This window comes from Pseudomonas sp. NPDC087639, from assembly GCF_044743385.1.
Lineage (GTDB): Bacteria > Pseudomonadota > Gammaproteobacteria > Pseudomonadales > Pseudomonadaceae > Aquipseudomonas.
Genome location: NZ_JBIUWI010000035.1, coordinates 1 through 46,658, shown reverse-complemented (window position 1 = coordinate 46,658; position 46,658 = coordinate 1). Strand labels below are relative to the sequence as shown.

The following is a 46,658-nucleotide window of genomic DNA, read 5'->3' as shown; positions in this document are numbered from 1 at the left end:
TTCGGAGTACTGCATGCCGGCGAACAGCGGGCTCGCTTGCAGGGCTTCGTAGCGCTTTTTCAGGAACTTGATGTTGTCATCGCCCCACACGAAGCTCATGTGCGGAGTGGTGTTGATGAACGAGCGAGGGTTCTTCAGAACGCCTTGCTGAACCTGCCAGGCCCAGAACTGACGGGACACCTGGAACGCTTCGTTGATCTCGACGGCTTTCGGGATCGTGACGTTGCCTTTGTCGTCTTCCGGGGTGTAGTTCAGCTCAGCCAGAGCCGAGTGACCGGTACCGGCGTTGTTCCAGCCGTTGGAGCTTTCCAGGGCGACACCGTCAAGGCGCTCGACCATTTCCATCGACCAGCTTGGCTCCAGCTCATTGATCCACACACCCAGGGTGGTGCTCATGATGCCGCCGCCGATCAGCAGTACGTCAACTTTCTTGGCCTCTGCCGCATGAACGGACGTCAGCCCCATCGACAAAGCCAGCCCTAGCAAGGCCGTGTTCACTTTTTTAAACATCTGTTGCACCTATGATAAAACGCCTTCCGCCCGCCGCTTTTATCTGTATGCGATCCGCTTTGATGACGCTCAGGCTGGCGTCGCAGATTCCGGCACACTTCAATTTTGACGGGTGGGCACACAAGGCCGACATGCTGCATCGACCCCAGTTAATGTCCCTTCTGAACTGACTTCTTATCATTATTGGCTCAGCTACTTGAGCGACAGGGATTCCGTCGGCCCGCCCTAAAGGCAAGCAAACTGAATAAGGTCAAACCAAGTTGGCGCGAAGAATATCACGTCAGGGCAAACCCGCGCGTCTGTTCCCGACTTGAGAGTCTTTTTCCGCTCTGGGCGTTATCGGCCAACCGGCGCTGAACATGAACCGGTGAAGGCTGTGCCCGCAGCCGTCGAGCTTTTTCAGTATAGATACCCTGGCGCTTCAGTGCGTGCGGCCGCTGCCGTATCGATAAAGAATCTGCTACGTTGTACGATGACTGACAAATTCAAAACAATTGATCAGTCATCAACCCGATAACAACAAGGAAACACCTCATGACCAAGACCAGACTCCTGATCGGTTTTCTCTGCGCCTTCAGCGGATATGCCATGGCTGCTGCCGCCCCGGCGGAAAAAGATGTCGCCCAAGCGGTCGATCATCTGACCCAGGCGATGCTGCACAAAGACATCGCCGAGTTGAACGCGCTGACGGCCAGCAACCTGACCTACGGCCATTCCAGCGGCAAGATTCAGGACAAGAAAGAATTCATCGCCGACATCGAAACCGGCAAAAGCGCGTTCAAGACCCTCGAGATGCAAAAACAGACCATCACCCTGTCCGGCGACACAGCGCTGGTGCGTCACCACTTTTCCGCGCAGGCGTTGAAGGGGACTGAAGTGGTGCCGACCGAGATCGAGAACTTCCAGATCTGGCAGAAGCAGGACGGCAAGTGGTTGCTGGTGGGGCGGCAGGCGTTCAAGTTCTGATTGGACTAAATCTCCTTCAGATTAATCAATCGCGAGCAGGCTCACTCTTACAGGGGGTTGGGCGGTGTTAACGCAACTCAGGCAACTGCACCGCCCACTGTGGGAGTGAGCCTGCTCGCGATGAAGGCAGATCAGCCACCAAAAATACAATTGCCCAACCCCACTGTCACAACCGAAACCGATCCACCGACTGCGCCAACTGCCCCGCCAGGCTCGACAGCTCATCTGTCGTATTCGCCGTCTGGCCGATCACCCGGCTATTGCCCTCGGACATCCCCGCAATCATTTCCACCTGATGGGCAATCTCGTTACTGGCCTGGCTCTGCTCGCCAATGGTGCGGGTAATGTCGTTGACCAGTTGCGTGGTGCTCAACGTCGCCTCGAGGATCTCGCGAATTGCCCGCTCGACATCGGCCGTCACTGCCATGCCCTTGTCGACCTGCGCCACACCCGCCTCCATGCTGCTGACCGCCTCGCGGGTGCTGTGCTGGATGCGCGCGACCATCGCGGCGATTTCCTGGGTGGACGCACTGGTCCGCGCTGCCAGACTGCGAACTTCATCCGCCACCACCGCAAACCCCCTGCCCTGCTCGCCCGCCCGGGCCGCTTCAATCGCGGCGTTGAGCGCCAGCAGGTTGGTCTGGTCGGCGATGCTCTTGATCACCTGAATGATGTTGAAGATGGCTTCGGATTCCTGATCCAGCGTGCGGATCACCTGCGCCGACTGCTGCGCCGAGCGGGCGATATCGTCCATGTCGTTGACCACTTGATGAATAACCTGCCCGCCATTCTTCGCCAATGATTCAGCCTGATTGGCCATGCCCAACGCGCGCTGGGCGTGACGGGTGATTTCCTCGATGCTCGCGGTCATCTGGCTGGCCGCTGCGGCCATGGTCCCGGCGGCGACACTTTGCTGCTGGCTGCTGTCGGCGACCTGATGGCAGCCGTGGCTCAATTGTTCGCTCATGCCGCTGACGCCATGGGCATTGCGCCGCACCACGTCGATCATGTTGCGCAAATCCCTTTGCATGGTCGCCAGGGTGCGAATCAATACGCTGGCCTCGTCCTTACCGGACGGCTCGGCAATCGGTTCACTGAGGTTGCCGTGGGCGATACTCTCGGCAATCCGGCTGGCCGACCGCAGCGGCCCCAAAATGCTCAGCATCACCCACCGTCCCTGTGCCAGCAGCAATAACACACTGGCGATCAGCACCACCGCGAGGGCGAGATTTGCACTGCGAATCGCCGATTCGGTACCTTCACTGGTCTGTCGGGTATTGGTTTCGATCTGTTCGCTTAGAGCCGCCATCTGCTCTTCGAGTTGACTGAACGCGGTGTTGAACGTGCCAAGTTGCTGCTGCGCCGCATCAGGGTTGTCCAGCGCCAGCCCGACAATCCGCTCGGCTGCGTTGATATACGTGTCGAGGCTCGGCTTGATCTGCTCCAGCGCCGTGCGCAAAGTCGGGTTGATCGGCAACTTGAGGTTTTCATCAAGTACCTCATGGAAATGCCCGGCGTGCTCGTTGATCGAATCGCGAACTTCGGCCGCCGTGCCGGTACTTTTGCCCAACCCCACCAGCATTGCCGAGTAAACATCGGCGCGCAGGGCGTCGTGCATCATGTCGGCTTCCATGTGGTTGCGCAGCGCACTCATGCTGACCACATTGTCGCTGACCGCCGAGGCCATCCGCAGATTGCCGACATAACTGACCAGACTGACGATCAACGCCGTCAGCAGGCTGGTAACAACCAGCAACACTAAACGCAATTTTATCGACACCGTGAATTCCTCCCAGGGAACGCTCGAAAAGCCTTGCAAGACCTTGAGTTAAGCCCATTTACGCCGGTCTGCCGTGTCAGAGCATGTCAACGAGTGTCTGGGCGGGGCGGCAACCCGCGCAAAACTTTCGGATTGTGCGATGAGTCTCATTTTGCAAGGCAGTCGGATCCAGCCTTCATCGCCCGTTAACTCTAAAGAGCTATTGAATCGATCCTTCTGAACACTCGTGCAGCAAAAGGAAACGCTTATGAAACGCGCACTATGGTTGGGTTTACTCGGTACCTTCGCCCTCGGCACGGCCCAGGCGGCGACCGAAAAAGTTGCGATCAACCTGGTCAGCGCCGATGGCGCACCACAGGCAATCGGGGCTATCACTATCAGTGAGACGCCTTATGGCCTGCTGTTCACCCCCGACCTGAAATCCCTGCCCGCCGGCGTGCATGGCTTTCATGTCCATGAGAACGGCAGTTGCGAGGCCGGTGTGAAGGATGGCGTTAAAGGCGCCGCACTGGCAGCCGGCGGACACTTTGATCCGCAAAAAACCGGTAAACATCTGGGCCCTTACGCTGACGGCCACTTGGGTGATTTGCCGGCGGTTTACGTAACCGCTGACGGTATCGCCAACTATCCCGTGCTGGCCCCACGCCTGAAAAAAATCTCCGAAGTCAAAGGGCATGCATTGATGATTCATGCCGGCGGCGATAACCATTCCGACATGCCCAAGCCCTTGGGCGGTGGCGGCGACCGCATGGCCTGCGGGGTAATCTGACTCCACCATGCAACCGGGCAACCCACACGGCGTTGCCCGCTTCTCTCTCATAAACCTCTACGGAACTACCACCCGCTGCGCCCCTCTGACGTTATGTAGTACTTCCCTTTTTGCTTCGCGCTTGTGGAGGAATACCGTCATGCGCAAGTTAGTGCTCGTTTCTTCTTTACTCTTATGCCTGCCAGTCGGTTCAGCGCTGGCCCGTGTTGATGCGGGCGATGTCGCCACCTCGGCAGGTGTCTCCGCGTCGCTGTACTCGACCTTCAAGGATCACAAAATGGTGATTCCGGCCCGTGACGACTTGTCTGCATTTGTCGCCAGCGGCGGGGCCATTCGTGGGGTTTATCTTGAGTCAGTGCTGCAACAGGTTCGTCAGGACAATCCCGGCATCGATGCCAGCGATGAAGACCTGGCCAATGCGATTCTGGTGCATTACGAAGGCCTGAATCAGTAATTGCCAAGGATGCGGCGGCCGATGGACGGCAACTGACGGCGCATAGGCAAAACGGTCCGACGGCCTCTATGATGGAGGCCATGACGACTCTTGCGCCAATGCGCTCACCCTGCCCGCCCGGCGCCTGCGATTGCGGGCGCGATCCGTTGCTGGAAATGCCGGATGCGGATTTGCGCATCCTGCTGCTGACCCGCGAGCAAGAAAAAATCCTCCTCGCGCGCCTGGAACACCTCAAAGACCTCGCCGACCTCCAGCATCTACAAAAACGTATGTTCGAGCAGTTGGGTATTCGTGTCGAAGTCTCGCCAGGTTTCCACGAAGTACGCACCATGTTGGGCATCGATATTCAGATCGAGGAACTTCCAGGGCTCTGCCGCAAGACTCGAAAGTCTATCCCGGCAGCGATTCGCCGTAGTCTCAACAACAACCCCGAGATCGCCTTCGAACTGCTCAACGCCCACGACTTGCTGCGCGACACCTGATCACTTTTTCATGCCGACCCGTTTGCGCATCTCGGCGGTGATGCTCTGACGGGTTTTCTTCATGTCCGCCCATGGCTCGTCGCCAACCTCCGCCAAGCGCTCATGCACGTTGTGCACATTCCACTGATTGCCCCCCTTGATCTCGGCCACCTCCTCGCGAAACAGCGGCACCGAGACCGGCAAGCCTTCGCGCGTCCGCGCGGCATAAGCGCAAATCGTAGTAGCGCCGAGTCCGTTACGCAGGTAATCGATGAAGATCCGCCCGACGCGATTTTTCGGCCCGGAAACCGCCGAAAACCGGTCTGGCAATAGCTTTGCCATGTGACTGACGATCGCGTGGCTGAAGTCCTTGACCTCATCCCAGCCCAGCTTGCGGGTCAGGGGCACCACCAAATGAATACCCTTGCCACCGCTGGTCTTGAGGAAAGCCTTGAGCCCCAATTCATCCAGCACCGTCAGGGTCAGCGCAGTGGCTTCGACCATGCTTTTCCATGGCAGCGCCGGATCCGGGTCGAGATCAAGGACAAAGCGATCGGGCTTTTCCAGATCAACCGTGGTGGCATTCCAGGTGTGCAGTTCGACGGTGCTCATCTGCACCGCGCCGATCAGCGCTTCGGCGTTGTTGATCAGCATGACCGGTTGGCCGGTCACGTCCTTGTCCAGCGTGGTGATGCCTGGGATCGCCAGACGTTCGGCGTTCTTCTGGAAGAACAGTTCACCGGCGATGCCATCCGGCGCACGCACCAGCGCCACCGGGCGATCCTTGAGTTGCGGCAGGATCCATTCGGCGACGCTGGCGTAATACTCCGCCAGTTGCATTTTGGTGGTGCCACTGACAGCGTCGATCACCCGATCCGGATGAGTGATGCGTACCTTGCCGTTGGCCAGGCCGAGTTGCGATGGCGCGGTCTCGGTCGTTGCCGGTTTGCTGGCGGCGGCTTTTTTCGGCGCTTTCTTTGCGGCGGTTTTGCTCTCAGGTGTCTTCACGGGCTTCGCTCGCTCCTCGGTGATGCCCTTGGCCGGCTTGTCATCGCGCAAACCATGAAACACCGCGTGGCGTACCGAGCCGTCCTTGGTCATTTCGGCGAACGCCACTTCCGCCAACAGTTTTGGTTTGAGCCAGTGCACGCCTTTGGCTTCAAAACCGCTGGGCGGATTGACCACCGCCGCCGTCTTCACCTGCAATGGTTTGAGCTGGGCAAGAATGCTTTTCAACGTTGTTTCATTGAAACCGGTGCCGACCTTGCCGGCATATCTCAACTTGCCACTGTCGCGATCATGCAGGCCCAGCAGCAATGCGCCGAAGGCACTGCGCGAACCCTTCGGATCGGTGTAACCGACGATCACGAATTCCTGGCGGTGTTTGCACTTGAGCTTGATCCAGTCACTGCTGCGGCGCGAAACATACGGCGAGCCGATGCGCTTGCCGATCAGGCCTTCCATCTTCATCTGGCAGGCGCTGTTGAGTAGTGCATCCGGGGTTTCATCGAAGGCTTCGGAGAAACGCAGCAGGGGTTGTTCATGGGCGCCCAGCACCGTGGCCAGCGCCGCGCGCCGTTCCTCAACCGGTACTTCACGCAGGTCGACGCCGTTGAGGTAAGGCAAGTCGAACAGGTAATAAAGGATGTTGGCGCTGCTGCCGGAATCAAAGGCATTTTGTAGCGCCTGAAAATCCGGCACGCCTTGCTCATTGGCAACCACCATTTCGCCGTCGAGCCAGGCGGATTCGAGGCCCAGCGCGGCCAACGCTTCGGCCTGTTTCGGCAACTTGTGCGTCCAGTCGTGGCCATTGCGGGTGAATAGCTGCACCTGATCATGATCGATTCGCGCCATGATCCGGTAGCCGTCGAACTTGATCTCGTAGCTCCAATCCCCTTCCGGCGCACTGTCGACCAAGGTCGCGAGTTCCGGTTTCAGTTGCGCGGGGATTTTTGCCTTGTGCGCTCCCGTCAGTGTGCCCGACGCCTTTTTGCGAGGTTTGGCTGCGGTCTTCTCCAGGGGCTTGACCTGCTTGGCCGCAAGCTTGGGTTTATCGACCAGAGTGCGCTCGCTCAGCACGCTGTCCGGCTCGGCGACCAATACGTCGTAATCATCCTGCGGGCGGGCGGCATTGTCCCGATGCTTGATCAGAAACCAGTTCTCCTTCTTGCCCGGCATGTGCGTGCGTACCAGATTCCAGATCCCGGCGAGTTTTTCGCCTTGCAACTCGAACTTGAGCTTGCCCTTGGCGTAAGCCTTTTGCGGATCTTCCAGCGGAATCCACACACCGCGATCCCAGACAATCACATCCCCGGCGCCGTAATGCCCCTCGGGAATGCTGCCCTCAAACGTCGCGTAATCGAGCGGATGATCCTCGACATGCACCGCCAGACGCTTGACCTTCGGATCAAGCGAGGGCCCTTTTGGCACCGCCCAGCTCTTCAGCGCGCCATCGAGTTCCAGGCGAAAGTCGTAATGCAGGTGCGAGGCGTCATGCTTCTGGATGCAGAACTGCAGGGCGTGATCCGCAGCAGTCTTCTTGCCCGAGCGCTTGACGGCGGCCGGTTCCGACGTTGCCGAGAAGTCGCGCATGCGGTTGTAGTCGTCGAGATTCCTGCTCATGACGCACCTGCCTTGTTTCAGCCGATTCGGGTCACTGTCAATGCGACCACGGCAATCCGGTCGACTCGCTGATAACCGGGGTTCAACAGTTCTTCACCGAACACGTCGGGATCGATTTCGTGGTAGGTCCAGCCAAAGCGCGTTTCATCCAGTCGCGGCAACACGGTATCCAGAAACGGATCACGGCCATCCACCATCGCCACCCCGGTGTAAAGCAGCAACGACCCGCCCGGTGTGAGCCGATTGAGTGCCTGCTCGACGATACGCAGTGACAGTCCGGCCCCCAGCGTTCCGCCGCCATGTCGATAGGCTCGCGCGGCCGGATCGGCCATGTACGGCGGGTTGGCGACGATCAGATCGAAGTCGCCATCGACACCCTGTAACAGGTCGCTGGCGTGCGCTTGGACGTTGGCCACTTCCGCCAGTGCGGCGTTGATCGTGGTCAGGCGCAGAGCGGCGGGATTGATGTCCAGCGCCAGCACTTGTGCTTCACGGCGGGCGCGGCCGATCAGGATCGCGCCGACACCGGCGCCGCAACCGATGTCCACGGCGCGATGGATTGGCGCAAAATTCTGCTGCAGGTGCGCGTGAATCAATTGGGCGAAACGATAGGTATCCGGACCGAAGAAAACCGAATCGGCCGCGTCGGTGGGGAAAGCCGAATGCACGAATAGCAAGTCGTCCAGACTCGACCAGCGCACACGACTTTTCAGATGGCCTTCATAGCTGTCAATGACCTGGGCATCCTGCAATTGCCGTTGTTCGTCAGCAGACAGCAAGCCCGGTTCGAAGGGGCGCGACCAGCCAAACACATCACGCAGGGAATCGGCGAACTGGCCCTCGTCGCGCTGGTTCACTCGCTGATGGGTCAGCGGCGTCGGCGTGGTGAAACGGTAGCCGTCGGCCTGTAAACGCCGTCCCAATTGCAACAGTACGAGGTCATTGGTGGACAGTTGTTCTTCCTGATTCATGGATGATGTCCTTATGGCAAACAAGATTTGAGTTCGATGAACCGGCGGGTTGCGAGTAGCCCGGCGGGATGCGCATGCCGCGCTGGCGCGAGCCAGGGGATGAGCGCTGTCATTTGTGCGTGGCCATCCAGTCCTTCCAGCGCGGCGTTGAGCTGCTGCACATCGGGATCCTGTTCCGGCACCTCGATCGGTGAGTTGGCCGGCGCGCGTCGGCGCAACGCGGTGGCTTTTTTCACGGATTTCCAGTCACCGGCTATCCAGTCGTGCACCAGTTGCTTTTCGTAGGCGCTGAATACGCCGAACATCGCAGCGCCATCGCCATCGATCAATTGCCAGAAGCGACTGTTCTGTGGGTCCTCGTGGCGTTTGATCCAGCCTTTGTCCTGCAGCGCTTGCAGGAAACCGGGCAAATGTTCCGGCTCGGCCAGCCATTGGTTGACGGTTTTGCCCTCGAAGCGGCAATAGTCCGAGTGCATGTGCTGGGCGAACGGGCACTTGCGTTCGAGCATCGCGAGCAATTCGCCTTCGAGATCAAACCCTGCAATGATCGCGCGACTGCCCTGCCCCAGATCATTGAGCCGATATCCCAGCGACACCCGACGCAGGAAATCAGCGCGATCCGCTTCAAGCGGCAACAGATCCAGCACGGCCTGCACGGCTTTTTGCGCATGGCCGGTACTGGCGTTGTCGATGGTCACGTGCAGGGTGAAATAGTACGGATCGATGCCCAGTTCACTGAGTTCATAGCTGCTGATGAGCAAGTGCAACGGCAGTTGTTCGTAACCCAGGTTGTATCCGATCACCTCCGGCAAATACTCATCACCGCAGGCGCCGAGCGCAAGTTGCAGCGCGCCTTGCAGGTAACGTTCATCATCAAGCGGACTGGCATGTTCAAGGTCGTGTTCGGCCAGCAGTTTGCGGTAGATCACCACATGGTTCTGTGCCGGATTGCCCTCGCCGAGTTCTTCCAGATAGGTGCACAGCAAACCGCTGAAACGCGGGTCACGCCAGTGCTGCAACAAGCCGTATAACCAGGCGCCGTCAACCAGCTTGGTCGGCGCCACCGCTTGCAGAAAATACAGCGCGTGGGCCTTGCTGGTGAAGAATTGGCGGGGGCCGCCGGCCTTGCGTTGTTGCAGATAGTCCGCGTACTGACGGGCAACATCGGCACAGTGCGCGGCGACCCACGTGTGCCAGGCAGAAGTGTCTTGCGGCAGCACTTCGGGCAACTCTGTGGCACGTTGCAACTGTTCGTTCAAAAATGATTGCGCGAGTGTTTGCGGGCTTTCCGCCCGCAACAGCGTTTCATAAATGCCACGGATATTTCCGGCGGGATCCATCGCTTGTGCTTGGGCTGGCACAGATTGCAGGGGTGTCAGGACAGTCATGGCAAAGTTCTCGGTCGGTTGGCAGGACGCTGTTTCGTACGCCTCTACAGCAGCAGAGAGGCGGCGCGTGCCAAAAATTCAATCGACGTGAAAATTGCCCGGACGGACGGCGAGCCTCCGCCCTTGGAGTGGCTGACGAAGGCTGCGATATTTCGGTCTTGGTTTATGCCGTGCCCTTGGTCTGCTGCTCCAGATGCACCTGCAACTCAGGATCAATCTGCAACGCCGCCGCCAGTTCATCCAGGTAGTTACGCTCGGCGTCCTGCTGGTCATCCACCAGCATCACGCTGGCCAGGTACATTTCGGCGGCTACCGCCGGGTCGTTGTTTGCGGACTGCGCGACCTCGTTGGGGTCGAGTGGTTTGGCGACCTCTGCATCCAGCCATTGTTGCAGTTGGGGATCCTCGGTGTGCTTGCCGATTTCGCTGCTGATCAGGTGTTTTTCCGTCTCATCGATGCGCCCGTCAGCCTTGGCTGCAGCGATCAAAGCACACAACACGGCGTGGCTGTGTTCTTCGATTTCCGGGCCGGCCAGCAGATTGGCCGTCTGTGGCGTCTGTTGCGGTGCGTTGCTGGCCTGGCTGCGCTGCCAGGCTTGATACGCCTGGAACGCCATCATCCCCAAAGACGCCAGCGCTGCATAATTGGTCCCGCCTGAACGGCTTTGCGTGCCCGCGCCGCCACCCAACGCACCGCCCAAACCGCCACCGCCACCGCCGCCGAGCAGTCCACCGAGCAAGCCACCCAGACCGCCAAGCCCTCCGGCCGCAGATCCGCCACGTGTACCGGTGGAGCCCGCACCACCGAGCAAACCGCCCAACAAACCACCGAGACCGCCCAGGCCGTCGCCGGCCGAAGTGCCACTTTGCTGGCCCGCCGAGTTTCTTCCCCGCAGCAGTTGTTCAAGCAAATCGCTGGTGTTCATGACGTCATCCTCAAGCATTGGCATTGACTGCGTCTGGCAACGATAGACCGCTGCGCGGGTTGCGCCAGCACCGTTTGGCCGACAGAGAAAAGTCCTACAGATTTCGCCCACGTATTTTTTTGCGGCCAGCTAAGATTCAAGGATGGTGAACCTTATACCGGCCAAACCGGTCGATAGCTGCAACCCCGACCCGGTTTGCCGGCGCCCTTGCTGCTCAAGGGTGATACCCGGCTTGTTTTACTTTCTGGAGAACGCCCCCGTGATATCGACCGTCCACATTGCCAGGCTCAAGGCCTGGGGTGCCCATGGATTTACCGCGACCGGCGTGGTTACGGCGTTTCTGGCCACCCTCGCCCTGCTGGAAAACCAGCCCGTCCACTGCTTGATGTGGCTGGGTGTGGCGCTGATCGTCGACGGACTCGACGGCGCACTGGCGCGTAAGGTCAATGTGCAATCGGTGCTGCCGAGTTTCGACGGCTCGATCCTCGATCTGGTGATCGATTACCTGACTTACGTATTCATTCCTGCACTGTTTATCTATCGCTATATTCCGCTGCCCGATTACACATTGCTGCTGACGGTGTCGCTGATTCTGGTGTCATCGCTGTTCTGCTTCTGCAACGTCAATATGAAGAGCAAGGACAACTACTTTGTCGGGTTTCCGGCTGCGTGGAATGTGGTTGCGTTGTGTCTGTACATCATCGGGCCTGGGCCATGGATTACCTTCCTGACGGTGATCGGGCTGGCGTTGCTGACGGTGACGCGGATGAAGTTCCTGCACCCGTTCAGGGTGCGCCGGTTTATGCCCATCAACATTGCCGTGACGGCGATCTGGTTGTTGTGCAGCCTTTCACTGGTGCTCAACCACCCGGTAATCAACCCGATGGTGATGGGTTTGTGGTTGCTGATGTCGGCATATTTTCTGGGGATCTGCATCTGGCGCACGGCATTGGAATGGTTTGATCGCTCGCAGTTGAAATAGGTACGAGCCCCCCCCTGTAGGAGTGAGCCTGCTCGCGACAGCGGTGTGTCAGCCAAGAATTTTTTGACTGAATGACCGCAATCGCGAGCAGGCTCACTCCTACAGGGAATGTTCTTTGAATCTGGGCTAGCGCTTGGTAACCACCACCTCCAGATAATCACTTGGCACCACCAGCGAGTCCTGCCCCGCCCGGTTCAACCGGTTCAGCAAATCCGCCAGATCATTTTCCAGCGCCTGACCGCTTTCCGGCGGCAGCGCCGCAAACGCCTTGTGCACCGGCCCGTACCAGTGCCGGAAGATATCGATGAAGTGCGCCGCCGAGCGATAGCGAAAGTTGAAGCTGCGGCGGGTCACCTGCACGACAAAATCCTTATCCTTGAAGTGCTCGTGCAGCCACGCTTCCGTACCCCAGTTTGATGGCGGTTGTGCGCCGGCAGGTGGTGGCAGATGGCGGCCGAGGGTTTTGAACATCTGGCCGACGAAGCCTTCCGGCGTCCAGTTGGCGAGTCCGATCCGCCCGCCGGGGCGACAGACCCGCCCCAGCTCAGTGGCAGCGGTGGCCTGATCCGGCGCGAACATCACCCCGAACGTGGAAAGCACCGCAGCAAAACTGCTATCGGCAAACGGCAGGGCTTCGGCATCGGCGACTTGAAAGGTCACGTCCAGATGTTCGGCCCGGGCACGATCCTGGCCACGTTCCAACAGAGCGGCGACATAGTCGGTCGAAGTGACCAGACACCCCCGCCGCGCCGCCGCCAGCGTCGCGTTACCGTTGCCAGCCGCGACGTCGAGCACTTGTTCATCGCAGCGCAGGTCGCAGGCTTCAGCGAGGTTTTCGCCGACGATCTGCAAGGTGGTACCGATCACGGCGTAGTCGCCACTGGCCCAAGCGACTTTTTGGCGTTCTTTCAAGGCAGTGAGATCAATCGGGGTACTCATGAATGGGTGCTCCGCTACAGGTTGGATCGAACGTTACCGGGCGGTGGCAGGTTCTGCTGAGCCTGCTGCTGCACTATCGCGCCGCGTCCGATTGGCGTCCCTGTCAATCGTCCGGCGAGCCTGTAAAACAGGCGCTTCGCCGATGAATGGCGGGATTTTGTAAAGCCGTCGAAACACTCACAGGGATTGCCAGCGCCCAGAGCAATCGGCATTCACCCATTCCTGCTCCCCGTAAGGAATCTTTCCGCGCCGGGACAACGACCAATGGCTCATGGTGCGTGACCTATGAGCCATTGAGATTCGCCGATCAGGCAGCAGGAGCCTTGGCCTCTTCCAGCAGTTGCTGAATCATCTGTTCCTGCGCCTCGTAGCGCCCCTCGCCGAAGTGGCTGTAACGCATCTGGCCCTTGGCATCGATCAGGTAATGGGCCGGCCAGTACTGATTGTCGAAGTTGCGCCAGATCGCGTAGTTGTTGTCGATAGCTACCGGGTAGGTGATGCCAAGCTTTTTCACCTGTTCCTTGACGTTGTCGATGATCCGTTCGAAGCCGTATTCCGGGGTGTGTACGCCAATCACGACGAGGCCGTCCTTGCCGTACTTCTGCTCCCACGCCTTGACGTACGGCAGGGTGCGCTGACAGTTGATGCAGTCATAGGTCCAGAAATCCACCAGCACTACTTTGCCCCGTAGCGATTCAGCGCTCAGTTCCGGCGAATTCAGCCATTGCACCGCCCCAGCGAGGGACGGCATCGCGCCTTTGCTCTCATCCATCATCGAATCCGCACGCACCTTGCTGACAAAGTAATCGACCACTTTCGGCACGTTTTCCAGCACGCTTTTTTCAATGCTGGCAACGCCCTCGGAGGAGGTGCCGGCCAGTAGCGTTTTATCGGCACCGGTAGAAATCACCGCCGCCGCAGCAAGCACCGCAACACCGGCACCACGACGAAACCAACCCGTGAACGGAATCGATGGTTTCAAGCGGTTGACCAGTCCACGCCCGGCGAAAATCAGCGTCCCCAGCGACAAGGCACTGCCCACACCGTAGGCCAGCAGCAACAGGCTGGTCTGCGCATTGGCGCCTTGCAGCATCGCACCGGTGAGGATCACGCCAAGGATCGGCCCGGCGCACGGCGCCCACAACAGACCGGTGGCGACACCCAGCATGATCGAACCCATCGGGCCGGTCTTGTTCCGGGCGTCCGGATCGAGGCGGTTGCCGAGCATGACAAACGGGCGCGTCAGCCAGTCACCGATGCGCGCAGAAATCAGCGACAGGGCGAACAACGCCATCACGATCAGCGCGATGTGGCGGCCGCTGTTACTGGCTTGAATCACCCATTCGCTGCTGACCACGGCCAGGCTGGCGATCAAGGCAAAGGTCAGGGCCATGCCGCCGAGGGTCAGCAGGATCGAGGCACGGCTGCGATTGGCCCCGGCAAACAGAAACGGCACCACCGGCAGGATGCAGGGGCTGAGGACGGTCAGCAGACCGCCGAGGAATGCGATGAGGTACATAAAGGTCACCCTGGATAAATGTGAACACTGAATCCTGTGCCGAGGGCATCAGGCACTTTGGCTTTCAAGCCACTGCCCCTGCGGAGTGTGACTGGCGCCGTTTTCAGCAACCATCTGTCCTTGCGGTGTACGGCTGGAGCCATCCGCGGCAACCATTTGTCCTTGCGGTGTGCGGCTGGAGCCATCCGCCGCGATCAAGGCGTCGCTGGCCTTTTTGGCCATCGGCGTCAGTTGAAAACAGCTGCCGCTGTTGCAGCTATGCTGTTCAGCCGCAGCATTGGCATGGGTAGCCACACCTGCGAAAGCGAAAGCAACAGCAGTGAGAAAGCGCGAGACGTTGTTCATGGTGAGGCTCCTGAAAGGGGTGATGACTCAGTTGTCGTTGTTGCAGCCGTCAGCGAATTTGCTGTAATCGAGGACTCGGGTTTTGCCGGCCGAATCCAGGTAGGTCATTTGCGCATCGACGATGCCGCAGGTCACCGAGTTGTCCTGTGTCAGCGAGATCACTTTCTGGATATCCAGATGGGTGCCGTAGGTGTAGGTTTGCGCGGCGACATCCGCTTCGGCGCGGGCCGACAGGGTGCAGATGTTCAGGGCGGCGAACAGACAAGCGGCGATTACGGATTTGTTGTTCATGGTGTTTTCCTCAAGGCTTCAATGGATAGATCGTTGATTGAGCCGAGGCTGTCTGGTGTGCCTCGATGGAGCTCATTTAAAGCTCGCGAGGTATCCCGCATGTGTCGGGAAGCGGCGGGTTTAAATGGTTGTGTATCCTTGCCACCGGGGGATACACAGCGATACAAAGCCCTGAAAAAATCGTGTTTTTGCGTCTCCGTGTATCGGTCGTCACGGCAGATACACTGCAATACAAAGGCAGGCAGGCGAGCCGTTGCAGGCTCTATAGACTGCACGTCATCTCCACTTTGCTAGAGGTCTGGCCCCATGGAACATGTCGATCACATCCTGATCGTCGACGACGACCGCGAGATCCGCGAACTGGTCGGCAATTACCTGAAGAAAAACGGCCTGCGCACTACGGTCGTTGCTGATGGCCGGCAGATGCGCAGTTTTCTCGAATCCAATACCGTCGACCTGATCGTGCTCGACATCATGATGCCCGGCGACGATGGCCTGCAGTTGTGCCGCGAGCTGCGCGTCGGCAAGCACAAAGCCACGCCGGTCTTGATGCTGACCGCCCGCAACGATGAAACCGATCGGATCATCGGCCTGGAAATGGGCGCCGACGACTACCTGACCAAACCCTTCGCCGCCCGTGAATTGCTGGCGCGGATCAACGCCGTGCTGCGCCGCACGCGAATGCTGCCGCCGAATCTGGTGGTCACCGAAGCCGGTCGATTGCTGGCGTTCGGTCGTTGGCAACTGGACACCTCGGCCCGCCACCTCCTGGACAAGGACGGCACCATGGTGGCGCTGAGTGGCGCCGAATATCGCTTGCTGCGGGTATTTCTCGATCATCCGCAACGGGTACTCAGCCGCGATCAATTGCTCAACCTGACCCAGGGCCGTGACGCCGACCTGTTCGATCGTTCGATTGATCTGCTGGTCAGCCGTCTGCGCCAGCGCCTGCTGGATGACGCCCGTGAACCGGCGTACATCAAGACCGTGCGCAGCGAAGGTTATGTGTTCTCACTGCCGGTCGAGATCCTCGGTGCCACGGCATGAACATCAATCTGCACTGGCCGCGCACCCTCGCCTCGCGGGTGTCGCTGATTTTTCTGGTAGGGCTGATCCTCGCCCAGGCGCTGTCGTTCGGTGCGCAGTATTACGAGCGTTACCAGAGTGCGAAAGACACGATGCTGGGCAATCTGGAAACCGACGTCTCGACCTCGATTGCGATCCTTGATCGCTTGCCCTCCGAAGAGCGCCCGGCCTGGCTCAAGCGTCTGGCGCGGAAAAACTACGGTTATCTACTGAGCGAAGGTGACCGCGGTACGCCGATCAAGCCTGCCGATGTGCCCGTTGCGGTCACTTCGATCACTGAAGCCATCGGCGAAAAATACCCCCTGACCTTCACCGACATTCCCGGTCCGAAAAAACACTTTCAGGGCCATTTGCGCCTGAGCGACGGCAGCCCGGTGACCATCGACGTGCGTCCGGCGATGGTACCGCTGTCGCCTTGGTTGCCGGTGGTGCTGCTCGGCCAATTGGCGCTGATGATCGCCTGCACTTGGCTGGCAGTGCGCATCGCCATCCGCCCGCTCACGCGCCTGGCGAACGCTGTCGAAACCCTTGACCCCAACGCCCACCCGATCCATCTGGACGAGACAGGCCCGAACGAGGTGATCTACGCCGCCCGTGCCTTCAACGCGATGCAGGCGCGTATCGCCGCCTACCTCAAAGAACGCATGCAACTGCTGGCGGCGATCTCCCACGACCTGCAAACCCCCATCACGCGGATGAAGCTGCGCGCCGAGTTCATGGACGATTCGGCGGAACGGGACAAACTGTGCAACGACCTCGGCGAGATGGAACACCTGGTGCGCGAAGGCGTCGCCTACGCCCGCAGCATCCATGGCTCGACCGAAGAGAGCCGGCGTACCAACATGGATTCATTCCTCGAGAGCCTGGTGTTCGACTATCAGGACATGGACAAGGACGTGCAACTGGTCGGCAAGAGTGCGGTGGTGGTCGACACCCGCCCGCACGCGTTGCGCCGGGTGCTGGTCAACCTGACCGACAACGCCCTGAAGTTCGCCGGTGCCGCTGAGGTGTGGGTCGAGGCGAACAAGGGCAGCTTGTCGATCACCGTCATGGATCGCGGCCCGGGCATTGCCGAAGCGGAACTTACGCAGGTGATGGAACCGTTCTACCGCGTGGAAAACTCGCGCAACCGCGATACCGGTGGCACAGGGCTGGGACTGGCCATTGCCCAGCAACTGGCGATGGCGTTGGGTGGTTCGCTGACCCTGAGCAACCGTGAGGGTGGTGGCTTGTGTGCGGAGCTGCGGATACCGCTGCAATCTTGAGATCACTGCAATAAACCTGTGGGAGCGAGCTTGCTCGCTCCCACAGTGTTTTAAGGTGATTTAAAGAATGCCGATGGCGCCGTCTTCATGCATTTGCTGCAACAGCGCCAAGCCGTTATCCATGAACAACGCGTCAGCAAACTGTTCTGCCTCTTGCGCCAATCCTTGCAACTGCTCACGCCCGGTCAATTGCGGCAACTCACCAATGCGCTGCAACAACCGCCAGGCCAGCGGACTCAACTCAGAGAACTTCACAGCGAAATCCGCCTCCCGCCGCACCAGCAACAGTGTCGGTTGTGCCGGTGGTGACGAGGGCTGGTGATCTGGCCCAAGCAACTGCACCGGCCAGGTATAAGCCAACGGCCAGGCCAATGCCGATACCTGTAACGGCCGCTCCAGCAACAATGTCGCATCCGTGAACGGCAAGGGCATGGCGTCGGACTGCTGCAAGACCATTTCCACCCACTCGTAATGCGCCAGTTCCAGCACAAACGGGGGGAAGTTGCCCAACACTGCCGGGGCTGCCGAAAGGTAATCGACAAATTCCTCGGCAATCTCACCGAATTTCGGTGTCTGCGCACGGTAATCACGCAAAAAGCCACGAACCAGCGTGCGCCAGCGCTGATCGCCGATAATCCGGATCAGCACCGGAAAGGTGCCACCCAACAATTGCGAGAGATTGTTGAACACCAGATCGCGGTACACGTTGACTCGTGCGACGTTCATTTCGGGGGGAGGTGTCTGTTGATCGGGATCACGCAGATAGCGCGTCAGCACCTGTTGTTGCAGTAAAAGATTATCCACGGCTGACCTCCTGTTTTTGCAGGTGGCGAATGGTCTGCAGCTCCGCCACCAGTTCGGAAAATGCTGGGAAACTGAAATCTCGCTCCAGCAGCGTCGGCCGTGCGCCGAACCGGGCATAGGCCTCGGCCAGCAACGACCACACCACCGGTTTTACCGAAGCGCCATGGGTGTCGATTTTCAGCGTATCGGACTCGTCGAAATGCCCGGCCACGTGCATGCCAACCACCCTGCCCGGCTCGATCCGGGCCAGAAAATCCTGCGGATCGAAACCGTGGTTGATCGAGTTGACGTAGACGTTGTTGACGTCCAAAAGCAGATCGCAATCAGCCTCGCGCAAAACGGCGTTGGTGAAGGTCACTTCATCCATGTCCTGACGCGGTGCGGCGTAATAGGAGACGTTTTCTACCGCCAGACGCCGACCCAGAATGTCCTGGGATTGGCGGATGCGGGCGGCGACATGGTGCACCGCTTCCTCCGTGAACGGCAGTGGCAGCAAGTCGTAGAGATGGCCGTCGTCGCTGCAATAGCTCAGGTGTTCGCTGTAATGCTGCACGTGGTGAAGGTCGAGAAACACTCGCACTTCATGCAGAAAACCGATGTCCAGCGGCGCCGGCCCGCCAAGCGACAGCGACAATCCGTGACAGGACAACGGATAGCGCTCGGCCAGCTCGCGCAACGCAGCGCCATTGGCACCGCCGACGCCGATCCAGTTTTCCGGGGCGACCTCAAGAAAGTCGAAATCGCCGGTGCGTGCGGCTTGCAGGTCTTTCAACAGACCACGACGCAGACCCAGGCCGACGCTGGGTGGCGGTGATGATTGAGGGGTTTGCATGGGGGCTGACCTCGGGTAATTGGCCTGCCCAGTTGAGCCTTCGGCTGTATCGCCACTGTGTTCAGGCAACCCGATATATGCAGCCGTGTGTATCCCCCAGCCAACGTGATACACAGCGATACATCCCCCTCCTGATCGGCATAAATCCCTGTAGGAGTGAGCCTGCTCGCGATAGCGTTATTTCAGTCAAATCAGGAGTGACTGACCCAACGCTATCGCGAGCAGGCTCACTCCCACATTTTGCTCAGTGTTTGTCGCAAAAACGGGGCTAGACTCTTTCATGACCCAGTCGAGGGGGCTGCAGGACTTTAGTTGTGCCCTGCCCGTTTCCATGACCACCGCCCGGTGGCGCATGCCTCGACCCTCTACGCCGCCGGACTGTGATCCTGTTTCAGGAGCACATGTGATGGACGAGTCCCGACTCAACGAATTCATGGGCAAACTGGTCAACGACATGGGCGGCGCGGCGATGCTGGCCAATGTCATCGTCGGCGAAGAACTCGGTTTGTACCGGGCGATGGCCGACAGTCAGCCGATCAGCCCCGAAGCCCTCGCCGCAAAAACCACCTGCAACCCCCGTCTGGTGCGTGAATGGCTCAGCGCCCACGCCGCCTCCGGCTACATGGAGCACCACGATGGCCAGTTCCGCCTGCCAGAAGAGCACGCGCTGGCGCTGGCCGTCGAAGACTCGCCGGTGTATGTCGCCGGCGGACTGGGCGTGGTGGCGTCGTTTTTCCATGACAAGGACAAACTGGTCAAAGCCATGCGCGGCAACGGTGCCCTGCCCTGGGGCGATCACCATCCGTGCATGTTCACCGGCACCGAACGGTTTTTCCGCCCTGGCTACAAAGGACACCTGATCGCCGAATGGTTGCCGGCGCTGGACGGCGTCGTCGCCAAACTGGAAAACGGCGCGAAAGTTGCCGACATCGGCTGCGGCCACGGTGCCTCGACGGTGATCATGGCCCAGGCGTTTCCCAACTCGCGCTTCGTCGGCTACGACTACCACGCACCGTCGGTCACCGTCGCCACGCAACGCGCCGAAGAAGGCGGCGTCAGCAGTCGGGCGAAGTTTTTCCAGGGTACTGCGAAAAGTTACCCCGGTGATGACTACGATCTGATCTGCTATTTCGACTGCCTGCACGACATGGGCGACCCGGTCGGCGCGGCGCGTCACGCTTACGACTCGCTGAAAGAGGACGGCACGGTGTTGCTGGTCGAGCCGTTCGCCAACGACACACTGGACGACAACATCAACCCGGTCGGACGGTTGTTTTACGCAGCGTCGACGTTTATTTGCACGCCGAACTCACTGTCCCAGGAAGTCGGCCTCGGTCTCGGCGCACAAGCGGGGGAAATACGTCTGCGCAAAGTGTTTAGCGAGGCGGGGTTCAATCACTTCCGACGCGCCACGCAAACACCGTTCAACCTGATTCTGGAGGCGCGCAAGTAAGTCGCGCGGATCGCGTGCTAACCTGCTGGCACCGTCTTCCCCGGAGCGCTGACCATGCTCGACAGCCCGATCCGCGAACACCTCGACACGCTGCAACAGGCGATGGCCGATGGTGACTTTCTGGTGCTGACCGGCGCCGGCATCAGCACGCCATCGGGCATTCCCGATTACCGCGACAGCGACGGTGTGCGCCGAGGCCGGCAGCCAATGATGTATCAGGAATTCCTCGCCGCCCCGGAATCACGTCGTCGTTATTGGGCGCGGGCGATGCTCGGTTGGCCTCGGGTGCGTCAGGCGCGGCCGAATCCGGCACACGAGGCACTGGCCGGTTTGCAGAGCCAAGGGCGGATCAGCGCTTTGATCACGCAAAACGTCGACACCTTGCACGATCAGGCTGGCAGCCACGACGTCATCGAACTGCATGGCAGTTTGCATCGCGTGCTGTGCCTGGATTGCGGTCAGCGCAGTGAGCGCGATGCAATTCAGCGCTTGATGGAAATGCACAATCCGTATCTGGCCGGCGTCGACGCAGTACAGGCACCGGACGGCGATACCCTGCTCGACCCGGCGTTCGAAGCGCGGTTTCAGGTGCCGCAATGCCCGCATTGCGGCGGTGAGCGGATGAAACCGGATGTGGTGTTTTTCGGCGAAAACGTCGCGCAACCCACGGCGGCCCGGGCCATGGCGGCGGCGGAAAATGCGGCGGGGATGCTGGTGGTGGGGTCGTCGTTGATGGCCTATTCGGCGTTTCGCCTGTGCCGGGTGATCGCGGATCGTGGCAAGCCGTTGATTGCGATCAATCTGGGCAAGACCCGTGCGGATGATTTGCTGGATTTAAAGATTGAGGGGTCTTGCGAAGCGTTGTTGCCGCTGTTAGCGCAACGCCTGACCTGCTGAGCACATAAATCCCTGTAGGAGGGATCAATGTTCGGCTTTGAGGATATCGAACAACGCCTGCGCCGCCGCCGACAGTTCATTGCCCGGCTCGGTCAGCACACCAATCGCCCGCTCTACCGAATCATTCAACGTCAGGCATCGCGCACCCAGTTCCTGCATCTGCTCGGCACACAATGCCGGCACCGCACTGACGCCCAGCCCACTGGCAACCATCCGCCCGACCGTCGCCAGTTGATGACTTTCAAATTCCACGGGCAGCTTCATGCCCCGGGCCTGCAAGTGTTCTTCGAGCATCACCCGCACCGTCGACGGTCGTTGCAAGGTGATGAACGGTTCCTGCAACAAGGTTTGCCAATCTATTTCGGCAAGATCCGCCAGCGGTGAATCCTGCGGCACCACCGCCACAAAGCGATCCATATAAAGAGGCGTGAAGGTCATCGAGGTGTTCTGCATCGGCTCGAACGCCACGCCCAACTCCACCTGTCGGTCGCGAACCATTTCCAGCACTTGCTCGTTGATCACGTCATTCACCGTCACGTTGACGTTCGGATAGCGCGCGCGGAAAGTCTTGAGAATCGGCGGCAGCAGATTACCGGCAAACGACGGCATCGCCGCCAGCGTCACCCGCCCGCGTTGCAGGCTGAAGCGCTGGCGCATTTCGTCCTCGGCGTTGTCCCAGTCGGCGATCAGGCGTCGGGCCAGCGGCAGCAGGGATTCACCCTCGGCGGTCAACGCGACGTTGCGGGTGTTGCGGCTGAAGAGGCGCCCGCCCAAGCCCTCTTCCAATGCCTTGATGGTCAGGCTCAGCGCCGATTGCGACAGGTGCAACCGCTCGCAGGCCACGGCGAAACTCAGGCTTTGGGCCACGGCGAGAAAGGCGCGGATCTGTTTGATGGTCATGAATGCTGTACGCCCTTTAATGTAGGAGCTGCCGAAGGCTGCGATCTTTTGATCTTGAAAAACAAAAACCAAAAGATCGCAGCCTTCGGCAGCTCCTACAGTGAATCGATATGGATTGTTGAGTTTTATCTATCAATCAACCTTAAAAATCAACTTAACAAATATATCCACCGGCGCGACACTCCAACCATTCGGCTAGCCAGCCGCCCGCAAATAATAAAAGAGGTGCATATGGCAGGTTTCGACAAGCGCGTGAGTTCCTACGAGGAAGCCCTCGCCGGGCTGGAAGACGGCATGACCGTCATCGCCGGCGGCTTCGGTCTGTGCGGCATTCCGGAAAACCTGATCGCCGAGATCAAGCGCAAAGGCACCCGCGACCTCACCGTGGTTTCCAACAACTGCGGCGTCGACGGTTTCGGTCTTGGCGTACTGCTGACCGACCGCCAGATCAGCAAGGTCGTCGCCTCTTACGTCGGCGAAAACAAGTTGTTCGAAGAGCAACTGCTCAAAGGCGAAATCGAAGTCATCCTGACCCCGCAAGGCACCCTCGCCGAGAAAATGCGCGCTGGTGGCGCCGGCATCCCGGCCTTCTTCACTGCCACCGGCGTCGGCACTCCGGTCGCCGAAGGTAAAGAAGTGCGTGAGTTCAAAGGTCGCAAGTACCTGATGGAAGAATCCATCACCGGCGACTTCGCCATCGTCAAAGGCTGGAAAGCCGACCACTTCGGTAACGTCATCTACCGTCACACTGCGCAGAACTTCAATCCGCTGGCCGCCACCGCCGGCAAGATCACCGTGGTCGAAGTCGAAGAAATCGTCGAACCCGGCGAATTGGACCCGGCACACATCCACACCCCGGGCATCTACGTCGACCGGGTCATTTGCGGCACGTTCGAAAAACGCATCGAACAGCGCACCATCCGCAAATAATTCAGGCTGACGGAGAATAAAAACATGGCACTTTCCCGCGAACAAATGGCTCAGCGCGTCGCCCGCGAAATGCAGGACGGCTATTACGTGAACCTCGGTATCGGCATTCCGACCCTGGTCGCCAACTACATCCCCGAAGGCATGGAAGTCATGCTGCAATCGGAAAACGGCCTGCTCGGCATGGGTCCTTTTCCGACGGAAGAAACCATCGATGCCGACATGATCAACGCCGGCAAACAGACGGTGACCGCGCGCATTGGCGCGTCGATCTTCTCCTCCGCCGAATCCTTTGCGATGATTCGCGGCGGCCATGTCGACCTGACCGTGCTCGGCGCGTTTGAAGTGGACGTCGAAGGCAACATCGCCTCGTGGATGATCCCCGGCAAACTGGTCAAGGGCATGGGCGGCGCGATGGATCTGGTGGCTGGCGCCGACAACATCATCGTTATCATGACCCACGCATCCAAGGATGGTGAGTCCAAACTGTTATCCAAGTGCAGCCTGCCGCTGACCGGCGCCGGGTGCATCAAGCGTGTGCTGACCGACCTCGCCTATCTCGAAATCGAGAACGGCGCGTTCATTCTCAAAGAGCGCGCACCGGGCGTCAGCGTTGAAGAGATTGTGGCCAAAACCGCCGGCAAACTGATCGTGCCTGATCACGTACCGGAAATGCAGTTCGCTGCCCAGTGAGGAATTCGAAAATGCAAGACGTCGTCATTGTTGCCGCCACGCGTACCGCGATCGGCAGTTTCCAGGGTGCGCTGGCCTCGGTATCCGCAGTCGATCTGGGCGCGGCGGTGATCCGCCAGTTGCTCGAGCAGACCGGTCTGGACGGTGCTCAGGTCGATGAAGTGATCATGGGCCAGGTATTGACTGCCGGCGCCGGCCAGAACCCGGCGCGTCAGGCCGCAATCAAGGCTGGCCTGCCCCACGCCGTACCGGCCATGACCCTGAACAAGGTCTGCGGCTCGGGTCTGAAAGCCCTGCACCTTGGCGCCCAGGCGATCCGCTGCGGCGACGCTGACGTGATCATCGCCGGCGGCCAGGAAAACATGAGCCTGTCCAACTACGTGATGCCGGGTGCGCGCACCGGTCTGCGCATGGGTCACGCGCAAATCGTCGACACCATGATCAGCGACGGCCTGTGGGATGCGTTCAACGATTACCACATGGGTATCACTGCCGAAAATCTTGTCGACAAGTACGAAATCACCCGTGAACAGCAGGACACCTTCGCTGCTGCTTCACAGCAAAAAGCCGCCGCTGCCATCGAGGCCGGTCGCTTCGTCGATGAAATCACCCCGATCCTGATTCCGCAGCGCAAAGGCGACCCGGTTGCGTTCAAGGTTGACGAGCAACCGCGCGGCGCTACCACCGCCGAATCTCTGGCCAAACTGCGCCCGGCTTTCAAAAAGGATGGCAGTGTCACTGCCGGCAATGCTTCCTCGCTGAACGACGGCGCCGCCGCTGTGATCCTGATGAGCGCCGAGAAAGCCAAGGCGCTGGGCCTGCCAGTGCTGGCCACTATCGCCGCTTACGCCAACGCGGGCGTCGACCCGGCGATCATGGGCATCGGCCCGGTCTCGGCCACTCGTCGCTGCCTGGACAAGGCTGGCTGGTCGATTGGCCAGCTCGATCTGATCGAAGCCAACGAAGCCTTCGCCGCACAATCGCTGGCCGTGGCCAAGGATCTGCAATGGGATCTGGACAAGGTCAACGTCAACGGTGGCGCTATCGCTTTGGGTCACCCGATCGGCGCGTCGGGCTGCCGGGTGCTGGTGACCCTGCTGCACGAAATGATCAAGCGTGATGCGAAAAAGGGTCTGGCGACCCTGTGCATCGGTGGTGGCCAAGGCGTCGCCCTGGCGCTGCAACGCGGATAAAGAGCAATACAGACAGCGAGCGGATCCACGACATCCGCCCGCTGTCTACCTGCTTACCTGCTTACCTGCTTACCTGCTTACCTGCTTACCTACAGAGGATTGTGTCGTTCACGAATATGGCTTGCGCAGCAAATAAGTATCCATGATCCACCCATGCTCAGCCCGCGCAGCCTTGCGCACCCGCTCGATCTCATCCGCCACCTCCCCGAGTTTGCCGCTGATCAAAATCTCATCCGGCGTGCCCAGATAGGCCCCCCAGTAAATCTCTGTCTGCGGATCAGCCACATGGTGGTAGGAATCTTCGGCGTCGAGCATCACCACCAGACTGTCGGCATCACTCACCTGCCCCGCCGCCAGCCGCCGGCCTGTGGTGATTTCTATCGAGCGGCCAATCGTATTCAGCGGCACCTTGTGCTGCGCGGCCAACGCCTGAACGCTGGTAATCCCGGGGATCACCTCAAATTCGAAGGCACAGCGGCCTGACGCCAGAATCGCCTGGAGGATACGAATGGTGCTGTCGTACAGCGCCGGATCGCCCCACACCAGAAAACCGCCGCACTCGCCGTCAGACATTTCGTCATTGATCAGCCGTTCGAAGGTTTGCTGTTTGGCGCGATTCAGATCATCGACGCTGGCGGTGTAGTCCACATCGCCACGCTCGCGCTCCGGGCTGTGGGCTTGGACGAAGCGATACATGGGATCCGTAATGTAGCGCTCACAGATCTCGCGACGCAGGTCGATCAGTTGGTCCTTGCTCGCGCCTTTATCCATCAGAAAAAAAACATCCACCCGATTCAGCGCTTTCACCGCCTGCATCGTGATGTAGTCCGGATTGCCGGCACCGATGCCGATCACCAGCAGTTGTTTCATCAGTGCGCTCCTGCAGCGTCGAGACCGGGCAAGCGTAGCCGCCAGCGCCCCGTGAAGCGCAATTCGACAACCGATAACGGCTCGACATCAATGTCATGAAAGGCCGAACCGCGCATCATCTGCATCAGCGCGGCGCGGATGATGAACGGATGGGTGACCGCCACGACATGGCCCGGCGTGGCTTGCAAACTGACCAGCCACGCTGCCACCCGTTCACAAAGCTGCGCAACCGACTCACCACCGTGGGGCGTGGCGTGGGGATCTTCCAGCCAGGTGCGCAACGCCGCTTCCTGTGTGCTTTGCAGATCCTTGATCGATTGGCCGTGCCACTGTCCCCAATCACAATCGCGCAGCGCCTCATCGACTTGAGCATCCGCGCCGAACCACGCCGCCGTCTGCCGGGTGCGCAACTCCGGTCCGCAGATCAAACGCCGCGGAGGTTGGAAACGCGTAGCCAGCGCCTCAGAGGCCAAGCCAATATTTTCAACAGGCTCACTCGTAGGAAAACGCGCCAATTTTTGTGCGACGGTTCGTGCATGGCATATCAATGTCAAACGGCTGGTTTGCACAATCAATCACTCGGTCGAGGGACATCAAAATTCAACGGCGCATTGCCGATATGTTGGCCATTGTGCCGTAAACCGAGGCTTCCGGACTGGCCGATGCCGCGAAGTGTCACTCAGCGATGGCGAAAAAGCGGCGATATCTGACACCACAATGGGCAATGGACTACAAGACATGTCGACCTCAATGTAGCCCTTGTTACACGGGCATCTCGCCCCATTTTAGGGCCTTTTCAACACGGCAAAAAAATCGCTAGACATGTAGCGTCCGTTACATAAATACTGTTTTAACGGATTGTGAAACGAATTCGACACACCCATCCAGCAGGAGCCAGGATGCCCCCTCTCAGAGACCTGATCACCGACCCCGGCCTCGACCTTACGCCGTCGGAGCGCAAAGTTGTTCGCGCCCTGCTTGATCAGTACCCACGCAATGGGCTGGGGCCCATGGCGCGACTGGCCGAACATGCCGGCGTCAGCGATCCGACCATCGTCAGGCTGGTGAAAAAACTCGGTTTCGGCGGTTATGCCGAATTCCAGGACGCCCTGCTCAGCGACATGGACCATCGCCTGCGCTCGCCGCGCACCCTGCTGCAGCCACGCGCGCAGCAGCAAAAGGATGACGCCTGGAGCCACTATCTGGGCGACAGCCACCGCCTGCTGGTTGAAACCCTATCGCTGACCCAACCCGAAGACGTGCGCATCCTCACCGACTGGCTGCTCGACGGCCGACATCAGGTGTACTGCTTCGGCGGCCGTTTCAGCAGCCTGATGGCGACTTACCTGCTCAATCACTTGCGCCTGCTGCGGCCCGGTTGCTTTGCACTGGAGGACAACGCGCAACTGCCCGATCGCCTGTTCGATCTGCAACGCCAGGACGTGGTGTTGGTGTTTGACTACCGCCGTTATCAAACCCAGGCCCTGCGCGTCGCCAGTGCCGCGAAAAACAGCAACGCACGCGTGGTGCTGTTCACCGACATCTACGCCTCGCCGCTGCGCGAACTGGCTGATCTGATCATCAGCGCCCCGGTGGAATCGGCTTCGCCGTTCGACACCATGGTCCCGGCGCTGGCTCAGGTCGAAGCACTGATCGCCTGTCTGACCCTGCGCACTGAAAATCTGGCCGATCGCCTGGAAGGCATCGACGCCCTGCGCAACGACTTCAACACCCACCTGCTGGAGGATAAATAAGGATGTTCAGCCTTCCCCACCGCTCGCCGCGGGACTTGCCGTTTGTCACCGACCATACCGCTTTGCTGCTGGTCGACATGCAGCGTGCCTGGCTCGAACCGCAGTTCGACCCGCACCTGAACGGCCCGGACGGCGAGTATTTCCTGACCCGCGCGCACATGCAGGTGGTGCCCAATCAACGCCGGTTGCTCAGTGCCTTTCGTCAGGCGCGGCAGAACGTCCTGCACACCATTATCGAAAGCCTGACCGCTGATGGCCGCGACCGCTCGCTGGATCACAAGCTGTCAGACATGCACCTGCCCAAGGGCAGCGCGCAGGCGCGAATCATTGAAGACCTGACCCCGGTGGAAAACGAAATCGTCCTGCCGAAAACCTCGTCCGGGGTCTTCAACTCGACCAACATCGACTACGTGCTGCGCAACCTCGAAACCCGCCACCTGATCATCGCCGGCATCGTCACCGACCAATGCGTCGACATGGCCGTGCGCGACGCCGCCGACCGTGGTTATCTGGTGACCCTGGTCGAAGACGCCTGCGCCACCTACAACGAAGCCCGGCATCACGCCTGCCTGAATGCGATCAAGGGTTACTGCTGGATCACCGACACCGATACCGTGCTCGCTCGGTTGCAGGAGATGCAGCCATGAGCGCACGCCTGACGCCGCTGCCGATGACCACCATCGTCACCACTGACCTGATCGGCATCACCCGTGGCCGCTCGTTCCCCACCGATGAACTTGAGCATTACCAGGCCGCCGGTTGCGGCTGGGTGCCGGCCAACAGCGCGTTGACGCCCCAAGACATCATTGCCTCGACCAACCCGTGGGGCGCTTATGGTGACTTGCGCCTGATTCCCGATCTGAGCAGCCGCGTCACCGTCAGCAACGGGCCGGATGCCGATGCACCAGCGCTGGATTTCATTCACGGCGATATCCGCGAAACCGACGGCCGCCCATGGGGTGCCTGCCCGCGCACGTTGTTGCGTGATGAAATCGAGCGCTACCGCGACGCGTTGGGGTTGCAGGTCAACGCCGCGTTCGAACACGAATTCAACCTGCACGCAGGTTTTGCCGAACACCTGGCGTTTTCCCTCGAAGCGCAGCGTCAAGGTGCCGAATTCGGCGGCTGGCTGCTCGCCGCACTGCGCGCCGGCGGCGTCGAGCCGGAAATGTTCCTGCCGGAATACGGCAAGCATCAATACGAAATCACCTGCCGTCCAACCCTCGGCGTGGCAGCGGCGGACCGCGCAGTGAACGTGCGCGAGATTACCCGCGAGATTGCCCGGCAAATGGCCCTCGACCTGAGCTTCGCGCCGAAAACCGCCGAGAACGCGGTGTGCAACGGGGTACACCTGCACGTCAGCCTGCTTGATCTGGCCGGCCAGCCAATGCTCTACGACGCGGGCACCAGCAATGGTCTGTCGACCCTCGGCCAGCATTGGGCGGCGGGCATCCTGCATTACTTGCCGGCGCTGTGTGCGTTCACCGCACCGACCCCGGTCTCGTATGAGCGCTTGCAGCCCCACCACTGGAGCGCGTCCTACGCCTGCCTGGGCCAGCAGAACCGTGAAGCGGCGCTGCGCATCTGCCCGACGGTGACGCTGGGCGGCAAATCCGTGGCCACGCAGTTCAACCTCGAATTCCGCGCCATGGACGCCACCGCCTCGCCGCACCTGGCCATGGCTGCGCTGCTGATCGCCGGACGCCTGGGCATCGAACAGCGTCTGGCGCTGAACGCGATCACCGATGAGATTCCCGACTCACTTAACGACGAGCAACGCAAGGCGCGGGGCATCGTTGCCCTGCCCCTCTCGCTGGCCCAGGCACTGGATTGCCTGCGCAACAGTGGCGCCTTCAATGAATGGCTGCCCAAGCCGTTGCTCGATACTTACCACGCCCTGAAAACCGAGGAACTGGCGCTGACGGAACAGCTCTCGCCCGCTGACCTGTGTGAGCACTATGCACGCCTGTACTGAATCCGCCGAGCTGGGGTTGTACACCCGACCGGTCTACAACCTGAGCCGCGCTGACTCGACGCACCCGGTGATTCTGGTGTGCGAGCACGCCAGTCGCTACATCCCCGAGGCCCTGAACAACTTGGGTCTGGACGATGCCGCCGCGCGCGAGCACATCGCCTGGGACATCGGCGCGCTGCAACTGGCCGAGCAATTGTCGGAAACCCTCGGCGCGACGCTGTTGAGCGCCAACTATTCGCGGCTGCTGATTGATCTGAATCGACCACGGCATGCGCCTGACAGCATTCCGGCGCAGAGCGAGATTTACCAAGTGCCGGGCAACCGCGAGCTGGACGAAGCCACCCGCGAATACCGGCGCCAGACGCTGTTCAAGCCGTTTCACACACAGTTGCAGACGCTGATCGACGAACGCATCGCCAAGGGTCAACCGGTGCGGGTGGTCGGGATTCACAGTTTCACCCCGGTGTATTACGGCCAGCCGCGCCCGCTGGAAATCGGCGTGTTGTTTGGTCAGGCCAAGGCGTATGCACAACGGCTGCTCGACGGCCTCGAAGAGCTTCCGCTGAAAGTCGCGGGCAACCAGCCGTACAAGATAGATCCGCTGGGCGACATGACCGTGCCAGTGCACGGTGACGCCCGCGGCCTGGAGTCGGTGTTGATCGAGGTGCGCAACGACTTGCTGCAAAGCCCGGAGGCCGTCTCGCGCTGGGCTGGATACCTCGCGCCATTGCTGTAAGGAAAGACGCCTGTAAAGACTGCTGATGCTGTAACGGATTACCGATAGAAGAACTAAAAGACAATCGATGGCTGACAAGGAGTTGCGCTTCATGGAAATTGAAGAATTCGGCTACAAGCAAGAGTTGAAACGTAGCCTCACGCTCACGGATCTGGTGGTGTACGGGATGATTTTCATGATCCCCATCGCCCCGTTCGGCGTGTATGGCTACGTGAATGCCGAGGCACCGGGAATGGTGCCGCTGGCGTACATCATCGGCATGGTGGCGATGCTGTTCACGGCGTTGAGCTACGGCAGCATGGCCAAGGCTTTTCCGATCGCAGGCTCGGTGTATTCCTACGCGCAACGCGGCCTCAATCAACACGTCGGCTTCATCGCCGGTTGGCTGATGCTGCTCGATTACCTGCTGATACCACCGCTGCTGTATGTGTATGCGGCGATGGCGCTCAACCATTTGTATCCGGACATTCCGAAAGTCGGCTTCATTCTGGCGTTCCTCGTCAGCGCGACTTTCGTCAACCTGCGCGGCATCACCTTCACCGCGCGGATGAACATCATTTTCCTGCTGGCGCAACTGGTGGTGCTGGGCATCTTCCTGTTCTACGCCTGGAACGCCCTGCACAACGGTGGCGGTAACGGCGAGCTGACTCTGGCGCCGCTGTATCACCCGGAAACCTTCAATTTCGCCTTGCTGATGCAAGCGGTGTCGATTGCGGTGCTGTCGTTCCTCGGCTTCGACGCGATTTCCACCCTCGCCGAAGAGATCAAGGGCGACCCGGGCCGCAGCGTCGGCAAAGCCGCTCTGATCACCTTGATGGTGATGGGTGTGATCTTCGTTGCGCAGACCTGGATTGCTACTGATCTGGCAGCGGGCATGGGCTTCAAATCCGCCGACACCGCGTTCTATGAAATTGCCGAAATCGCCGCTGGCAGTTGGCTGGCGACCCTGACCGCTGTAGCGACTGCGCTGGCCTGGGGCGTGGCGGTGGCGATCACTTCGCAAGCCGCTGTCTCGCGCCTGCTGTTCGGCATGGCCCGCGACGGCAAGTTGCCGAAAGTGCTGGCCAAAGTGCATCCGAAACACAACACCCCGTACCTGAGCATTTATCTGGTGGCGGTGCTGTCGCTGGTGATCTGCTACCTGTTTATCAACTCGGTCGACACCCTGACCTCGCTGGTGAACTTCGGCGCGCTAAGCGGTTTCATGCTGCTGCACCTGACCGTGATCAACTACTACTGGCGTCGGCAAAAATCCGGTCAGGTCGTGCGTCATCTGATCTGCCCGGTGATCGGCTTCATCATCGTCGCGGCCATCATGTACAACATGGGCGTCGATGCGCAGAAACTCGGCCTGATCTGGATTGGTCTGGGCCTGGTGTACCTGTTTTTCCTCAACAAGTTCGGCGCCAGTACCGCGCTGCCTGACCCGAGCAACGGCTGACAAGAAAAAGAGCGGCGTCTGACAACAAATCAGGCGACCGCCGCTTTAACGCGTGGAAACCGACAGTGATAGTCAGGTTCGGTGATTCGCCGAACCTTTTGATACAGGAGTACATCCATGCTGGTCTTACGCCCAGTCGAGCAGAATGACCTGCCCCAGCTCCAACAATTGGCCCGCGACAGTCTGGTGGGCGTGACCTCCCTACCGGACGACAGCGAGCGTTTGCGCGAGAAAATCGCTGGCTCCTGTGCTTCATTTGACAGCGAAGCCGCGGCCCACGGCCCGGAGAACTATTTCTTCGTGCTGGAAGATTCCGACAGTCAGCGGCTGGTCGGTTGTTCGGAGATCCTCGCCAAGGCCGGTTTTGGCGAGCCGTTCTACAGCCTGCGCAATCGCCATTTCACCAGTGCCTCGCGGGAGCTGAATATCGAGCACGGCGTGCCGGCGCTTTCGTTGTGCCACGACCTGAACGATCACACCCTGTTGCGTGGTTTCCACATCGACGCAGCGCTGGTGCGAACGCCGTTTTCCGAATTGCTCTCGCGGGCGCGCCTGCTGTTCATCGCGGCCCATGCGCAGCGCTTCGCCGAAGCAGTGATTACCGAAATCGTCGGTTACAGCGACGAGAACGGTCATTCGCCGTTCTGGGATGCGCTGGGCAAACACTTCTTCGACCTGCCCTACGCCGAGGCCGAGCGCCTGTGCGGGTTGCAGAGCCGCGCGTTCCTCGCCGAACTGATGCCGCAATACCCGATCTACGTGCCGATGCTGCCGCAAGCGGCGCAGGACTGTATCGGCCGTATACACCCGGATGGCCAGGAAGCCTTCGACATTCTTGAGCGCGAAGGCTTCGAAACCAACAGCTACATTGACTTGTTCGACGCTGGCCCGACGTTGTACGCACGCACCGCGAACATCCGTTCAGTCGCTCAAAGCCGGACTGCACAGGCGCAGCAACAACCGCACATTGATGCACGCAGCCGTTATCTGCTGAGCAACGATGCGCTGCATGGCTTCCGGGCCATCGTCGCCGAACTCGATTACCACCCCGATCAACCGCTGTCCCTCACCCCTGCAATGTGTGCGGCGCTGAACGTGACCGATGACAGCCCGATCCGGCTGATTGCCCTGTGAACCGCGCCCGGTTCCGCACCCAACGACAGTGCCCGAACAGGCGCGAAGAAGGAGTTACAGCATGATTGTCCGCCCGGTTAAAGTCAGCGACCTGCCCGCGTTGATGACGTTGGTACAGCAGGCAGGCCCGGGGTTCACCACCCTGCCGGCCAACGAAGATCGCCTGTCCCACCGGGTGCGATGGGCGCAACGGGCGTTCGCCGAGCAGGTGGAACGTGCCGATGCCGACTATCTGTTTGTGCTCGAAGACGATGACATGCGCGTGGTGGGTGTCAGCGCAATGGCCGGCGCGGTTGGTTTGCGCGAGCCCTGGTACAACTATCGGGTTGGGCTGACGGTGAGTTCGGCCCCGGACCTGGGCATTCAACGGCAGATCCCGACGCTGTTCCTCAATAACGAACTGACCGGCCAATCGGAGTTGTGCTCGTTGTTTCTGGGCCATAACCATCGCCACGGCAGCAACGGCCGCTTGTTGTCGTTGGGGCGTTTGCTGTTCGTCGCTGAGTTCCCTCATCTGTTTGGCGAGAAGATGATCGCCGAACTGCGCGGCAGTGCCGATGAGCTGGGTTGCTCGCCGTTCTGGGACAGTCTCGGCCGACACTTCTTCCAGATGGACTTCAGTCACGCCGATCACCTGTCGGGGCTGGGCAACAAATCGTTCATCGCCGAATTGATGCCGCGCCAGCCGCTGTACACCTGCATGCTCACCGAACAGGCGCAAGCCGCCATCGGTCAGGCGCACCCCAATACCGAACCGGCGCTGAAAATCCTCCAGGCCGAGGGTTTCACCCACAAAGGCTATATCGACATTTTCGACGGTGGGCCGGTGATCGAAGCGCCAATCCGCAATATTCGCACGGTGCGCGACAGCCTTGAGTTGGCCCTTAGCCTCGGCACCCCGGACGAACAGGCGCCGCTGTGGCTGATCCATAACCGCCGCTTGGAAAACTGCCGCATCACCGTCGCCCGCGCTCGCCGGGTCGGCAGCAGCTTGGTGATCGACCGCCTCACGGCCAAGCGCCTGCAACTGCAACCGGGCAATTCGGTGCGGGCGGTGATGTTGCCCAATCAACAGCAGCAGGCCGTGGCTGCCTGATCCCCCCTATATGGAGGAGATCCAACTGTGGCGAGGGGATTTATCCCCGATGGGCTGCGAAGCGGACCCAAAAAAAGCCAACACCGCTTCCTTTCAGGCATACCGCATGCACCGGTTTTGCGACTGCTGCGCAGCCGATCGGGGATAAATCCCCTCGCCACAGTCGGGTCCTCTCAGACAGGCAAACCCTTCATTACAGGTTAATCCTTTCAGCACTTTATTCATCATCAACCTCTACCCTCGCAAATTCGTCATGATCATTGACCCATTCGCGTGATAGCCTTTTCATTCTTCGGCGTTGACACCTTTGCTCAAGCCGTTCCATTCCTTTGTATTGGTGGAACTCGTATGACCAGGCTTTCCCATCAAGATTTGCGCCGTAACTTCCGTCAGCTGCTGGCCTCCGACACCTGCTACCACACGGCCTCGGTGTTCGACCCGATGTCCGCCCGCATTGCCGCGGACCTGGGTTTTGAAGTGGGGATTCTCGGTGGTTCCGTGGCCTCGTTGCAGGTATTGGGCGCGCCGGACTTTGCCCTGATAACCCTCAGCGAGTTCGCCGAACAGGCCACCCGCATCGGCCGTGTCGCCCAATTACCGGTGATCGCCGACGCCGACCACGGCTACGGCAACGCCCTCAACGTGATGCGCACCATCGTCGAACTGGAACGCGCCGGCGTCGCCGCCCTGACCATCGAAGACACCTTGCTGCCCGCCCAATTTGGCCGTAAATCCACTGACCTGATCACGGTTGCCGAAGGCGTCGGCAAGATCCGCGCAGCGCTGGAAGCCAGGGTCGACACGGAAATGGCGATCATCGCCCGCACCAACGCCGGCATCCTGCCGAACCAGGAAATCATCAGCCGCACCCGCCAGTATCAGGCTGCCGGCGCCGATGGCATTTGCATGGTTGGCGTGCAGGACTTCGATCAGTTGGAGCAGATTGCAGAACATCTGACCGTGCCGCTGATGCTGGTGACCTACGGCAACCCGGCACTGCGCGACGACAAACGTCTGGCCGAACTGGGCGTGCGCGTGACCATCGACGGCCATGGCGCGTACTTCGCGGCGATCAAGGCAACCTACGACAGCCTGCGCGAACAGCGGCAGATCTTTACCCAGGCTTCGGACTTGAGCGCGACCGAATTGACGCATACCTATACCCAGCCGGAGGAATACATTCTCTGGGCCAAGGAATATATGAGCGTCAAGGAGTGATGTGTTGGCCGCACCGGCCTCTTCGCGAGCAGGCTCGCTCCCACATTTGATCTGTGTCGAACACAAATTCTGTGCTCACTACAATCCACTGTGGGAGCGAGCCTGCTCGCGAAGGCATCTGCCGCTACACCGCTAAATCGGGGTTTTGTAAGCCTCCTCCCGCTGCATCGCCCTGGCCTGAATCACATTCAAAATCGCACACCCTTCGCGCATCAACAGATGGGGAGGACGTGGCATTACTTGGTCGGTCATAGAATTCACTCCAAATGTGTCAGGTTCTGTATTCGACCGGCCACGATCGTCGCGGAGTTGAAGCCCCTGTAGGAGCTGCCGAAGGCTGCGATCTTTTGATTTTCCCCCTGAAGATCAAAAGATCGCAGCCTCGTTTCACTCGACAGTTCCTACAGGACGGGGGGTTACGCTATGAATAACGACAAACTCCCGTCACTGCCCCTTGGACAACTCCATAATCATCCGCGACAACAGATATATCCGCGGCGCCACACTCGCCACCTCCGCATATTCCTCCGGCGTATGAATATTGCCGCCAACAATCCCGAAGCCATCCAGCGTCGGCGTGCCAACCCCGGCCGACAGACTCGCATCGGCCGCGCCACCGCTGCCCTCCTCGGTCAATTTGCGGCCGATTTCGCCGTAAATCCCCTGAGCCATGGCCATCAGACGATCTGACTCGGCCGTCTGCGGCATCGGCGGTAGACCCCGTTGCAAACTCGTGGTCACCACGGTGTCTGGAATCAGCTTGTCCTGCGACACCCGCGCCAGATCCTTCTCGATCCGGTCGAACTCCTCCGGCACCGCCGCACGCACGTCAGCCTTGGCCGTGGCTTGATCCGGAATCACGTTGGTGCGATCGCCAGCCTTGAGCACGGTGAAGTTGATGGTGGTTTTCTTCGCCTCATCACCCAGCTTGCCCAGTTGCAGAATCTGGTGCGCCGCTTCCATCGCCGCGTTGCGCCCCAATTCCGGCGCGACCCCGGCATGCGCTGCTTTGCCCTTGACCTCGACCACCGCCGTCGCGCTGCCCTTGCGCCACACCACCAGGCCATCGGCCGGACGACCCGGCTCAAGATTGAGCGTCACGTCATGCAGTTTGGCGGTTTTCTTGATCAGGTCGGTGGCGACGTCCGAGCCGGTTTCTTCGCTAGCGTCGAGCAGGAAGGTGATTTGCGCATAGTCCTTGAAGTCGAGGTTTTTCAGGATTGTCAATGCATAGATCCCGGCGACGATGCCGCCCTTGTCGTCCATCACCCCCGGGCCGTAGGCGCGTCCGTCCTTGATGTGGAATGGCCGCTCGGCCGCCGAACCTTCCTTGAACACCGTGTCCATGTGCGCCATCAGCAGGATTTTCGCCTTGCCGGTGCCCTTGAACGTGGCCAGTACGTGGTTGGTTTTTTCCGGGGTGTTGGGTATCAGTTCGATGGTGGCGCCGAGCTTTTTCAGTTCATCAATGACGATCTCGCTGACTTGCTTGAGGCCTGGCTCATAACCGGAGCCTGTATCGATATTAACCAGGCGTTCCAGCAGTTTCAGGGCTTCGGGCTGGTATTGCTCAGCATTGGCGAGGACTTGTTTATGCGGTTCGGCATTGGCGGTAGCGGCAGAGAAAGCGAGCGTCAGGCCGAGGCTGGCGGCCAGCAGGGAGCGGGAAAATGAGAACGTCATGAATCGATCCTTGTTTCGCGTCGGGAGGAACTTGAACCGTACCTGACATTGACGCGAGGCTCTATCCCGGATGCGACACCGATTGAACCGGTTCACACAGCTGATATACGGGAAGTCAGACCGAGTCGAGCACCGGCTGCTTGGGCAGGTTGTCGCAATTGCAGATAACCCGGTTGCGCCCACTGGCCTTGGCCTCGTACAACGCCTGATCCGCGTCATTGAGCCAACGCGTCGCATCGGCATGGGCCGGGTCGTACTCCGCCAGTCCGATGCTCAAGCTGACCTTCAGCGCCGGGTTCTGCTCATAGCCCAGCGTGGCGAAGCGCTCGCGCAACGCTTCCATGGCTTGGGCGGCATGGAACAGCGGCAACTCCGGGAGGATCACGCAGAATTCATCGCCCCCATATCGCCCCGCGATGTCGGTGGCACGCAGGTTCTGCTTGAGCAGTTTGCTCAGTTGCCGCAGCACGATGTCGCCGGCCACATGGCCGTAGGTGTCATTGATCGCCTTGAAATGATCGATGTCGATCAATGCAATCGCCGCACCCTGTTTCTGCCGTTTGCAGCGCTGAAAGGCGATTTCCAGTTGATCCTTCCAGGCACCGTGGTTGAGCAGCCCAGTGAGGCTGTCGGTGCGGCTAAGCGCGAGCAATTCACGTTTATGCAGCCCCAGCGTGTAGGCCTGGCGAAAGCAGATCCAGCCCAGCGCCAGCGGATAGAGCATCAGCAACGGCAGGCAGGCATACAGTTGCAAGGGTGAGGTTTGCGGAATGAAGGCTGGGGCAAACACCACCAGCCCTACGCCAACCCCAAGGAGCTGCGCCGCAGAACCGGCCAGCAGAAAGCGCACACCGCCGATGGCCACGTTATTCATCGCCATCATCGAGATGGTCGTGGCGCTGGGCAGTGGATTGAACTGCATGGCGGCGACCCAAAAACCGCCGAGAAAGGCGTCGATCAATAGATTTCGGTGTTCGCCGTGGTAAGGCACGCTTGAACGGCGCGCCCATTGAAAGGCCAAATGCGGCCAGACGAGGCCGTTGATCAGCATCAGCGCCCATACCCACAGCGGTGGATCGAGCGGGTACATCGCCACGCTCACGCAAAGAAGCCCCAGGACCAGACCGAGGGTTCGCGATGTGTAGAGCCTCCTGGCCAATGAAAGTCCCTTCCCTCCCGTGTTTCCCATAGGGGCCTCGATCACTCGACGGAACTTGCACACCGTCAGACGGACTGGCTTGGAGTCTAACAGGGCGACGTTAAATAGCCATCACCGGCTAGCGGGCTCAACGGGCGCTGATCCGCCGCGCACAGTGCAAATATTTGGCTATACATGAAAGGAGGAAAACGGAAAAACAACTATAAGAAGGAGGCCCATGCAGACTTACCAAGTGTTGATCATCGGTAGCGGTTTTGGCGGCCAGTGTGCGGCGGTCAACCTGCTCAAGGCCGGGATCGACGATTTTCGTATGCTGGAACGGCGCGACTTCTTCGGTGGCACCTGGTGCCAGAACACTTACCCCGGCGCGGCGGTGGACGTGCCGTCGCCGCTGTATTCGCTGTCATTTGCGCCGTACCGCTGGTCGCAGATGTTTGCCGAGCAGGCGGAACTGCACCGTTACACCGAGCATGTGATCGACCAGTTCGGTCTGCGTGAGCGGGTGGAACTGCAGGCCAATGTCGAGCGCGTCGAGTGGGACGAGGCTGAAAAACGCTGGGCCGTCCACACCGCGACCAAGGGCACGTTCTACGCGCAGTTCATGATCAATGCCACCGGGCCGTTGAGCCAACCGGTGATCCCGCACTTCCCGGGGCAGGAGCGCTTTCAGGGCAAGACTTTTCACACAAACCATTGGGATCACAGCTACGACTACCGCGGTAAACGCGTGGCCATCGTCGGCAGCGGCGCCAGCGCGGCGCAGGTGATCCCGGCGATTGCGCCGAAGGTCGAGCAGTTGCATGTATTCCAGCGCACACCGCATTGGGTGTTGCCTCGCGCTGATCGCGTGTTCGGGCCGTTTCAGCGTTGGCTGTTGGGCTTGAAACCGGCCTACAAGCTATTGCGCTGGCTGATCTACTGGCAGTTCGAAACCCGGGTAATTGCCTTCAAATACTCGAAGCCGGCGATTCACCTGGTGCAGAAGCAGGCATTGCGCTTTCTCAAGCGCCAGGTGCCCGATCCGTTACTTCAGCAAAAACTCATCCCGGATTTCACCATCGGCTGCAAACGGGTGCTGGTTTCCAGTACTTACTACCCGGCGCTGACTCGGCCTAACGTCACCTTGCACAGTCGCGAACAAGGCATCGCCTCCATCGACGAAAGCGGGATCAACACCCAGGACGGTCAGCACATCGATGTTGATCTGATCGTCTGGTCGACCGGTTACGACGCCACCGATGGCGTTATTTCCTACCCGGTCAGCGGAAAAAACGCCGTGCAGCTCAGAGAGGTCTGGGCCGAATACCCCCGCGCCTACCTCGGCACCAGCCTGCCGGACTTTCCCAACCTGTTTATCGTCACCGGCCCCAACACGGGCATTGGCCACACATCGGCGCTGTTCATCATCGAATCGCAGATGAACTACATCCTCGACTGCATCCGCACCGTGCAGGCCAAAGGCCTGCGCAGCATCGAAGTACGTCCCGAGGCAGAACGTACCTACACTGAGATGATCCACCGGGAGATGGAGCGCACGGTCTGGAAGTCCGGCGGCTGCCACAGTTGGTATCAAAGCAAGAGCGGTCATGTGATCGCTATGTTTCCCGGCTTCAGTTTCAGCTATTACCGCTTGACCCGGGCGCTGAAACCGGCCGATCACATTCTGTCCTGACTACGTAAAAGGAAGACGTCGATGCTTTTGCTGTTTGTCGCCCTCGCAGTGTTCGTGGCCTGGAGTTGGTTGAGTTACCCGGCGGTCGGCCATTGGCTGTATGACCTGAACATGGCCACCGAAGCCAAGTTGTACAAGCTGCACAAGATCGAAGTGCCGATCGCCGAGATGACCGTCTCGACCTGGCAAGGTGGGCCGTACGAAGCTGCCAGCGCGATCCTGATGCTGCACGGTTACAGCGCCGACAAGAACCTGTGGCTGCGCTTCTCGCGGCATTTCGTACGCCAGTATCGAGTGATCATTCCGGATCTGGCCGGCCACGGTGAAACCGGCTTCAAGGCCGGCGGCGGCTACGATATCCCGCTGCAGGCCAAGCGCATGATCCAGTTGCTCGACGTTTGCGGCGTGGAGAAAGTCCATGTGATCGGCAACTCCATGGGCGGCTACATTGCGGCGTGGTTGGCGGCGACGTATCCGGACCGGATTGCCTCGGTAGCGCTGATTGATCCGGCCGGCGTCACGGCGCCTGAGGTCAGTGACATGGAGCGGCATCTGGCCCGTGGCCATAACCCGTTTCTGATCAATTCCCGAGAGGAGTTCCAGCAGTTTTATGCCATGACCATGGCTTCGCCACCGTGGGTGCCGAAGCTGGTACTGGACGCCATCGCCCAGCGCTACGAACGGCAACGCGATGAACTGGAAGAGATCTTCCGCGATTTCCGCGCCAGCCCGCCGATGGAGCCGAAACTGGCCGACATCAAATGTCCGGCGCTGCTGCTGTGGGGGCGCAAGGATCGGCTGATCGACGTCAGCAGCGTGCCGATCTGGAGCAAAGGCATCGTCAATTTGCAGGTGGATGTGTGGGACGGCGTCGGGCATATGCCGATGGTCGAACAGCCGGTTAATACCGCGCGGTTGTACCGGGAGTTTCTGGGAAATCAGCAATGAACATCCTCTACGACGAGCGCCTCGACGGCCCGTTGCCTGACGTGAATAAGGCCGAGCTACTGAAGGCCTTGCAGCAAGCCGTGCCCGACCTCGACATTCTGTGGCGTGAAGACGAACTCAAACCCTACGAATGCGACGGTCTGTCGGCTTACCGCACGACGCCCATGCTGGTTGCCCTGCCCCGTCGGCTTGATCAGGTGCAGACCCTGCTCAAACTCTGCCATCAACAGAACGTCCCGGTGGTCGCTCGTGGCGCGGGCACCGGTTTGTCCGGCGGTGCCTTGCCGCTGGAAAAAGGCTTGCTGCTGGTGATGGCGCGCTTCAACAACATCCTGCACATCGACCCGGCTGCGCGCACCGCACGGGTTCAGCCGGGCGTACGCAATCTGGCAATCTCCCAGGCCGCCGCGCCGTTCGGCCTGTATTACGCGCCGGACCCGTCGTCACAGATCGCCTGTTCGATCGGCGGCAATGTCGCCGAAAACGCCGGCGGCGTGCATTGCCTCAAGTACGGTTTGACCGTGCACAACCTGCTGAAAATCGAAGTGCTGACCATCGAAGGCGAACACCTGACGTTGGGCTCCGACGCCCTCGATTCAGCGGGGTTCGACCTGCTCGCGCTGTTCACTGGTTCCGAAGGTTTGCTGGGGATCATCACCGAAGTCACGGTCAAACTGCTGCCCAAACCCCAGGTCGCCAAGGTGCTGCTGGCCAGTTTCGATTCCGTGGAAAAGGCCGGGCGAGCGGTGGCGGAAATTATTGCGGCAGGGATTATTCCCGGTGGCCTGGAAATGATGGACAACCTGGCCATCCGCGCCGCTGAAGATTTCATTCACGCCGGTTACCCGGTCGACGCCGAAGCCATCCTGTTGTGCGAACTCGATGGCGTCGAAGCCGATGTCCATGACGACTGCCTGCGGGTGCGCGCCGTCATGACCGAGGCCGGCGCGACCGAAGTACGCCAGGCCCGTGATGAAGCCGAACGCGTGCGCTTCTGGGCCGGGCGCAAAAACGCCTTCCCGGCCATCGGCCGATTGTCGCCGGACTACTACTGCATGGACGGCACCATCCCGCGCCGCGAATTGCCCGGCGTGTTGCAAGGCATTGCGCGCCTCGGCGAGGAGTACAACTTGCGTGTGGCCAACGTGTTCCATGCCGGCGACGGCAACATGCACCCGCTGATCCTGTTCGACGCCAACCAACCCGGCGAACTGCACCGCGCCGAAGCGCTGGGCGGCAAGATCCTCGAATTGTGCGTGCAGGTCGGCGGCAGCATTACCGGCGAACACGGGGTCGGCCGCGAGAAAATCAATCAGATGTGCGCGCAGTTCAATAACGACGAACTGCGCCTGTTTCACGCGGTAAAAGCCGCGTTCGACCCGAAGGGCCTGCTCAACCCCGGCAAGAACATCCCGACCCTGCACCGCTGCGCTGAATTCGGTGCGATGCACATTCACGCCGGGCAACTGCCATTCCCTGAGCTGGAGCGCTTCTGATGGCCGATTTCGATGCCAGCAGCGCCCTGCTCGATCAGGTCAATCAAGCGCGGGCCAACGCCACGCCGCTGAAGATTCAGGGCGGCAACAGCAAGGCGTTTCTCGGGCGCGAAGTGGCCGGTGAAGTGCTGGATACTCGCGCGCACCGTGGCATCGTTCGTTATGACCCGACCGAGTTGGTAGTCAGCGTGCGTGCCGGCACGCCGTTGTCCGAGTTGCTCGCCGCGCTGGACGCTGCCGGGCAAATGTTGCCGTGCGAACCGCCCGCGTTCGGCGACGGCGCCACGGTCGGCGGCATGATCGCCACCGGGTTGTCCGGGCCACGGCGGCCATGGTCGGGCTCGGTGCGGGATTTCGTCCTCGGCACAAGGGTGATCACCGGTCTCGGCCAACACCTGCGCTTCGGCGGTGAAGTGATGAAAAACGTCGCCGGTTATGACCTGTCGCGGCTGATGGCCGGTAGTTACGGCTGCCTCGGCGTGCTGACTGAAGTCTCGCTGAAAGTCCTGCCCAAACCCCGTCAGTGCCTGAGCATCCGCCTCGATATCGACTGCACCCGCGCCTTGGCCAATCTCGCCGAATGGGGCCAGCAACCGCTGCCGATCAGCGCCGCGTGTCACGATGGCGACAGCCTGTACCTGCGCCTTGAGGGCGGCGAAGGCTCTGTGACGGCGGCGCATCAACGTTTGGGCGGTGAACCGCTGGACTCGGTGTTCTGGCGGGATTTGAACGAACAACGTTTGCCGTTTTTCGACGAAGGCCTGCCGCTTTGGCGCCTGTCACTGCCCAATAACCTCGGCCCACTGGACTTGCCAGGCGAGCAACTGATCGACTGGGCCGGTGCGCAACGCTGGCTTAAATCCGACAAACCGCACATTCATATCCACGCTCAGGAACTCGGCGGCCACGCCACGTGTTTCACTCACGGCGCCAGTGACTCGCCGTTCCAGCCGCTGGACTGGACCCTGCTGCGCTATCACCGGCAACTCAAGGCGCAACTCGACCCGCAAGGGCTGTTCAACCCAGGCCGGATGTACGCGGAGTTCTAGCCATGCAAACCACCCTCAGCGAGCAATCCCGACTGTTGCCCCGTGCCGCCGAGGCGGAAAAGATCCTGCGCACTTGCGTGCATTGCGGCTTTTGCAACGCCACCTGTCCGACCTATCAATTACTCGGTGATGAACTCGATGGCCCGCGCGGGCGCATCTATCTGATCAAGCAAGTGCTCGAAGGCGCACCGGCCACCCCGCAGACGCAACTGCACCTGGACCGCTGCCTGTCGTGCCGCAACTGCGAAACCACCTGCCCGTCCGGCGTCGATTATCACAACTTGCTCGACATTGGCCGGGCGGTGGTCGATCACGCGGTACCGCGTCCGGCGGCGCAGCGTTTGTTGCGTGAGGGACTGCGGGCCTTGGCACCGAATCCGGGGTTGTTCAAGGGTTTGCTGCGGATGGGCACGGCATTCCGACCGCTGTTGCCGCGAATGTTTGAAAGCAAACTGCCACAGCATCTGCCGAGTTCGGGTGTGCGCCCGCACCCACAGCATGCGCGCCGGGTTTTGCTGCTGGAAGGCTGCGTGCAACCGGGTTTGTCGCCGAATACCAATGACGCCACGGCGCGGGTGCTGGATCGACTCGGGATCAGTGTCACGCCAGTGGCCGAAGCGGGTTGTTGCGGCGCGCTGGACTATCACCTCGACGCCCAGGCCAAAGGCCTCGACCGCGCCCGGCAGAACATCGACGCCTGGTGGCCGCATCTGCAAAACGGCGCCGAAGCCATCGTGCAGACCGCCAGCGGCTGCGGCGCGTTCATCAAGGATTACGGGCATCTGCTGGAGGATGATCCGGCTTACGCCGACAAGGCGCGGCGGATCAGCGAACTGACCCTCGATCTGGTGCAGGTTATCGCGCAGGAACCGCTGGAGCAGGTGTGTGCCGCCGGCGAACAGCGGATTGCCGTGCATTGCCCGTGCACCTTGCAGCACGCGTTGAAACTTGGCGGCGCCGTTGAAGCGGTGCTGACTCGCCTGGGCTTCAACCTGACCAACGTGCCGGACGGTCATTTGTGCTGCGGTTCGGCGGGCACTTATTCGCTGACCCAACCGGCCATCGCCCGGCAACTGCGCGACAACCGCCTCAATGCTCTGGAAAGCGGCCGCCCCGAGCTGATCGTCACCTCCAACATCGGCTGCCAGAGCCACCTCGCCAGTGCTGGTCGGACACCGGTCAGGCACTGGATCGAACTGGTGGATCAGTCGTTGGCAGAATGAAGTTCGTAGGATTCTTCGTTTGCCCGCGCGGGAGAAGGCTGCGATCTTTTCCTCCATCCATTTCGTGACCGTGGCAGGAATTTTTTTCATGACCGTGCAGCCTTTCGTCAGCCCCGACCTGATCCGCCAACGCTTCTCCAAAGCGATGTCCGACATGTACCGCGAAGAAGTCCCGCTGTACGGCGCGCTAATGGAACTGGTGGAGCAGACCAACCGCGACGTGCTTTCACGTCAGCCAGACATCGCACGACAACTCAACAGCACAGGCGAAATCGAACGGCTGGACATGGAGCGTCATGGCGCGATCCGTGTGGGCACCGCAACGGAACTGGCCACCCTCGCGCGCCTGTTCGCGGTGATGGGCATGCAACCGGTGGGTTATTACGACCTGACGCCGGCGGGTGTGCCGGTGCATTCCACGGCGTTTCGCGCGGTGCATGAAGAGGCGCTGCAAGTCAGTCCGTTTCGAGTGTTTACCTCGTTGTTGCGGCTGGAGTTGATTGAAGATCCTGAACTTCGCGCCTTTGCCGAATCGGTGCTGGGCAAGCGTTCGATCTTCACGGCGGCGGCATTGCGTTTGATCGCGCAGGCTGAGACCGCTGGCGGACTCAACGAAGCCGAAGCACAGGCATTCGTCCTACAAGCGCTGGAAACCTTTCGTTGGCATCACAGCGCAACCGTTACCGCTGCGCAGTACCGGACGTTGAGCGCCCAGCACCGTCTGATCGCGGATGTGGTGGCGTTCAAAGGCCCGCACATCAATCACCTGACACCGCGCACTCTCGACATCGACGTCGTTCAGGAGCAGATGCCGGCTCATGGCATCACGCCAAAAGCCGTGATCGAAGGTCCACCGCGCCGGCAATGCCCGATCCTGTTGCGTCAGACCAGTTTCAAGGCCTTGGATGAGCCGATCGCCTTCACCGACCAAAGCGAAACTCGTGGCAGTCACAGCGCGCGTTTCGGCGAAATCGAACAACGTGGCGCGGCGCTGACACCCAAGGGCCGGGCGTTGTATGACCGCCTGTTGAATGCGGCGCGGGATGAGCTGGGTGATTTCCCCAACGAAGCCAATGCCGCACGCTACAACACGCTGATGACTCAGCACTTTGGCGAATTTCCTGACAGCATCGAAGGCATGCGCGAACAGGGTCTGGCCTACTTTCGCTATTTCGCCACGGAAAAGGGCTTGGCGGCGGGTAGTCTCAATGAGGCCTCGCTGGAAGACTTGTTACGTGACGGCTATGTGAAAGCGGAGCCGTTGGTGTACGAAGATTTCCTGCCGGTCAGTGCGGCGGGGATTTTTCAGTCCAACCTTGGGGATACGGCGCAGGCTCACTATGGCGAGCATTCCAATCGGCAGGCATTTGAACAGGCGCTGGGACGTCCGACGATTGATGAGTTGGGGTTGTATGCGCAGACGCAGCGGCGGTCGATTGAAGGGTGCGCGCACGTGCTAGGTCTGAAGTTGAACTGATAGTGAAATCCTCTACAAAGGGCTTCGTGATGGCACGGAGCCTTGATGCGCAAGAAGTTGCGCACATGCTCATAATATTTCGCCCTTAAAATCGCTACAGCTCACGCCATTCATGGCCTGCAGCCAAGTGCGCAAGAAGTTGCGCAGTACTGCGCAACTTCTTGCGCACTTTTGCCCCCAAACCACGGCCAAACATCCTACGTTTAGCCTCTAACATCCGCTTAACCCCCACATGCCGGGGGCTTCGCAAAACCTGGCACGCTCCTTGATAACAGTCAGGCACCCACCGGGCGATTTCGCCTCCCGGGCACCCTAAATTTATCCGCAAGGAGAGCATCCCATGGCAACACCAGCGTACATGTCGGTTACCGGCGAAAAACAAGGCCTGATCACTGCAGGCGCATTCACCGCTGACTCCGTTGGCAACACCTACCAGGAAGGCCACGAAGACCAGGTTATGGTTCAGGCTTTCAGCCACGACGTGATCATCCCGCGTGACCCACAATCCGGTCAGCCAACCGGTCAGCGCGTTCACAAGCCAGTTGTGATCACTAAGGTCTACGACAAGGCTTCGCCTCTGCTGCAAGCCGCTCTGACCTCCGGCGAGCGCATGAGCGAAATCGTTATCCAGTGGTTCCGTACTTCGGCTCAAGGTACTCAAGAGCACTACTACACCACCAAACTGGAAGACGCGATCATCGTCGCCATCAACAACAAAATGCACACCTGCCAGGATCCAGGCAACGCGCAAGTCA

44 protein-coding genes and 1 pseudogene are annotated in these 46,658 nt (G+C 60.1%); 27 read left to right on the top strand and 18 right to left on the bottom strand.

Going from position 1 to position 46,658, the window contains the following annotated elements:
- Nucleotides 1–510, bottom strand: a 510-nt coding sequence (locus tag ACIOVB_RS16090) for a malate:quinone oxidoreductase (protein WP_401269261.1), incomplete at its 3' end; no start/stop codon positions are given.
- A 534-nt stretch (nt 511–1,044) separates the two neighbouring features.
- Here ACIOVB_RS16090 and ACIOVB_RS16085 point away from each other — a divergent pair.
- Complete coding sequence (locus ACIOVB_RS16085; protein WP_401269258.1) at nt 1,045–1,476, top strand: nuclear transport factor 2 family protein; 432 nt, start codon at nt 1,045–1,047, stop codon at nt 1,474–1,476.
- Nucleotides 1,477–1,642: 166 nt separating this feature from the next.
- On the opposite strand, the gene ACIOVB_RS16080 is transcribed toward ACIOVB_RS16085, so the two are convergent.
- Both ACIOVB_RS16080 and ACIOVB_RS16075 read right to left on the bottom strand, forming a co-directional pair.
- A complete protein-coding gene (locus ACIOVB_RS16080; RefSeq protein ID WP_401269288.1) occupies nt 1,643–2,368 on the bottom strand; it encodes a methyl-accepting chemotaxis protein in 726 nt (241 codons plus the stop codon).
- Between the two features lie 132 nt (nt 2,369–2,500).
- Nucleotides 2,501–3,256, bottom strand: a pseudogene (locus ACIOVB_RS16075) (MCP four helix bundle domain-containing protein); the annotation flags it as partial.
- A gap of 247 nt (nt 3,257–3,503) precedes the next feature.
- Here ACIOVB_RS16075 and sodC point away from each other — a divergent pair.
- From sodC to ACIOVB_RS16060, 3 genes are all read left to right on the top strand, one after another.
- Complete coding sequence (gene sodC / locus ACIOVB_RS16070; RefSeq protein WP_401269255.1) at nt 3,504–4,025, top strand: superoxide dismutase [Cu-Zn] SodC; 522 nt, start codon at nt 3,504–3,506, stop codon at nt 4,023–4,025.
- Between the two features lie 139 nt (nt 4,026–4,164).
- A complete protein-coding gene (locus ACIOVB_RS16065) occupies nt 4,165–4,479 on the top strand; it encodes a DUF2388 domain-containing protein (protein WP_187677095.1) in 315 nt (104 codons plus the stop codon).
- A gap of 80 nt (nt 4,480–4,559) precedes the next feature.
- Nucleotides 4,560–4,961, top strand: a complete 402-nt coding sequence (locus ACIOVB_RS16060) for a hypothetical protein (protein ID WP_401269252.1) — start codon at nt 4,560–4,562, stop codon at nt 4,959–4,961.
- On the opposite strand, the gene ligD is transcribed toward ACIOVB_RS16060, so the two are convergent.
- The 4 genes from ligD to ACIOVB_RS16040 form a co-directional block, all read right to left on the bottom strand.
- Complete coding sequence (gene ligD / locus ACIOVB_RS16055) at nt 4,962–7,562, bottom strand: DNA ligase D (protein ID WP_401269249.1); 2,601 nt, start codon at nt 7,560–7,562, stop codon at nt 4,962–4,964.
- A gap of 17 nt (nt 7,563–7,579) precedes the next feature.
- Nucleotides 7,580–8,533: a methyltransferase gene (locus ACIOVB_RS16050; protein ID WP_401269246.1), complete on the bottom strand. Its 954-nt coding sequence runs from the start codon at nt 8,531–8,533 to the stop codon at nt 7,580–7,582.
- An 11-nt stretch (nt 8,534–8,544) separates the two neighbouring features.
- Entirely contained in the window at nt 8,545–9,921 is a 1,377-nt protein-coding gene (locus ACIOVB_RS16045; RefSeq protein WP_401269243.1) for an iron-containing redox enzyme family protein, read from the bottom strand.
- 163 nt (nt 9,922–10,084) lie between these two features.
- Nucleotides 10,085–10,846: a tellurite resistance TerB family protein gene (locus ACIOVB_RS16040; RefSeq protein WP_401269240.1), complete on the bottom strand. Its 762-nt coding sequence runs from the start codon at nt 10,844–10,846 to the stop codon at nt 10,085–10,087.
- Nucleotides 10,847–11,105: 259 nt separating this feature from the next.
- Between ACIOVB_RS16040 and pcsA the strand changes: the two genes are divergently transcribed.
- On the top strand, nt 11,106–11,828 hold the full coding sequence (gene pcsA, locus ACIOVB_RS16035; RefSeq protein WP_103306921.1) for a phosphatidylcholine synthase: 723 nt from the start codon (nt 11,106–11,108) through the stop codon (nt 11,826–11,828).
- A gap of 126 nt (nt 11,829–11,954) precedes the next feature.
- Here pcsA and ACIOVB_RS16030 read toward each other — a convergent pair whose 3' ends face one another.
- The 4 genes from ACIOVB_RS16030 to ACIOVB_RS16015 form a co-directional block, all read right to left on the bottom strand.
- Nucleotides 11,955–12,767, bottom strand: coding sequence for a class I SAM-dependent methyltransferase (locus tag ACIOVB_RS16030; protein WP_401269235.1), 813 nt, complete (start codon nt 12,765–12,767; stop codon nt 11,955–11,957).
- Nucleotides 12,768–13,074: 307 nt separating this feature from the next.
- On the bottom strand, nt 13,075–14,286 hold the full coding sequence (locus ACIOVB_RS16025) for a cytochrome c biogenesis protein DipZ (RefSeq protein WP_401269232.1): 1,212 nt from the start codon (nt 14,284–14,286) through the stop codon (nt 13,075–13,077).
- Nucleotides 14,287–14,334: 48 nt separating this feature from the next.
- Nucleotides 14,335–14,631, bottom strand: coding sequence for a hypothetical protein (locus tag ACIOVB_RS16020; RefSeq protein WP_401269230.1), 297 nt, complete (start codon nt 14,629–14,631; stop codon nt 14,335–14,337).
- 27 nt (nt 14,632–14,658) lie between these two features.
- On the bottom strand, nt 14,659–14,922 hold the full coding sequence (locus ACIOVB_RS16015; RefSeq protein ID WP_187677085.1) for a DUF2790 domain-containing protein: 264 nt from the start codon (nt 14,920–14,922) through the stop codon (nt 14,659–14,661).
- A 306-nt stretch (nt 14,923–15,228) separates the two neighbouring features.
- On the opposite strand from ACIOVB_RS16015, the gene ACIOVB_RS16010 reads away from it, so the two are divergent.
- Both ACIOVB_RS16010 and ACIOVB_RS16005 read left to right on the top strand, forming a co-directional pair.
- Nucleotides 15,229–15,969 (top strand): response regulator, encoded by a 741-nt coding sequence (locus tag ACIOVB_RS16010; protein WP_187677084.1) that lies wholly within the window; start codon nt 15,229–15,231, stop codon nt 15,967–15,969.
- The gene (locus ACIOVB_RS16005) at nt 15,966–17,273 is read left to right on the top strand and encodes a sensor histidine kinase (RefSeq protein ID WP_401269226.1); all 1,308 of its coding nucleotides are present in this window, start codon (nt 15,966–15,968) and stop codon (nt 17,271–17,273) included. Before ACIOVB_RS16010 ends, ACIOVB_RS16005 begins: the two co-directional genes overlap by 4 nt.
- A 60-nt stretch (nt 17,274–17,333) precedes the next feature.
- Here ACIOVB_RS16005 and ACIOVB_RS16000 read toward each other — a convergent pair whose 3' ends face one another.
- Nucleotides 17,334–18,077, bottom strand: coding sequence for a DUF2063 domain-containing protein (locus ACIOVB_RS16000; RefSeq protein WP_401269224.1), 744 nt, complete (start codon nt 18,075–18,077; stop codon nt 17,334–17,336).
- On the bottom strand, nt 18,070–18,909 hold the full coding sequence (locus ACIOVB_RS15995; protein WP_401269221.1) for a DUF692 domain-containing protein: 840 nt from the start codon (nt 18,907–18,909) through the stop codon (nt 18,070–18,072). Before ACIOVB_RS15995 ends, ACIOVB_RS16000 begins: the two co-directional genes overlap by 8 nt.
- Before the next feature lie 406 nt (nt 18,910–19,315).
- Here ACIOVB_RS15995 and ACIOVB_RS15990 point away from each other — a divergent pair, with 406 nt between their 5' ends.
- Together ACIOVB_RS15990 and ACIOVB_RS15985 are read left to right on the top strand one after the other, a co-directional pair.
- The gene (locus ACIOVB_RS15990; protein ID WP_401269219.1) at nt 19,316–20,362 is read left to right on the top strand and encodes a class I SAM-dependent methyltransferase; all 1,047 of its coding nucleotides are present in this window, start codon (nt 19,316–19,318) and stop codon (nt 20,360–20,362) included.
- A 54-nt stretch (nt 20,363–20,416) separates the two neighbouring features.
- Nucleotides 20,417–21,259 carry an NAD-dependent protein deacetylase gene (locus ACIOVB_RS15985; protein WP_401269217.1) on the top strand — a complete coding sequence of 281 codons (843 nt, stop codon included), beginning with the start codon at nt 20,417–20,419 and terminating at the stop codon, nt 21,257–21,259.
- Between the two features lie 24 nt (nt 21,260–21,283).
- Here ACIOVB_RS15985 and ACIOVB_RS15980 read toward each other — a convergent pair whose 3' ends face one another.
- Nucleotides 21,284–22,159, bottom strand: a complete 876-nt coding sequence (locus ACIOVB_RS15980; protein WP_187677078.1) for a LysR family transcriptional regulator — start codon at nt 22,157–22,159, stop codon at nt 21,284–21,286.
- 231 nt (nt 22,160–22,390) lie between these two features.
- On the opposite strand from ACIOVB_RS15980, the gene ACIOVB_RS15975 reads away from it, so the two are divergent.
- The 3 genes from ACIOVB_RS15975 to ACIOVB_RS15965 are packed head-to-tail and all read left to right on the top strand — an operon-like array spanning nt 22,391 to nt 24,972.
- Complete coding sequence (locus ACIOVB_RS15975) at nt 22,391–23,089, top strand: CoA transferase subunit A (protein ID WP_401269215.1); 699 nt, start codon at nt 22,391–22,393, stop codon at nt 23,087–23,089.
- 24 nt (nt 23,090–23,113) lie between these two features.
- Nucleotides 23,114–23,779, top strand: a complete 666-nt coding sequence (locus tag ACIOVB_RS15970; protein WP_221733818.1) for a CoA transferase subunit B — start codon at nt 23,114–23,116, stop codon at nt 23,777–23,779.
- Nucleotides 23,780–23,790: 11 nt separating this feature from the next.
- Nucleotides 23,791–24,972, top strand: a complete 1,182-nt coding sequence (locus tag ACIOVB_RS15965; protein WP_401269213.1) for an acetyl-CoA C-acetyltransferase — start codon at nt 23,791–23,793, stop codon at nt 24,970–24,972.
- A 108-nt stretch (nt 24,973–25,080) separates the two neighbouring features.
- On the opposite strand, the gene cobF is transcribed toward ACIOVB_RS15965, so the two are convergent.
- On the bottom strand, nt 25,081–25,842 hold the full coding sequence (gene cobF / locus ACIOVB_RS15960; RefSeq protein WP_401269211.1) for a precorrin-6A synthase (deacetylating): 762 nt from the start codon (nt 25,840–25,842) through the stop codon (nt 25,081–25,083).
- Nucleotides 25,842–26,411, bottom strand: coding sequence for a histidine phosphatase family protein (locus ACIOVB_RS15955; RefSeq protein ID WP_401269208.1), 570 nt, complete (start codon nt 26,409–26,411; stop codon nt 25,842–25,844). Before ACIOVB_RS15955 ends, cobF begins: the two co-directional genes overlap by 1 nt.
- Nucleotides 26,412–26,741: 330 nt before the next feature.
- Between ACIOVB_RS15955 and ACIOVB_RS15950 the strand changes: the two genes are divergently transcribed.
- The 8 genes from ACIOVB_RS15950 (at nt 26,742) to ACIOVB_RS15915 (ending at nt 35,196) form a co-directional block, all read left to right on the top strand.
- Nucleotides 26,742–27,596: a MurR/RpiR family transcriptional regulator gene (locus ACIOVB_RS15950; protein WP_187677072.1), complete on the top strand. Its 855-nt coding sequence runs from the start codon at nt 26,742–26,744 to the stop codon at nt 27,594–27,596.
- 2 nt (nt 27,597–27,598) lie between these two features.
- Nucleotides 27,599–28,243: an isochorismatase family cysteine hydrolase gene (locus tag ACIOVB_RS15945; protein WP_401269205.1), complete on the top strand. Its 645-nt coding sequence runs from the start codon at nt 27,599–27,601 to the stop codon at nt 28,241–28,243.
- A complete protein-coding gene (locus tag ACIOVB_RS15940) occupies nt 28,240–29,571 on the top strand; it encodes a glutamine synthetase (protein ID WP_401269202.1) in 1,332 nt (443 codons plus the stop codon). The genes ACIOVB_RS15945 and ACIOVB_RS15940 overlap by 4 nt, the downstream gene beginning before the upstream one ends.
- Nucleotides 29,555–30,307: an N-formylglutamate amidohydrolase gene (locus tag ACIOVB_RS15935; protein ID WP_401269200.1), complete on the top strand. Its 753-nt coding sequence runs from the start codon at nt 29,555–29,557 to the stop codon at nt 30,305–30,307. Before ACIOVB_RS15940 ends, ACIOVB_RS15935 begins: the two co-directional genes overlap by 17 nt.
- A gap of 91 nt (nt 30,308–30,398) precedes the next feature.
- Nucleotides 30,399–31,748 carry an APC family permease gene (locus tag ACIOVB_RS15930; protein ID WP_401269197.1) on the top strand — a complete coding sequence of 450 codons (1,350 nt, stop codon included), beginning with the start codon at nt 30,399–30,401 and terminating at the stop codon, nt 31,746–31,748.
- A 117-nt stretch (nt 31,749–31,865) separates the two neighbouring features.
- Entirely contained in the window at nt 31,866–32,882 is a 1,017-nt protein-coding gene (locus ACIOVB_RS15925) for an arginine N-succinyltransferase (RefSeq protein WP_401269194.1), read from the top strand.
- A 61-nt stretch (nt 32,883–32,943) separates the two neighbouring features.
- Nucleotides 32,944–33,978 carry an arginine N-succinyltransferase gene (astA, locus tag ACIOVB_RS15920; protein WP_401269191.1) on the top strand — a complete coding sequence of 345 codons (1,035 nt, stop codon included), beginning with the start codon at nt 32,944–32,946 and terminating at the stop codon, nt 33,976–33,978.
- 348 nt (nt 33,979–34,326) lie between these two features.
- Nucleotides 34,327–35,196, top strand: a complete 870-nt coding sequence (locus tag ACIOVB_RS15915; protein WP_016774123.1) for an oxaloacetate decarboxylase — start codon at nt 34,327–34,329, stop codon at nt 35,194–35,196.
- Between the two features lie 444 nt (nt 35,197–35,640).
- On the opposite strand, the gene ACIOVB_RS15910 is transcribed toward ACIOVB_RS15915, so the two are convergent.
- Nucleotides 35,641–36,879, bottom strand: coding sequence for a M20/M25/M40 family metallo-hydrolase (locus ACIOVB_RS15910; protein WP_401269187.1), 1,239 nt, complete (start codon nt 36,877–36,879; stop codon nt 35,641–35,643).
- Between the two features lie 115 nt (nt 36,880–36,994).
- Nucleotides 36,995–38,068 (bottom strand): diguanylate cyclase, encoded by a 1,074-nt coding sequence (locus tag ACIOVB_RS15905; protein WP_187677063.1) that lies wholly within the window; start codon nt 38,066–38,068, stop codon nt 36,995–36,997.
- A 187-nt stretch (nt 38,069–38,255) separates the two neighbouring features.
- Here ACIOVB_RS15905 and ACIOVB_RS15900 point away from each other — a divergent pair, with 187 nt between their 5' ends.
- From ACIOVB_RS15900 to ACIOVB_RS15870, 7 genes are all read left to right on the top strand, one after another.
- Nucleotides 38,256–39,710: a flavin-containing monooxygenase gene (locus tag ACIOVB_RS15900; protein ID WP_401269185.1), complete on the top strand. Its 1,455-nt coding sequence runs from the start codon at nt 38,256–38,258 to the stop codon at nt 39,708–39,710.
- A gap of 21 nt (nt 39,711–39,731) precedes the next feature.
- A complete protein-coding gene (locus tag ACIOVB_RS15895) occupies nt 39,732–40,658 on the top strand; it encodes an alpha/beta fold hydrolase (protein ID WP_187677061.1) in 927 nt (308 codons plus the stop codon).
- On the top strand, nt 40,655–42,154 hold the full coding sequence (gene glcD, locus ACIOVB_RS15890; RefSeq protein WP_401269182.1) for a glycolate oxidase subunit GlcD: 1,500 nt from the start codon (nt 40,655–40,657) through the stop codon (nt 42,152–42,154). The genes ACIOVB_RS15895 and glcD overlap by 4 nt, the downstream gene beginning before the upstream one ends.
- Nucleotides 42,154–43,203, top strand: a complete 1,050-nt coding sequence (gene glcE / locus ACIOVB_RS15885; protein WP_401269180.1) for a glycolate oxidase subunit GlcE — start codon at nt 42,154–42,156, stop codon at nt 43,201–43,203. Before glcD ends, glcE begins: the two co-directional genes overlap by 1 nt.
- 2 nt (nt 43,204–43,205) lie before the next feature.
- Nucleotides 43,206–44,426: a glycolate oxidase subunit GlcF gene (gene glcF / locus ACIOVB_RS15880; protein ID WP_401269177.1), complete on the top strand. Its 1,221-nt coding sequence runs from the start codon at nt 43,206–43,208 to the stop codon at nt 44,424–44,426.
- Nucleotides 44,427–44,514: 88 nt separating this feature from the next.
- The gene (locus tag ACIOVB_RS15875; protein ID WP_401269174.1) at nt 44,515–45,903 is read left to right on the top strand and encodes a VOC family protein; all 1,389 of its coding nucleotides are present in this window, start codon (nt 44,515–44,517) and stop codon (nt 45,901–45,903) included.
- Between the two features lie 340 nt (nt 45,904–46,243).
- Nucleotides 46,244–46,658, top strand: a 415-nt coding sequence (locus tag ACIOVB_RS15870) for an Hcp family type VI secretion system effector (protein WP_401269172.1), incomplete at its 3' end; no start/stop codon positions are given.

Excerpts from the sequence above, each read along its gene's own strand:
- ACIOVB_RS16085 (WP_401269258.1), top strand. The coding sequence starts at position 1,045 with ATGACCAAGACCAGACTCCTGATCGGTTTTCTCTGCGCCTTCAGCGGA.
- ACIOVB_RS16080 (WP_401269288.1), bottom strand. The coding sequence starts at position 2,368 with ATGGCCGCAGCGGCCAGCCAGATGACCGCGAGCATCGAGGAAATCACC.
- sodC (WP_401269255.1), top strand. The coding sequence starts at position 3,504 with ATGAAACGCGCACTATGGTTGGGTTTACTCGGTACCTTCGCCCTCGGC.
- ACIOVB_RS16065 (WP_187677095.1), top strand. The coding sequence starts at position 4,165 with ATGCGCAAGTTAGTGCTCGTTTCTTCTTTACTCTTATGCCTGCCAGTC.
- ACIOVB_RS16060 (WP_401269252.1), top strand. The coding sequence starts at position 4,560 with ATGACGACTCTTGCGCCAATGCGCTCACCCTGCCCGCCCGGCGCCTGC.
- ligD (WP_401269249.1), bottom strand. The coding sequence starts at position 7,562 with ATGAGCAGGAATCTCGACGACTACAACCGCATGCGCGACTTCTCGGCA.
- ACIOVB_RS16050 (WP_401269246.1), bottom strand. The coding sequence starts at position 8,533 with ATGAATCAGGAAGAACAACTGTCCACCAATGACCTCGTACTGTTGCAA.
- ACIOVB_RS16045 (WP_401269243.1), bottom strand. The coding sequence starts at position 9,921 with ATGACTGTCCTGACACCCCTGCAATCTGTGCCAGCCCAAGCACAAGCG.
- ACIOVB_RS16040 (WP_401269240.1), bottom strand. The coding sequence starts at position 10,846 with ATGAACACCAGCGATTTGCTTGAACAACTGCTGCGGGGAAGAAACTCG.
- ACIOVB_RS16030 (WP_401269235.1), bottom strand. The coding sequence starts at position 12,767 with ATGAGTACCCCGATTGATCTCACTGCCTTGAAAGAACGCCAAAAAGTC.
- ACIOVB_RS16025 (WP_401269232.1), bottom strand. The coding sequence starts at position 14,286 with ATGTACCTCATCGCATTCCTCGGCGGTCTGCTGACCGTCCTCAGCCCC.
- ACIOVB_RS16020 (WP_401269230.1), bottom strand. The coding sequence starts at position 14,631 with ATGAACAACGTCTCGCGCTTTCTCACTGCTGTTGCTTTCGCTTTCGCA.
- ACIOVB_RS16015 (WP_187677085.1), bottom strand. The coding sequence starts at position 14,922 with ATGAACAACAAATCCGTAATCGCCGCTTGTCTGTTCGCCGCCCTGAAC.
- ACIOVB_RS16010 (WP_187677084.1), top strand. The coding sequence starts at position 15,229 with ATGGAACATGTCGATCACATCCTGATCGTCGACGACGACCGCGAGATC.
- ACIOVB_RS16005 (WP_401269226.1), top strand. The coding sequence starts at position 15,966 with ATGAACATCAATCTGCACTGGCCGCGCACCCTCGCCTCGCGGGTGTCG.
- ACIOVB_RS15995 (WP_401269221.1), bottom strand. The coding sequence starts at position 18,909 with ATGCAAACCCCTCAATCATCACCGCCACCCAGCGTCGGCCTGGGTCTG.
- ACIOVB_RS15990 (WP_401269219.1), top strand. The coding sequence starts at position 19,316 with ATGGACGAGTCCCGACTCAACGAATTCATGGGCAAACTGGTCAACGAC.
- ACIOVB_RS15985 (WP_401269217.1), top strand. The coding sequence starts at position 20,417 with ATGCTCGACAGCCCGATCCGCGAACACCTCGACACGCTGCAACAGGCG.
- ACIOVB_RS15980 (WP_187677078.1), bottom strand. The coding sequence starts at position 22,159 with ATGACCATCAAACAGATCCGCGCCTTTCTCGCCGTGGCCCAAAGCCTG.
- ACIOVB_RS15975 (WP_401269215.1), top strand. The coding sequence starts at position 22,391 with ATGGCAGGTTTCGACAAGCGCGTGAGTTCCTACGAGGAAGCCCTCGCC.
- ACIOVB_RS15970 (WP_221733818.1), top strand. The coding sequence starts at position 23,114 with ATGGCACTTTCCCGCGAACAAATGGCTCAGCGCGTCGCCCGCGAAATG.
- ACIOVB_RS15965 (WP_401269213.1), top strand. The coding sequence starts at position 23,791 with ATGCAAGACGTCGTCATTGTTGCCGCCACGCGTACCGCGATCGGCAGT.
- cobF (WP_401269211.1), bottom strand. The coding sequence starts at position 25,842 with ATGAAACAACTGCTGGTGATCGGCATCGGTGCCGGCAATCCGGACTAC.
- ACIOVB_RS15950 (WP_187677072.1), top strand. The coding sequence starts at position 26,742 with ATGCCCCCTCTCAGAGACCTGATCACCGACCCCGGCCTCGACCTTACG.
- ACIOVB_RS15945 (WP_401269205.1), top strand. The coding sequence starts at position 27,599 with ATGTTCAGCCTTCCCCACCGCTCGCCGCGGGACTTGCCGTTTGTCACC.
- ACIOVB_RS15940 (WP_401269202.1), top strand. The coding sequence starts at position 28,240 with ATGAGCGCACGCCTGACGCCGCTGCCGATGACCACCATCGTCACCACT.
- ACIOVB_RS15935 (WP_401269200.1), top strand. The coding sequence starts at position 29,555 with ATGCACGCCTGTACTGAATCCGCCGAGCTGGGGTTGTACACCCGACCG.
- ACIOVB_RS15930 (WP_401269197.1), top strand. The coding sequence starts at position 30,399 with ATGGAAATTGAAGAATTCGGCTACAAGCAAGAGTTGAAACGTAGCCTC.
- ACIOVB_RS15925 (WP_401269194.1), top strand. The coding sequence starts at position 31,866 with ATGCTGGTCTTACGCCCAGTCGAGCAGAATGACCTGCCCCAGCTCCAA.
- astA (WP_401269191.1), top strand. The coding sequence starts at position 32,944 with ATGATTGTCCGCCCGGTTAAAGTCAGCGACCTGCCCGCGTTGATGACG.
- ACIOVB_RS15915 (WP_016774123.1), top strand. The coding sequence starts at position 34,327 with ATGACCAGGCTTTCCCATCAAGATTTGCGCCGTAACTTCCGTCAGCTG.
- ACIOVB_RS15910 (WP_401269187.1), bottom strand. The coding sequence starts at position 36,879 with ATGACGTTCTCATTTTCCCGCTCCCTGCTGGCCGCCAGCCTCGGCCTG.
- ACIOVB_RS15905 (WP_187677063.1), bottom strand. The coding sequence starts at position 38,068 with ATGGGAAACACGGGAGGGAAGGGACTTTCATTGGCCAGGAGGCTCTAC.
- ACIOVB_RS15900 (WP_401269185.1), top strand. The coding sequence starts at position 38,256 with ATGCAGACTTACCAAGTGTTGATCATCGGTAGCGGTTTTGGCGGCCAG.
- ACIOVB_RS15895 (WP_187677061.1), top strand. The coding sequence starts at position 39,732 with ATGCTTTTGCTGTTTGTCGCCCTCGCAGTGTTCGTGGCCTGGAGTTGG.
- glcD (WP_401269182.1), top strand. The coding sequence starts at position 40,655 with ATGAACATCCTCTACGACGAGCGCCTCGACGGCCCGTTGCCTGACGTG.
- glcE (WP_401269180.1), top strand. The coding sequence starts at position 42,154 with ATGGCCGATTTCGATGCCAGCAGCGCCCTGCTCGATCAGGTCAATCAA.
- glcF (WP_401269177.1), top strand. The coding sequence starts at position 43,206 with ATGCAAACCACCCTCAGCGAGCAATCCCGACTGTTGCCCCGTGCCGCC.
- ACIOVB_RS15875 (WP_401269174.1), top strand. The coding sequence starts at position 44,515 with ATGACCGTGCAGCCTTTCGTCAGCCCCGACCTGATCCGCCAACGCTTC.